The organism is Streptococcus macedonicus ACA-DC 198 (assembly GCA_000283635.1).
Taxonomy (GTDB): domain Bacteria; phylum Bacillota; class Bacilli; order Lactobacillales; family Streptococcaceae; genus Streptococcus; species Streptococcus macedonicus.
On the sequence record HE613569.1, the window covers coordinates 1,067,914 to 1,125,584 of the forward strand.

Consider the following 57,671-nt stretch of genomic DNA (forward strand, 5'->3'; position numbering starts at 1 on the left):
ATTCTTCTTTTAACGCTTCAAATTTGGCACGCATGGTTGGATTTTTTCGTGTTAATTTTTTAACGGAAACATCGTCTAATTTATTGTTAGCAAGGCGGAGCTGATTTTCACTAGTTGTCAAGAAACGCTTGACTTCTTCCATACGGCGGATTGATTTATCAATTTCATCAATGGCTTTTTTGAAGTTGTTACTTGCTGAAGTATAGTTCTTAGCAAAAGCGTTTTTGAAGGTTTCAAGGTCATCTTCAAAGTGTGTGATGTCAATATTTTGTTCACGTACCAAAGCTAACTCTTGCTTGTATTTGAGTGAGTTGAGCGCAGCATTTCGCAAAATACCAATCAACTGAATGAATAGTTGCGGACGGACAACGTACATTTTTTCATACTCATGACTAACGTCAACAATACCAGTATTGAAGTAATCATTGTCTGCTTCTAGCATGGTTACTAAAACGGCATACTCACAGTTTTTCTCGCGACGGTCTTTGTCTAATTCTTTATAGAAATCTCTATTTTTGTGCTTCGTTTTTGTTTCATCAGCTTCATTTTTCATCTCAAACATGATGGATAGTATTTCAATACCATTTTCGTCCGTTTCACGATAAATGAAATCCCCTTTTGAACCACGACTTGATACTTCATTGTCTTTAACGAAAGTGGCATTTGGAAAAGCGTAAGCGCGAACCTTGTTAAACTCCGTTTCAGCATAGACTTCTAAACTTTCTCCTATAGCTTTTGTAGATTGTTGCGCTTTGAAATTTTTGTAAAATTCCACCTGCTCGTTAGCCGCTTTTAGTTGCGCTTCATAGTCACTCTTGACAGAAGCTAAAGATAATTCTGCCTCTTTTTCTTGAAGAGCTAGTTTTGATTTGGCATCATCACGTTCTTTTTCAACAGCCGCAACGGCTTCAACTAGACTGTTTTTGTTTTCAAGCGATAAACGTTCCAATTGATTTTGAACCTCAACCAATTCCTTATCTTTCTTAGATAACGCTTGACTTAGTTCTAGTTCTTTTACGGAAGATAAATTTTCTAATTGTGCTTTAAGTTCTGTGATTTCTGTTTCTTTTTTACTAAGCGCTTGCTGATTTTCTAAGGTGAAAGATTGTTTTAACTGCTCGATTTGAGCAGTTAAATCTGACAATTCCTTATCTTTTTCGGTCAACGCTTGTGTCAATTCAAGGTCTTTTATGGAAGTTAAGTTTTCCAATTGTACTTTCAACTCAGCGATTTCTTGCTCTTTTTGACTTAAAAGGCGTTGGTTTTCTAAGGCTAGTGTCTGTTTTAGCTGTTCTAGCTGCGTGGTTAGCTCGCTGATTTCTTTATCTTTAGCGCTAGCTTGCGTTTGTAAATCATTTTTTGATTTTTCTTCTAGCAAAGCCTTTTCTTTTTCAAGACGGTCGTGGATTTCTTTGTCAAATTCATTGCTACGGACTTGTGCTAAAAGCTGACTATACTCTGTCTCATTGATTGTAAAAACAGTTCCGCAATGCGGGCATTTAATATTATTCATAAATTCCTCACTTGAATTTTCTAATATTACTATTATAGCAAAAAAGAAGCTCAATTAGCTTCTTTTACTTATACCTATATTAAAATAAGTTTTTTTTAACCTCGCTACGAATACGTTGCCATTCTTGTTTTGCTCTGGTTAGTTTACGTTTATAGTCTTTCAAACCTTGTTCGTATACTTGAATTAAATAAGCTTGGCGAATCGAAGGAATCTTTGGTATTTCAATACTAATGATTTTTTGAGTATTTAAATTCATCACATCCTTACCAGTATTTGTCTCATCTAGTAGTGCTTGTCCTAAATCAGATGCCAAAAACAGTCTGATATAACCGCCTGAAATATCGCTGGTAGGACGTAAAACAGTAATGTTAGCCGAAGCAATTACTGGTCCGTCTTGTTCAGCAAAAACAGCAATTTTTTTCACTGTACCTTTAGAAGCGATTAACACATCTCCTTCTTGTAACAGATAACGTGAGACACTTTTTTCATCACAATCAATTTTCTTTAAGTGTGCATAATCAATTCCCGTATCGTCCATGTCACTTAAATTAATCACAGAAATATTGCCACTATCTCCTAATTTGGAAACTGCCTTACCTTTAAAATATTCTGTAATCTCCTTTAAAGGAATCTTAGCAATCTTATTTGATTTGTAATTTTCAACAAGTTCGTTCATAGCTATCTCCTTTACATTTTAGTATTATAATACTAAAACTATTTTTTGACAAGTAAAATGGTCTAGGGATAGACCGTTTTTTTATTAGATAACAACAAGAAATTAAAGCTTGCAGAGGAATCTTTTTCTACAAAACCATTACTTCAAGTCTCTGTTAGTGACTTTATTTGCCACTATCTTATTCATCCGAAATATATTTTTCAAAATCTAGTTGATAATCACAAACAGTCGTGACTAATTCTTTATCGTGTGTGATAACAAGAACGATTTTTCCTGCTGCTTTTAACTCTTGCAAAAGTTTCCCAACAGCTAACATATGCTCGTAATCAAGACCGCTTGCTGGCTCATCAAAGATGAAAATTTTCTTATCCGATAGCAAAGCATTTCCAATAAGAACACGTTGTTACGTTGTTGTTCACCACCAGACAGCTGTGCAGGGAAATTATTCAGACGTTTTCCTAGCCCGACATCAATCAAGGTTTGCACAGCATCTCTAGCATCTGCAACGATTTCCGAAGCCAATTCAACATTTTCTTTGGCGGTTAAATTCGGAACTAAATTGTAAAATTGAAAAACAAAACCAACATCATTTCGACGATAGGTTGTCAACTCCTTTTGACTATAATTAGCAATATCAACACCATCAATAATCACTTGTCCCTCGTCGTTATTGTCCATGCCGCCCAAGATATTAAGGACAGTTGATTTTCCTGCACCAGACGACCCTAAAATAATAACCAATTCACCTTTTTCAATCGCAAAATTAATATCATTATTAGCAATAATCTCTGTATCACCAGTTTGATAACGTTTATAAGAATGCTTCATTTCAATGTAAGCCATACAATCACCCCCTTCAAAGTCTTATTTGAACAACATGTTGATTTAATTCGAGGTTTATTATATAATTTGCACGAAGAATAAACAAGGACAAAAATAGACATTCTGTTCATTTAAGAAATTAATAAAAGATTTTACTCATTATGAAAAAACGTCATACTGAAACTGAAAATTACCTCAAGCAAGCCCTTGCGAAATTGCTGTTGGAGAAGAATTTTGAAGAGGCCACAGTGTCTGATTTGACACGAACCGCGGGAATAAACCGCGGAACATTTTACCTGCACTATGTTGATAAATACGATATGGCAGACCAGTTCAAAAATGATACTCTGGATGATTTATTTCATATTTTAAGTGATGAAAGCATTTATACCGACACACGTGCAGTTCTTTTTAGAACATTAACCTATGTTAAAGAAAATTTTGAATTTATCTACGCCATTTCAAAATCAGCTTATGTTGATTTTCCAAAAACAATCAAGGACTTTGTCTATGAATTTCTTCTGACTGTTCCTGAATTCAAGGAGACAATCACTGCCTACTACGACATTCCCTACCAGTATGCCTTGGAAGTATATTTGTCAAGCATTGAAAGTATCATTTCGCTCTGGGTAGCCAATGGTGGCAAAGAAAGTACCGAAGAAATCACAGACACTATCCTAAAAGTCGCCGCACTAGAAAAAATGATTTGAAAACATGAAAACTCACTTAATTATAGCTCTATAATTTCTGTAGTGGGTAACTCCACTGTGGAATTATAGGGCTTTTTGAATATACACAAAAAGTCCCATATGACTTATAATGAAAAGCGACCAAACTCACATTAGAAAGCATCATATGGAACAACTCTATCATACTACACAATTGATTGGAATTAAAGACAAAAATATCACGTTGAACAAAGTTTTGAAACACAAGACACACATTGAGATGATAGCTACACTGGACTACGCTCCTGGAAACTGTAATCACTGTCAGGGAAAACAGATAAAATATGACTTCCAAAAGCCATCGAAAATACCATTTCTTGAGGTGGCTGGCTTCCCCAGTCTTATTAGGCTCAAGAAACGGCGTTTTCAATGCAAGAATTGTCGTAAGGTAACCGTCTCTGAAACCAGCTTGGTACAGAAAAACTGTCAAATCTCTGAACCTCTCAGACAGAAGGTCGCGCAAGCCTTGGTCAATCGTCAAGCCTTAACACACATTGCTCAGGATTTAGCGATTTCAACCTCTACCGTACACCGAAAACTCAGGGAATTCACTTTCAAAGAGGACTTCTCTCGTCTGCCTGAAATCCTCTCCATCGATGAGTTTTCGTATCAAAAAGGAAAGCTTGCCTTCATTGCACAGGATTTTGAGACCAAGAAAATCATCACCATCCTTGAGAATCGGACACAAACAACCATTCGCAATCATTTCTTCAGGTATTCTAAAGAGGCTAGGAACAGCGTGAAAGTCGTTACCGTTGATATGTCTGGCAGCTACATCCCGATGATTCCTAAGCTCTTTCCCAAAGCTAAGATTGTTATTGACCGTTTCCACATTGTTCAACACATGAGCCGTGCTCTTAATCACACACGTATTCAACTTATGAAACAGTTCGACAAGAAATCTTTAGAATATCGTGCCCTCAAATACTACTGGAAATCCGTGCTGAAAGACAGTCGTAAACTCTCTCTAAACAGCTTTCGTTCAAGGACTTTTGGAGAAACGCTCACACCAAAAGAATGTTTGACCGAGATATTCCACCTTGTCCCTGAGTTGAAAGGGTATTATGACCTCTACCAGCTCCTACTGTTCCACCTGCAAGAGAAAAACGCTGACTACTTCTTTGACTTGATTGAAGAAGCCTTACCACATCTCAATCAAACCTTTAAAACAGCTCTGAGAACTATCCTTCACCACAAGCAACACGTCATAAACGCTATTGAGCTTCCTTATTCTAACGCCAAACTGGAGGCAACCAACAAACTCATCAAAGACATCAAGCGTAATGCCTTTGGATTCAGGAACTTTGACAACTTTAAAAAACGTATCTTTATCGCTTTAAACATGCAAAAAGAGAAGACGCATTTCGTCTCCTCTCGTGCTTAGCTATAAGTCACCCACTACAGTTGACAATGAGTCTTAATTATTTAAGTGAGTTTTTGACATTTATAATGCTTTTACAGCTTCAATGGCGGCTTGATAGTTTGGTTCGGAATTGACGTTTTCAAGATATTCAGCGTAAACAAGCTTATTATTCTCATCTAAAACCAGTACAGCACGCGCTAACAGATGCCATTCTTGCATCAAAAGCCCATAGGTTTTTCCGAATGTATTGTCATAGTAGTCGGACATCATCACCGCGTGCTCCAAGCCTTCTACGCCACACCAACGTGCTTGCGCAAATGGCAAATCGACTGAAACAGTAATAACAACAGTATCTTCCATATCTGATAATTCTTTGTTAAATGTCCGAGTTTGTGTCGAACAGATTCCTGTATCAATTGACGGAATAACGCTGATAACTTTCTTCTTACCAGCAAAATCTGATAAGCTTTTTTGTGCCAAGTCAGTTGTTGTTAGGGTGAAATCTGGTGCTGTTTCCCCAATTTGCAATTGTTGCCCGACTAAGGTTACAGGCTTTCCAAGAAATGTTGTCATAAGTAAATCCTCCATTAGAAAAGGAGCAGTTTGCCATGGCTCAATAAATAGAAAATACTATCTTGCCAAAGGTCAACCCACAATTCATTGTTTTCCCTATTGTAACCAATTTTACTATTTTTAACGAACAATTTGTTTGGAAATTGTAAGACCTGTAATTCTCTCTAAACCTGCCGTTGAATTTAATCATCTTGGCGCATATCACATGGTTTCAAAACACAAGTTTAGTCAGTAACATTATTTTCAGTAACATTATTTTCAAAAACATAAGCAATTGCTCGGACTGGTGAACCCGTCGCTTCTTTCCAATTCGGATAAGCAATTGAAATGAGAGCACCCGTTGGTGGTAACTTATCCAAGTTAGCCAAGACCTCAACTTGATATATGCCTTGTTCTAACACATAATATTCTTGTTGGAGCTTTCCGCCGGCATTGGCAACAGCTTGACCGCTATCCGTGTCAAATGTTTCATGCCCAATTGCTTTTACATGACGTTCATGAATAAGAAATTCAAGCGCTTCTCTTGACCAGCCTGGTGTTTGCTGCACCCCATTCTCATCCAAGTTAGTTAAGGCCTCTTGAGATGGCCAACGTTTTGACCAATCACTACGAAAGGCAACAAAACTTTCAGGCTGAATTTTCCCATGATACTTTTCAAATGTTAAAATATCCTGCTTTGTCAATTCATAATTCGGATTAGCAGCGACAGCGTCTGATTTATCGATAACATAAAGCGGCAAAAGTAAATCTTCTAGCGGAATCTCATCTAACCACTTTCCCCCAGCGACAAAATGAATTGGAGCATCAATGTGCGTTCCGTACTGTCCAACGACGGAAAATTCCTGAACATGAAAGCCGTCCTTCAACGTAAAAACATCTTTTTTCTTAAGATTGGGTAACAATGGAAAATGTGGACTATTTTCATCAATCTGATGCGATAAATTAACTAATTTTGCTGATTTCACAGCTGACAGAACTTCATTAAAACTCACCATATACAATGCCTCCTTAGTGCTTAATAAAAATTGTTTATACAGTATATAACTTACTGCCCCTAAAAACAAGGGATTTAGGCATACTAATATTTTATAAACAGCTATAACTATCAATTATAGTTTTGAGATTAAGAGAAAACCAACCTGCGTTAAACAGGTTGGATACTTTTACCCATAGATAGAATGAATAGCTATTTTAGATTGTTTCCAATGCTAAACGTAAGTCTTCAATCAAATCGTCAGCATTTTCAAGTCCAACAGAAATACGGATCTGGTTACGTGTGACACCGCAAGCTAACAAATCTTCTTCAGACAATTGTTGGTGTGTTGTTGTCGCTGGGTGGACAACAAGAGATTTTGCATCTGCTACATTGGCTAAATCAGAGAAAATTTCCAAATGATCAATAACTTGGCGTGCTTCGTCTTGACCACCTTTTACGTGGAAAGTGAAAATCGAGCCTGCTCCTTTTGGCAGATATTTTTGTGCCAACGCATAATACGGACTTGATAGCAAACTTGGATAATTCACTTTTTCAACTTTTGGATGATTTTCTAGGAAATCAACAATTTTCTTCGTATTTTCAACATGGCGTTCGATGCGCAATGACAACGTTTCAAGTCCTTGTAAGAGCAAGAAAGCATTGAATGGAGATAGAGCTGCACCAGTATCACGCAAAATTTGCACACGTAATGCTGTAATGAAAGCTGCCGCACCGATGCCACGTGTGTAGCTGATATTGTGATAAGAAGGGTCCTCGTCTACAAATTGAGGGAATTTTCCTGAAGCTTCCCAGTCAAATTTACCAGAGTCAACAATAACACCAGCAATGGTTGTCCCATGTCCACCGATAAATTTAGTTGCCGAATGAACTGAAATATCTACCCCATGTGAAAAGACATTAATAAGATATGGAGTGCCAAAAGTATTATCCGCCACAAGAGGAATCTTATGTGCATGGGCAATATCTGCCACTTTTTCAATATCTGGAATATTAATCAAAGGATTACCAAGTGTTTCGATAAAGACCAATTTTGTATTGTCTTGAATAGCTGCTTCGACTTCTTCCAAATTATCAACATCAACAAACGTTGTTGTGATACCATAACGAGGCAATGTTTCTTTTAGAAGATTGAATGTTCCACCATAAAGCGTTGTTGCTGCAACGACATGGTCACCTGCATGTGCTAAACCAAGGACAGTATAAGTGATTGCTGCCATACCAGATGCAGTCGCAAGAGCGCCAACTCCATCTTCCAAAGCTGCAAGACGATCTTCAAAAACAGCCACAGTTGGATTCCCAATACGTGAATAAATATTCCCTGTTTTTTTCAAGCCAAATAAATATTCAGCTTCTTGAGCATCTTCAAAAACATAAGATGTTGTTTGATAAATCGGAACGGCACGTGATTTCGTTGTTGGGTCAACAGTTTGACCAGCGTGTAATTGTAACGTTTCAAAATTGTATTTTCGTGTCATAGGCAACTCCAATCTAAACTTTTTAAGATGTACATACATTTTACACTCTTTTATTAATCTTGACTAATATTTATTAAAAAAGACTAGCTATAGTTTTAAACTATGCCCCTCCTAGTCAAAGAAACTGCTAAGTCTTTGAGTGTCAATTTCTACTTATTTGGACTGTGCAATGGCAGATATAACCGCCACACCGTCTGCACCAGTTTGTTTTATGGCTGCCACATCTCCAAAAGTAATACCTCCTATCGCCACGATTGGGATTTCTTTATCATAATCTCTAACGTTATTTAAACCTTTTAAGCCAATCACCTCACCTGCACCATTTTTAGATGAGGTTGAAAAAATCGGTCCTACGCCAATATAATCAACTAATTCAACAGCCGATCGTTGGTATTCTATGATCAAGCCAACAGACAGGTCGATGATTTTATTTGGAAAAAGCTGGCGCGCTTTGGTAATCGGCAAATCATCTTGCCCTAAGTGAATGCCGTCCGCATCAAGTTCTAGTGCTAAATCCACATCATCATTGATAATCAAAGGTATCTGAATATATTCAATATTTTATTTCCTTAAAAGATAATCATATTATAATGTTTCAAAAGCAATTAAGGAGACAAAATCATGAGATTATTTTTAAAAATAAAATTTACCACCTTTTGACCGTTTCTCGTTTTCTAAATACTATCGGCTCCTCCTTGTACAATATTGTTTTTGTCATCTATGCTGCTACCGTTTTTCATTCGAAAATTATGATGAGTATTGCTAATGTGACAATGGTCGTTCCGACACTCTTTACCATTTGGATTGGAATAAAAGCTGACCAAAACCAAGCTAAAAAGAAATGGATTGTTATCACAGGTTTCGTTCAAGCAATTATTTTTACATTCTTAGCTTTCATAATCAATGAGCCTAGTTTGCTTGCTTTTTCTTTTATTTGTCTCTTTAACATTCTTAGTGATATGCTAAGTGACTTTTCAAATGGTCTGTGGATGCCCATTATTGAGAAATACGTTCGCCAAGAAGATTTAATTGAAGCCTATTCCTTTACACAATTCATCTCTTATATCTGTAGTTTTTTTAGACAAGCCTTGGGTATCTGGTTGTTAACGGTTTCTAAGCAGAACTTTTCACTTGTCACACTCATCAATGCGCTATCGTTTTTACTATCAGTACTAGTGGCATTACTCATCAAAGATAACGCCAATTATGATGTCTTGCCCAATGGAAAAAAACAGTTATTATAAGAGCAATTTTCAGCTTTATACCATAATGTGATGCTGATTTTCAATGAAGCTAGTATAGCAGATTTTAGTCGGCTGCTTCTGTCAATTCTTTGCTTAAATATGCTTGGTGGCTCACTTAATGCATTCATAATATTTGGCTACTGACTGCCAAAATTGGTCACCTTTCTTACAGCCAAGCGCTACTTCTTATTGAGTTTATCTTAGTTGTTGGTATTCTGATAGGAAGTTTAACGCCACACGATTACTTTTCTAAAAAATCAGTTAGGGAGTTGCTAAAAATTAATGCCGTTATTTTTTTCTCGTTGGTCTGTCTAACCTCATTCACCTACCGTTAATTTTCGGTGTGCTGATACTAGCATTCGCGAGTTATCTGGTGGGAAAAGTCAATCCTAAAATTAATTCTCTATTACTAAGCAAACTTCCTGCTAATACCTTAGCACAGACGAATAATTTCTTGTCTTTTTTATTCACCTCGTCACTTCCTGTCGGAACCGTTTTATTTAGCAGCTTATCTTTGTGGAATATCACATTCACTTGGCTTACCTTTCTTATTGTAGCAGTCATTATCTTTAGATTCTCAACACCAAGCAAAACAATTAATACTGATTAAAAATCTTGCTTAAAAGGAACCTGAGTTTTGTCTCAGATTCCTTTTGATTTATACTTGTTTATTTCTTCTCAATCGGTGCGACGCTGGCTAGTAGTTTTTTGAGACCAACTTCTGGAAAATTGATTTTAAGTTCTTGTGTTTTTCCGCTTCCTGTAACGGCTAGAACGGTACCGTCACCCCATTTTTTATGGTGAGCAATGTCACCAATTTGCCAATCGACCGCTTCTTTTGAAGCACTAGCTGATTGACCAACTGGAACAGCTTTGCCAGCTTTTGAAAATGGCTGCGCTCCACGGCTTGATGTTGGTTGAACTTTTGCTTTACGTGCTTGAAGAGCTTGCTGTAAGCTCATGCCTTGTCCGAAAGTCAATTGCTCATCACTACTATTGCTATATCGAACACCAAATGATGAATTAGCTGGACGCGCTAAACCTTGGTATTGCAATAATTCGTCATCAATTTCACGAATAAAACGTGACGGACGGTTATAGCCTGTCTTACCAAACAAAGTACGTGTGTTAGCATTGGTTACAAAAAGCAATTGTTCTGCACGTGTAATCCCAACGTAAGCCAAACGGCGTTCTTCTTCTAATTCATCTTGGTCCTCGGCGGCACGAGAAAGTGGAAAGACGCCTTCTTCCATACCAATCAAGAAAACAATTGGAAATTCCAATCCCTTGGCAGCGTGCAAAGTCATCAAGGTCACTTCTGCAGTTTCCGTATCACCATCATCAGTATCAGCAATCAAAGCCAAATCATTTAAGAAACGACTTAGTTTGTCAATACCAGATTCATCTTCTGGGGCATCTTCTTGATTATCATCAAAATTCTTAGTTACAGTCAAGAATTCTTCGATATTTTCAATACGCGCTTGGCTTTCAAGGGTATTTTGCACACGAAGGGCATCAAGGTAACCAGTTTTGTCAAGAACAGCTTCAACCAATTCTGTAACAGTCATCTGGTCTAAGTCATCACGAAGTTTCATGAGCAGATTCGCCAAATCCCAAACCGCTTGTGCTGCTTTTCCTTTTACGCCAGAAAGCATGATATTAGCAGACGCATCTAACAAACTCATGTTTTGCATATTGGCAAAATCACGAATTTTTTCAAGGGTACCAGGACCAACGCCACGTTTTGGTTCGTTGACGATACGTTCATAACTGATATTATCCGCAGTATTTGCAATCACATTGAGGTATGAAATCACATCACGAATTTCCTTACGGCTGTAAAATTTTGTTCCACCAACCATTGTATAAGGAATGTTTGATTTTAACAAAGCTTCTTCAATGGTACGTGATTGCGCATTGGTACGGTATAGAACTGCAAAATCTTTGAAGTTCTTGCCTTCTTCGCGGACAATATTGTCAATCGTAGAAGCGACAAAGACTGCTTCTTCACGTTCATCACGTGCACGGTAATAGACAATCTGCTCACCGTCAGTATTTTGCGTCCACAATTTTTTCGGACGACGATTGCGATTATTATTAATCACCGCGTTTGCTGCTTGCAAGATTTTCTTGGTTGAACGATAATTTTCTTCCAATAGAACAACTTTTGCTTCTGGATAATCCTTTTCAAAATCAAGGATATTTTGCATATCTGCACCACGCCAACCATAAATGGATTGGTCAGCATCACCAACAACACAGATATTCTTAAAATGAGACGCCAAAAGTTTCACCAATTGATATTGCGCATGGTTAGTATCTTGATACTCATCTACATGAATGTATTGGTAACGTTGTTGGTAATAAGCCAAAACATCAGGATTTTGGTCAAACAAACGAAGCGTTAACATGATAAGGTCATCAAAATCCATTGCTTCGCTGCGGCGCAATTCTTCTTGATAAGCCTTATAACATTTGGCAACAATTTGCATGTACATGTCACCTGCTTGATTTTCATAAGCTACCTCATCAAGCAAATCATTTTTGGCATTTGAAATTGTCCCAAGAATCGCACGTTCATTCCATTTCTTAGGGTCGAGATTCAGATTTTTTAAAATACGTTTCATGAGCGTGCGCTGCTCACCTGGGTCAACAATCGTAAAATTGCGATTATAGCCAATGTGGTCAGCATCACGACGCAAAATTCGCACACACATGCTATGGAAAGTTGCGATCAACGTATCAGCCGTCGCAGGATTTAACGCCATAGCACGTTCACGCATTTCACGCGCCGCTTTATTTGTAAAAGTAATCGCAAGGATATTCCAAGGATTTACAAATTTTTCATCAATTAAGTAAGCAATACGATGCGTTAAAACACGTGTCTTACCAGAACCAGCTCCCGCCATGATTAAAAGCGGACCTTCCGTTGTCTTAACAGCCTCTGCCTGCTTGTCATTCATACCATTTAATAAAGGATTCATCGTAAAATACCACGGATGTCACTATTTCGCTAAATAAATAAGCAAATTATCCGAGTTTTATTCCTCTCTAGATTAATTAGTCATATAAAGATAATGCTTATCTATTGTACCATTTTTTGGAAAATAGTGTTGGCTGCTTTCACTTTGTTTGGCAAATTTTTAGGAAATAAGCATGAATACTGTCATCGCTATCGACCTCTGGGTGAAAAGCAAGTCCCAATTGGTTTTAATAGCGAACCGCAACAATTTTTCCGTCTTTTTCAGCCAAAATGTCCACCCCTTTACTGACCTTGCTGATATAAGGCGCGTGAACGAGGGTTACTGGCAGTTGACCCAAGTCTAAAAAATCAAGCTCTATGTAGAAACTGCCTAATTGTCTGCCGTAAGCGTTCCGTCTAACTGTCACTGGCAATGTCGCAAGGTAATTTTCTTGTTGATTTTCAATTTTCTCTGCTAATAAAATCAAACCTGCGCAGGTTGCAAAAATTGGTAAACCTGCTGCTATTTTGTCTTGCAATGGTTTAAGCAACTTCAAATCACGCAATAATTTTCCCTGAACAGTTGACTCGCCACCAGGTAAAATAATGCCGTCTAAGGGAGCTTGTAAATCCTCTCTTTGTCTAATTTCAATCGCCTGCCCTCCCAAAGCACGCACCTTTTGATAATGCTCTTCAAAATCACCTTGCAAAGCTAATATACCAATTAAAACCATATATCTCTCCCTTAAATCCCACGTTCAGCCATAAGAAGTTTAATTTCATCTTCATTAATCCCAACCATGGCTTCGCCCAAATTTTCTGATAATTTAGCAAGCAATGCTTTATCTTGGTAATTTGTCACAGCTTGTACAATCGCACGCGCACGTTTTTCTGGGTCACCTGATTTGAAAATGCCAGAACCAACAAAGACACCTTCTGCTCCCAAATGCATCATTAGCGCTGCATCTGCTGGCGTCGCCACACCACCTGTGGCAAATAAAACAACTGGCAATTTTCCAGTTTCGTGCACTTCTTTGACTAATTCATATGGCACTTGAAGCTCTTTTGCGGCACAGTACAATTCGTCATCACGAAGTGATTGAAGGAGAGCAATTTCTTGATTCATTCGGCGCAAATGACGAACGGCTTGAATGACATCGCCTGTACCAGGTTCACCTTTTGAACGAATCATACTAGCGCCTTCAAAAATACGGCGTAAGGCTTCCCCAAGATTTTTAGCACCACAAACAAAAGGCACCTCTAAGCTTGTTTTATCAATATGATAACGGTCATCTGCTGGTGAAAGCACCTCACTTTCATCAATGTAATCAATCTCAATAGCTTCTAAAATCTGAGATTCCACAAAATGCCCAATGCGAACTTTTGCCATGACTGGAATAGAAACCGCTTCTTGAATTTCTTTAATCATTTTGGGGTCACTCATGCGAGAAACACCGCCTACGGCTCGAATATCAGCTGAAATTCTTTCAAGTGCCATAACGGCACAAGCACCAGCAGCTTCAGCGATTTTAGCTTGTTCTGGTGTTGTCACATCCATAATAACCCCCACTTTTAAGCGTTTAAGCCAATTGTTTGTTGAGTTGATAACGTTGATTTGTCATAAGAAATACCTCATTTACTTTTTAATTGATTTTCATTATAATAAAAACTGACATGGTATCAAGTGCCATTTTAAAACTTTTTTACAAGGTCATATTGGTGATTTATTCTTACTTACACTTTGGATAATCACGGAAAAATTCCGCTTTACGAACAACTTTACCGCGCTATTAAAATAGATATTACAAATGGTACATTGAAAGCAAATGATAAATTACCTTCTAAGCGTAGTTTGGCTAAACATCTGGGCATTTCCATTGTCACCGTTGAAACCAGCTACCAACAATTAAAAGCTGAAGGCTACATTTACAGTCAAACTAAAAAAGGCTTTTTCGTTGCCAATATTAAGCCATATCGTCCGCCAGTTAAAAAGACAGTAAGGTTAGTTTCAACTCCAACAAGCATGCCAGGTGAGACAAAACCGACCTTAAACCTTAGCAATAATCAGACGAATTCTGAAACATTTCCATTTGCCACTTGGTCAAAATTAGTCCGCCAAGTCCTCAATAATTGTCAAAATGAGCTGGTTACACCTTCTCCTAGTAAAGGTGTGCCACTTCTACGGCAAGCTATTGTCAACCATTTAAATGATTATCGGGGAATGGCTGTTGACCCAAAGCAAATCATTATTGGAGCTGGTACTGAATACCTCTACACGCTCTTGATTCAACTTCTGGGGCTGGATAAAACCGTTGCCCTAGAAGAACCAAGTTATCCGAAAATCACCGAAATCTACCGACAATTTAATATTAATCTTATCTATATTCCTATGGAAAATGACGGACTTGATACTGCTCAACTCAAAAAATCGACAGCTGATATTGTTCATTTGTCGCCCTCTCATCAATTTCCAACTGGTGCCATTCTTTCTATTAGTAAACGTTACGAATTGCTTAGTTGGGCAAGTCAAGGCGACCGCTATATTATTGAAGATGATTATGATAGTGAATTTCGTTTTCAAGGCTTGCCCATTCCGAGTCTTCAAGAAATTGATAGTTCAGGAAAAGTCATCTATATCAACACTTTCAGCAAAAGCCTTGCTTCCACACTACAAATAAGTTACTTGATACTTCCACCTCAATTATTAGATACATTTGAAGAAAAGCTAAGTTTTTACAACAATACCGTTTCTAATCTGGAACAATACACCTTGGCTTACTTTATTCAAGAGGGGTATTTTGAAAAGCATTTAAATCGTATGCGGCTCTTTTATCAGAAAAAACGTGATGAACTGATTCATCGTTTGATGACAAGTCCTCTAAACAAACGAATAAGCATTCATGAGCAAGAATCGGGTTTGCATTTCATCTTGCATATTCAAAGTGACCGATCTGAACAAACAATTTGCCAATTGGCTAAAAAACATGGGCTACAGATGACACCATTATCACGCTATTATCGTTGCCAAAACATCCATTCTGACAAGGATTTTATCATTAATTACGCCAATATCACCTCACCTGACATCGACAAGATTATTAATATTTTTTTGCAAATTATTCCTTAATTATTTCAAAAATAACATTTTTCCCAAACATTACAAAAGATACTATTGACAAAGTTCGGATTTTTCTTTAAGATAGTAAACGAATTAAATAGCAAACCGAATGATGTCATTCAGGAGAAGAAAGCTTGCCTTTCGCCGAAGGAGTTACGCTCTCAGGTGTCATAGACAGGACTGGGTGACGGACGGACTTCTGGAGAGACCTTGTTATCAAACAATTTGATAACAGCTAGAATTTCCACTAGAGTCAGTAATGTTTTTAAGGGCTTTGTATTACTTACTGATTGCTAATTGGGTTATCTAGATTAGGCGCCGAAGGGGCAAGGTTGACCTTTGTCAACTCAAACTCTCAGGCAAAAGGACAGAAGATAAGAATGGATTCACAAGCGAGCATTAGGCTTGCTAAGTCTTCTTATCACTTTTCAGGAGTTATCTTTTTAGATAGCTCTTTTTCTATTGGCATCTTTGGCGCTATATTTAAAATGGGGAGACTATTTTTTTATGTTAGACTTTTTTACTTTACTTGATAATATTGTCTGGGGAGCACCGCTTTTAATCTTGCTCGTTGGGACTGGTGTTTACTTAACTGTCCGCCTCGGCTTACTTCAAGTGATTAAATTACCTAAAGCTTTTAAATTAATCTTTGCTGATGATAAAGGGCAGGGAGATATTTCAAGTTTTGCTGCTTTGGCTACTGCACTTGCCGCTACCATCGGTACAGGGAATATCGTTGGGGTGGCAACAGCTATTAAAGCTGGTGGACCAGGTGCACTCTTTTGGATGTGGATGGCTGCTTTCTTTGGAATGGCGACAAAATATTCTGAAGGGGTTCTTGCCATTAAATACCGTACTAAAGATGATAATGGTGAAATTTCTGGTGGTCCAATGTATTACATCCTCAATGGTATGGGAAAACGTTGGAAACCTTTAGCTGTTTTCTTTGCAGTTGCTGGTGTTTTGGTTGCTTACTTTGGTATTGGGACATTCTCACAAGTAAACTCAATTACATCATCGCTTGAAAATTCCTTTGGCTTGGCGCCACAAATCATAAGTGTTGTCATTGCAGTTCTTGTTGCTATCATCATTTTTGGCGGTATTCAATCTATCTCAAAAGTAGCCGAAAAAGTCGTGCCTTTCATGGCTATCATTTATATCATTGCTACGCTTGCTGTTATTTTCTGCCATGCTAACCAAATCCTACCAGCATTTGGTGAAATTTTCTCTGGTGCCTTTACAGGTACAGCTGCTGTCGGTGGTTTTGCTGGGGCAGTTGTTAAAGACGCTATCCAAAAAGGGATTGCTCGTGGTGTTTTCTCTAATGAATCTGGACTTGGCTCTGCTCCAATCGCCGCTGCTGCCGCTAAAACAGAAGAACCTGTTGAACAAGGGCTTATTTCAATGACAGGAACGTTCATTGATACAATTATCATTTGTACTTTGACTGGGCTTTCTATCATTGTTACTGGAAAATGGACTGTTTCTGGTCTTGAAGGTGCTCCGTTAACACAGGCTGCATTTTCATCAATCTTTGGAACACCTGGCGCAATTGCTCTTACTTTCTGTCTTGTATTGTTTGCCTTTACCACAATTCTTGGTTGGTCTTATTATGGTGAACGTTGCTTTGAATTCCTTTTCGGAACAAAACACATCAAACTTTATCGTAGCATCTTTGTCATCATGGTAGCACTCGGTGGTTTCTTAAAATTAGAATTGATTTGGGTTATCGCTGATATTGTAAACGGACTTATGGCTTTACCAAACTTGATTGCTCTCTTGGCTCTCTCACCAGTCATTATCCATGAAACAAAACATTATTTTGCCAAAAAATAAAAAATTATCCTAGGCTACAACAAGCTTAGGATTTTTTAGGATTAGCTCATTATGATAAAATAAAAGTGGATAAAGAGGCGTACCATGGTAAGACATGAATCAGCAAAACTCAAACTTTAACAAGCCCTTATTTTATTACTGGATAATGAAACATTTGAACGTATCACTGTTAGCAAGATTTGCCAGCAAGCACCCGTGAATCGTTCCACTTTCTATAACTATTACAACACTCAGTACAAACTATTGGAAGATGCTTATGATTACTTGACTTCCCTTTTTGTTACTGAATTCGAAGAATATCAAGCTGATCTTAATATGACAGACGAGACGCGTTTTATAGACGACGCCTACCTAATTTCCTATTTAACATTTGTGAAGGATCATCAAGGTATTTATAAAATTTATCTCGAACACGAACAAGATTTCCATCATAAAGAACGCTTTGATCGGTTAGTGAGCCATGTTTTCACCCCCTTTTATTATGCGCATAGTGTTACAAATAAAGTCAAAATGACTTATATGGCTAACTTCTTTTTAGCAGGTATTACTCAAGTTATCCGAGGTTGGATTTCTAATGGTTGTTCTGATGATATTTCATTTATTTCAGAAATTATTCAAACCTGTATTCCAAATGAAGACAAATAAATTAGCTGAGCACCTTGCATCAGCTAATTTATTTTAATTATTCAAACCGACAACAACTGGAATAATGCCGATAAGTAGTACCAGACCAACTAGACTTAAAATGAATCCGATGACAAAATTTCCTGAGCTAATCAGGGCAAAACCATTACCGAAAACAAGCGCAGCAACAACGGAATAGACTAATTTTCCAACTAGTTTTGGATTGACGTTTAGAGCTCCTTTGCCAGGCTTGCCGTCTTTATCAATATAAGTCATGTAACGTGGCGCATTAGCACTACCGCCTGTTGTCACATCAGTCGCAACAAGTCCGCGACCATCTTCATTATAAGCTCCTTCGGCTTAGTTGACAGCAATCGCCCCGCCCCAAAGGAAATTTTTTAGAAATGCTTTTGTCATCTATCGTTTCCCTTCTTTCAATTAAGTACAATAGTATTATATTGTTATTTGAAAGCGCAATCTTGCATTATCATTTTATAAAATGATACTATCACACTAAACATGGCTGAATAGCGTCAGCAATCGCCCAATAACCTGATACTGTCAAATGAAGCCCATCAACTGTCCAGTCACGTTTGAGTTGCCCAGTTTCATCACAAAGTAAATAATGAACGTCAAACCAACATACCTTATCGCCAGCTAATCGACTAAGGTTATCATTTAGTAGTGAAATACTTTGATTATTTCGCAAGCTTGGTGTGCGTACAAATTCAGGCGATTCATTCATCGGAAAAACAGACAATAAGAAAATCTGTGTTTCTGGCAACTGTTGCTGAATCTTTGTAATAATGCTCTGAATGGTTTGGTAAACCTCTTCTGGTGTGCGTTTTTTCAAATCATTGACACCAATCAATAGAAAAACTTTGCTCGGTGCTAAATCTAGTATTTGACTACTAAGGTGCTCTAGAAACTGTAAACTATCAATACCATGAACACCACGGTTATACAGCGGCATAGTCGATGTCAGCAGTTCATGAATCGGAAAATATTCTGTGATGGAATCGCCTGCAAACACAATATTGGGATGTGAAACAGTTTTATTGAGCGAAGCGTATTTTTCCCACAATTGATGTTGTTGGTCAGCCAAAATATACTGACGATATTCTTGCACATCAGCCTTATGATAAAGTTCTTGAAAATCTGTCATTTTATTTCTCCTTAAAGTATTTTTTCAATCGTTGTCAGCACTGCATCTTCAGCATTTGATGCAATTTGGTAACTTGCAACATTTTTAATATTTTGTGTTGCATTTGCCATCGCAAAAGAATACTTAGCCAAGTTTAAGAGTTCCTTATCATTTCCACTATCACCAAAAGCAGCAACTTCTTCTGGTCTAATTTTGTATTTTGCCATCAGGACTTGTAACCCCCATGCTTTGTGAACACTACTTTGAATGATATCAACAGCTCCGTAACCACTTGACACAGCCCGCAAATCTCCATGGAACTCTTGATTAAACTGTTGTGTTACCTCATCGACATCATCTTAATCTACCATCATAGTAATTTTTACAATAGGATCTTTAGGACGTTTTGTAAGATCTTCTAAATAAACAAGATTAGAAAAAATTGTCGCAGTTCATCTTGTGAAACAGCGGCTGTGCCAAATTCAAGCGAAGTCCCTTGAAGTACATAAGAAGCCTCAACTCCCGGCAATATCACTCGATAAGATTTCAATTTATCAGCAAAAAAATACAACAACAGCATCAACAAGGTGGTTAGGCATTGTTTGTCGCGCCAATAGATTTCCTTTGTCAATAACAAGAGCTCCATTTTCAGCGACATAATCAATATTGTCAGAGACTTATGCAAAGATTTGTCTTAATCGTTCCATGCGATTACCACTTGCAACAACAAAAAGAATATTTCTTTCGGTTAATTGCCTTAAAAGGTCTTGGAATCTTCTTTTATCATAACTTCCTTGAGGATTCAAGAAAGTTCCATCCATATCACTTGCAATTAATTTTATCACAACTCAATACCTTTCAAAAAATGATTTGACAAGACTTGTAACACACCGTTTTCTTGATTTGACGGTGCTTGGTAGCTAGCAACAGCCTTGATTTCTTGCGGAGCATTTGACATTGCAAATGAGTATTTTGCTAGTGTTAGCATTTCAATATCATTGCCACCATCGCCAAATACCATGAGATTTTCTGGAGTATAGCCCCAATGATTAAGTAGAAAATCAAGCCCTGTTCCCTTGTGAACGTGTGAGGGAATCACGTCAATACAGCCAAAACCACTAGAAGTAGCCGTTAGCTGGTAATCAGCAAAAAGCGTGTTAATGTCATCACGAACTTTGAACGTCAAATCGTCAGGAACTAGCAAAGTTACTTTGAAAAAATGGTCATCTGGAATCGGGTGAAGATTGTCAACGTAAGTTAACACAGGCAAATAATAACTGAGCAAGTCTTTCACTTTCTTAGGTGTCGCTGCAGGAAGGTAAGATGAGTCTTTCCCCGCCAAATTAATCACCGTGTCGGGATAATACTTTTCAATATAATTCACCAAAGCTGAAATCGCTTCTTCAGTTTCAAAGGCTTCTTTCAAGGTTCTGCCATTTTCAATAATGTGACCGCCATTTTCAGCCACAAACGTCATTTGATGTTTATGTTCAGGAAATTGTTGAATAATTTGACGGTATTGATTACCGCTTGCCACGACAAATTTAATATCATCTGCCATAAATTTATCAAATAAACGGTTAAAAAGTACTTTATCATAGGTTTTGTCATCTGTTAAAAACGTTCCATCCATATCTGTTGCGATTACTTTTATTGTCATAAGCTTCTCCTTTTCCGCCATTATACGCTATTTTCTTAAAAATATCCTTGTCTATTATCAGAAAAACTAATACTATGATATGAAAAATCACCACAAGATTTTCAAAAATAAGAAATCTCATGGTGAGTGTGATATCATCAGTCTGTATCATTGTCAATGGTTTTAATCATCTTAGCTGGTACGCCTGCGACGACGCAATTATCAGGAATATCCTTGGTGACAACTGCACCTGCGGCAACCACGACATTGTTACCGATTGTCACCCCTGGAAGAATCGTGACATTGCCGCCAATCCAGACATCGTTTCCAATCGTCACTGGCTTCGCGATACCAATGTTATCACGTCTGCCTTGCGGTGTTAGCGGATGATTAACAGTCGTAATCATGGTATTTGGACCAATCATGACATGATGACCGATACGAACTTCGGCAACATCCAAAATAATCCCATTATAATTCATCAAGAATTGTTCACCGACATGGATATTTTTCCCATTATCACAATTAAAATTTGGAAAAACAGAGACATTCTCACCAGTTGTTCCAAAAAGGTCTTTAATCGCCGCAGTTCGTTCTTCTGTGTTTAAAATATTAATAGCATTTAAAGCTTGGCATTTCCTAAGTGCTTCTTTTTTAATGGCTTCAATAGCTGAATCCGTGAAACAAAATGGCAAGCCTGCTTGTAATTTTTCAAGTGAATAGCTTTGGCGAGATGATTCGCACGATACTCGAGTGGCTTCTCTCCCGTCATTTTTTTAAAAACTTTTGTGAAATAGCTCTGCGAGCTAAAAGAAAGTGTTTCTGAGATTTCTAGAAGTGAGTAGTCAGATTCTAGTAGCATATTTTTGGCAACGGCAATTTTCTGTGCTTGAATGTAAGACTTGGCAGACAAACTGATTCATGCGTTTCTTGAACAATTGTGAAATATAGTTACTTGAATAGCCTGTGTGTTTCGCTAAATCAGCTAGAGTAATCGTCTCATGCAAATGCAAGTCAATGTACTCAATACAACGCAAAATCGGAAGTGATTGTGCTTGGTCGAGCTTGCTTTGACTAACCAGTTTTGTGAAGCTGGTAAACATCTCAATCTGTAAGTCAAAAATATCTGGTACATTATCAAGTTTATCGACTTTTTGAATGTAGAGGTCACTTGTGTTGAAAGCCACTTCTTCATCTAACCCACCTTGAATCGCAAAGCGTGTGGCAAGTGTCACCGATGCGACAAAAAGATATTGATAATTTCTAACTGGATTTTCCGATAGATGCCCTGTCAAATCTGACCGAAACATCTGTTTGGTAGCCTTTATGGCATTTTCCAAATCACCATTTTTGAGATAGCTGTATTGTTGCAATTCTTCATCATAACGATGATGATGTTTCTGGCTCTCACGGTTTAAAAAAGCTTGGTAATCAATTTGTTTTCGAGTAACAGCATCAGACATTTTAGACCACCTCTCTTTCATCTAGTCTCTAAGAAAATTGTACTAAAAATAATGGTATTAAAATACTTGAGAAGTAGAATTTTTTCTATTTCTACTAAAATTTTACCAAAAAGCGTGGAAAACTACCAAAATAAATCGGCACAATTTTTATAATAAAGTCATCAAATTTACGGAGGAATTTATGATGACAAAAGCATGGTTTATCACTGGTACTTCAACTGGTTTCGGAAAAGAATTGGCACGTTTATTAGCTCAAAAAGATGATGTCAATCTTGTTGCTACCGCTCGTAAACCAGAACAACTAAGCTACCTTGATGAGTTTGACCACGATCAAATTTTGAAATTAAAACTTGACGTTACCAATCAAGAAGAGATTCAAAAAGCTATCAAAGCAACGCTTGATACATAATCGCTTCGCGGTCATCGCCTTCTTTATAAACAATCCCAGAATTCATAAACGGTACAAAATCTTCTTGGTAATTGGCTTAGTTATTAATCTCATTAAACGTCATCCAATATTTGACTTTGTCTTTGTAACGACGGAAACACGTTTCAGCAAAACGGACAAAGAAATCAATTACTTTACAATTGGTGAAGCCACCGTATTCTTTCACCAAATGGAAAGGCAATTCAAAATGTGACAAGGTCACAACTGGTTCATTGCCATATTTCAAACATTCATCAAACAAATCATCATAGAATTGCAAACCAGCTTCATTTGGCTCCAATTCATCACCATTTGGGAATATCCGTGTCCATGCAATCGACGTACAGAAGCATTTACAACCCATTTCAGCAAACAAGGCAATATCTTCCTTGTAACGATGATAAAAATCAATCGCTTCATGGTTTGGATAATATTTTCCTTCGATAACACCGTCAGTAATCTCACGTGCGACACCATGGCGCCCATCGGTCATCACATCAGCAACGCTTAAACCTTTGCCACCTTCTTGCCAACCACCTTCAAGTTGATGAGCAGCAACTGCGCTACCCCATAAAAAGTTTTCCGGTAATTTAGACATAACATAACCTCCTCGATTAATACAAGACTATTATAGCAAGCGGTTACAAAAATGAGAATAGAAAAATTTCCTAAGTTATTAGGAAATTGTTGACATCTTTATTTATGTTTGAACATCAAGACAAGCTCCCACACCAATAAAATAGCAGCAAGACCAAAAAGAAATTTGGAAATTTCTTGCATTGCGACATTAAAACTAAGCAGAGCTGCGGTTAACATAACTGACAGAAATAAAATGCTCACAACAAAGCGATTAACTATTTGACTGACGGTCTTAATACGATTTTTATAATCATAAATGTCATGATTGATTAAAATCCGACCATTGAGCATCTGTTCAAGTAACTGATTAAGCCGACGTGGAATATTTTTCCCATTTTTCAATTGATAAAAGAACTCAATCAGTAACGTTTCCTTGTTCAGGGCCTGTTTTAACATGTCAGGTCCCATATTTTCTAAGAAATAATTTTTAGCAAGCGTCATTAAGTCAACTTCTGGGGCTAATTCACGGAAAATTCCTTCAATTTGTAGCGCAGCTTTTTCCAAAATCGTAATCTGCGGCGAAGCCTTCAAGCCATTTTTGACGAAAACGTCTAGCAAATCTTCCAATAAATCTGTGATAGATAAGACACCCAAATCCAAACTAGAATATTTCGCCAGCATTCGTTCAACATCTTGGCTAAGCGCTATTTTATTTATTGAAGTATCAAAACTTGTGACAGACAAAATGCCTTGCATCATCCCTTCGACATCTTGTGCCGTAAAGCTGTAAAGAATATCATTTAACGCCACGCGCATGTCATTTTCCAGGTTTCCCATAATTCCAAAGTCAATAAAATAAATTTTTCCTTCAGAAATAAAGAGATTTCCTGGGTGTGGGTCACCATGAAAATAGCCGTCTTTAAAGACTTGTTTGATAAAACTTAGCATCAGCTTCTTACCAATGTCTTCCAAATCATAGCCAGCTTTAATCAATTCTTCATAATGATTGATAGGAATTCCTGAAATATACTCCTCAACAACCATACGTGGTGTGGTATATTCGTCAAAAACTTCAGGAATGGCAATGCATTTTATTGATTGATTTAACTCAGCAAAAGTAATCATCGCTTGCGCTTCATTACGAAAATCGATTTCTTTCGTCAAGCTATCCTTGAGCTGCTGCAAAACCTCTGATAAATTAACCATGGGCAACATTGCCTTGGGAATGCACCGCGACAAGCCAATCAACAATTCTAAATCTTCTTCGATAATTTCTGGCAAATGCGGTCGCTGAATCTTGACAACAACTTCTTTGCCATTAAGCAAAGTAGCTCGATGTGTCTGAGCAATCGAGCCACTTGCCAAAGCTTCTGACGAAATGCCCGCAAAAACTTCCGAAATGGGTAATGGTAACTCTGCCGCAATTGCCTCCATGACAACCTCTTGCGGTAATGGAAGAACATCACTTTGCAGCTTGCTTAATTCTCTAATATAAGCCTCAGGAAATAAATCACTTCTCGTTGAAAGAATTTGTCCGATTTTGACAAAACTAGGACCTAATTTCTCGAAAGCTAAACGTAATTTACGAGGTGTTAATTTGTCCTCGATAGGTTTTCCTTTTTCTTTTAGCGTTGTTAAACCGACCGAGCTAAAAACTCTAATGATTTCTCTTAAGCGCTTATGTGACATAAATCATCCTAATATTTATCATCAGATGCTGATTGTTTCAAGAGCGCATCCAATTTATCTTCAAGACGAGAAACATCTTCTTTAGTAGCATATTGAACAGTTTTCGTTTTAACATCCAATTGGTCAAGTAATTCTTTTGCTTCATCTTCGCCTTTTCGTTTTAATTCAGACTGCAATTCTTTGCCTTCTTCAACGGTCAAGCGACCTTTTTCAACCAATTCTTTGACAAAAGCGCCAGCTTTTTCCAAAGTCATTGAAGTCAAACCAATACCAGCTAACAAGACTTTTTTCAACTCATCCATGATAATTCCTCCTTGAACGATTTTTATAACAATTGTTTACCCTTTTATTCTACTACTTTTAAGTCAAAATAGCTAAAGAAACCAATCATTTCATGAAATTTTCTGACAATATCGGTAATATTTTTGACTCAAAAAAACAAAAACTTCGACTAAAACAAAGGAGTTTGCGTTGTCTTTGCGGAGTTTGTAAGGGTATAAGAGGTGTGTTTGCCAAACACTTAAATCACGCCAGCCCTGCTATCTGTTTTGAGAGGTCTTGGTCATGATTCACCTAAATTATAATGTTTTGTCTATCACAGTGCTAACATTATCCTTTCAGATTATGGTACTTTAACACGATATTAAAAAGAAAATTTTCGGAAAAAATTAAAATATCCATTTCAAATTTTTAGTCGATTTTGATATAATAATATTACATAATAATACTATACTATGATTGGATGATGGATATATGAAAAATAATACTAACCCATTGGAAATAAAAATAGATGAAACCAAACATCTCTTGCCTTATGATTATTACAGTACGGTTGTTGAACATGGGCGTCCTGACATCCTTTTCCATTGGCACCCAGAAATTGAAATCAATTATGTCTACGAAGGATCGGCTCGTTTCCACATTGATTATGATTATTTTAACAGTCAAGCAGGTGATATTATCCTCATTCGTCCAAATGGAATGCATTCGATTCACCCACTTGAAAATCAAAAACACGTCACTGATACTTTCCGATTCCACCTCGATATGATTGGACATTCTACCGTTGACCAAGTCAGTCTAAGGTATTTGCAACCGTTGCAAACCAGTCTCTACAAATTTGTCCCACGCATTCAACCAGGAATGAAAGGGTACGAGGATATCAAAGAATGTCTCTTTACCATTTTTGAGCTTTCTAAAAACGAGGGACGTCATTTTGAACTGCTACTCAAATCAAAATTAAATGAATTCTTTTATCTTCTCTTTTATTACCATTATGTATTACGTAAAAATACTGATGATGCTTACCGCAAAAACGAGCAAATTCGTGAATTGATTGATTACATTAACAATAATTATCAAAAAAATCTCTCGATTGATTTTCTTTCACAATTTATGGGTTACAGCAAAACGCACTTTATGGCAGTCTTTAAACAACACGCTGGCATATCTTGCACCGAATTTATCATTCAAGTTCGCTTGAACAAAGCTTGCGACTTATTAATCAACACGGCTGACCCAATTTTAGAAATTGCTACCACTGTTGGCTTTAACAACTTATCTAATTTCAATCGACAATTCAAACGTTACTACGAACTCACACCGAGCCAATACCGCAAACAATTCAAAAAAGCCCACTACATCGGACCTCACCCATCACGACATCTCAAAAATTAACAACAAAACACTAAGGATGACACTAAGCATGATTAGTGTTTTTAGTTGCAATGAATTGAAGTTTAAAGACTTCAGACTCAAAACTTTGACATGTCATTCCACAAGAAGTCACTTCCCAGTAAGCATCAAAAAATTTTTCCAGTCAAAAAAGAACGCCTGACTGAAGTGACCCCCAAATGTTAGACTAAATATTTAAGTTAAGGATTGAGTTCTGTATTGCACAGGACTTAGTCCTTTTAATGTAAGTTTGATTCGTTTAGTGTTGTAGTAGTTGATATATTCTGAAATAGCTGTTTTCAATGTTTCGAGAGAAGTAAATTCCTTCTCAAACCCATAAAACATTTCTGTCTTCAATGTTCCAAAGAAAGATTCCATCATGCCGTTGTCTAAGCTATTTCCTTTACGCGACATGGACGGTCTCATTCCATGCTCCTCAAGAAAATGATGGTAGTAAGTGTGTTGATATTGCCATCCTTGGTCACTATGTAAAATAGTGTCCTGATAAGTTTGTTCAGGAAAAGCCTCGGAAAGCATTGTTTTAAGTTGTTGTAAGTTTGGCGAGGTAGATAAATTGTATGCAATAATCTCACTGTTAAAGCCATCAAGAACTGGTGATAGATACAATTTTTGATCACTAGCAGGAATTGAAAACTCTGTTACATCGGTATAACACTTCTTAAGTGGTTGGGCAGCTTTAAATTGACGCTTAATGAGATTATCAGCTTTCTTGCCGACCTCACCTTTATAAGAGTTATAGCGACGTTTCGCACGGATTCTAGCTTTCAAACCAAGTTCTGTCATCAGACGTTGAACTTTCTTATGGTTAACTTTATAGCCTCGATTTTTAAGTTCGAGGTGAATTCTACGGTAACCATATCTCCCTTTGTTCTCAGAATAAATATTTTGAATAGCTTCTTTTAATTCTTTGTTTTTATCTACCTGGGTTAGACGTTTAACCTGATAATAGTAGGTTGATCGAGACAACTTCAAAATATTAAGTAGGATTCTTAAATCAAATACATTGATTAGTCCTTGAATGATTTCTGTTGCTCTTTGAGCCTTGCTTCGTCCCTCAATCGGAGTTCTCTCAACTTTTTTAGTACGGCATTCTCCGCTCTAAGGTACTCATTTTCATATTGAAGACGCTCTAATTCAGTCATTTCTTCAAGTTTTTTCTTTGGTTTGCGTCCCATTTTTACAGGTCTCCCTCTTGATTTCTCAAGAATAGTATACCCGTTTTTCTTGTATTGCGCTATCCAATTAGGAAGCATTCCCTTATTTGGTAATCCATAATCTAGAGAAACCTCTAGCTGAGACCTACCTTTCATCAGAACTTCTTTTATGATTTCTTGCTTTAGTTCAGGAGAATAATACCTATTTTTCCTTTTACAAACGCTTTCCAATCCGTGTATATCAATAAGACGGACCATGTATTGAAGGTTATACTTACTAATATTAAATGTTTGACTGATTTTAGACCATGTCCAACCAGATTGTCGTAAGCGATAGATTTCAATTTTATCTTCATAACTTAATTTCATAGAAAAACACCCCAAAAGTTAGATTTGTTGTCTAACTTTTGGGGTGCAGTTCAGACAGCGTTCCTTTTAACTTAATTATGCAAGTGTTGTCAAGAGATAATCTCCTGTGTTAACACGTGCTTCTTGTGTTGTCAAAACATCATCAAAATCAGCTGAATTTGTCACAATGATCGGAGAAATGACAGGTAAGTTTGCTTCACGAATGGTTGCCAAATCAAATTCTAACAATTTTTGTCCTACTTGGACTTTATCACCAACTTCAACATATGTTTTAAAACCTTTTCCTTCCAAAGATACAGTATCCATACCAACGTGAATCAAGAGTTCAGCGCCATTTTCAGTACGCATACCAATGGCATGACCAGTTGGGAAAACAAGTGTCACTTCACCATTTGCTGGTGCAAAAACAGTACCTTCTGCTGGGTTGATAGCAATACCTTTACCCATAGCTCCTGAAGCAAAAACTTCATCAGGAACATCTTCGAGTTTAACAATATCACCCATCATTGGGCTAGCAATAATTTCTTGTTTTAATTCTTTTAAATCATTAACAGGTTCTACTACTTTTTCTTCAGTTGTAGCAGAGGCATCTTTTGCACCACCGTAAAGGTAAGGGACCGGAGCAAACATTTGAACTGCAAATGAGAGGAGAACAGCAAGAGCAGATAGAGCAATCATTACCCACATACCAGACATATCACCATTTGCTGGATTTACGTATGAAGGATATTGGAAAACTCCCATTGCACCAACGCTATATCCATAAACATTAAAGAACATAGTTAGCGCACCAATAATACCAGATACTCCACATGAAATGTAAAATGGAATACGCATTGGGAGTGTAACCCCGTAAATAGCAGGTTCAGTTACACCAAAGAGTGCTGAAATAAATGCTGGAATAGCTAATTCACGAACTTTAGATTCTTTTGTACGAATCATAATGTTAAGCAATGCACCTGCTTGTGAGAAACAGATAGCGATTGAAGCAACAAGGATTACACCTGGAGGGTTTTGTTGTAATTCCAAAATTGCAAGTGGCACAAGTCCCCAATGAAGACCAAACATAACCAATACTTGCCACAAAGCACCAAGAATCAATCCATATAAAATTGGGCTGATATTGTAAATACCTGTGAAGATAACACCGATTAAATCAGAAGCCCAGTTCATTACTGGTCCAATCATTAAGAATACTAATGGAACAGTAATCAAAAGTACAAAGAATGGAACAACGAAAACTTTAACAACATCAGGAACGATTTTCTTAAAGAGATGTTCAATTTTAGAACCAACATAAACTGTCAAGATGATTGGCAATACTGTTGATAGATAACTAGAGGTAGGGAAAATAACTGGAAATCCCAAGAAATTAACATTACCATTAGCAAAACTTGAAGCAATGCCAGGATAAACCAAGGCAAATCCTAAAGCAAGCGCTGTGAATTGGTTCATTTTGAAACGCTTAGAAGCTGTGATTGCCAAAATCAAAGGCAAGAATTGGAAGAAACCATCACCAGCAGCATGTAGAATGATATAAAGACCACTTGTTTCAGAAACCCCACATGCTGCAAGAATAGCAACAACACCTTTCAACATACCTGCCGCAGAAAGAACACCAAGCATTGGTTGGAAAAGCCCAGATACAAGTGCAATAAAGCGGTCAAGAAGATTTCCTTTTGGTCCATCATCTTTGTTGACATCAATACCACCTTCACCTGGAATACCACTCACTTGAAGAACAGTATCATAAACATCAGGAACGTGATTTCCGATAACAACTTGATATTGTCCACCTGCCTTAACAACAGTTACGATACCATCACGTTGTTTAAGGTATTCGTCATCAGCTTTGCTTTCATCTTTCAATGTGAAACGTAAGCGTGTAACACAGTGAACCAACTTAACGACATTATCTTTATCACCAACGTGAGCGACAATGTCCTTTGCCAACTCTGTATAGTCTTTTTTAGCCATATCTGGTTCCTTTCTCTTTTCTGGTTTTAAACAACAGAAAAAACCTAAACAAATACCAAACAATTTCTTGCGCCCATGCGGTAACGCTAAAATTATCTTGTATTCATTTAGGTTTTGCCTGCTAACCAGTAACAATTCTTTTAACAATTCATAGTATAGCATGCGTTTTTATGTTCTACAAGCGCTTTTTTAAAAAATTTTTACAAAAAAATTTGGCTCTATAATTTCTGTAGTGGGTAAATCCCCCACAGAGATTATGGAGCTTTTTCAGTGTATCAAAAAAGCCCCATAAGACTTATAATGAAAAGCGACTAAACCATCATTAGGAACACCTTATGGAACAACTTAAGAATACCACAGAACTCATCGGATTAAAAGACAAAAATATTAAAATCAAGACGGTTTTTAAGGCTGATACCCACATCACGATTGAGGCTAGCCTAGACTATCAGCCTCCACTCTGCCCTCACTGCAAAAGTCAGATGAGCAAGTATGACTTTCAACGAGCCTCTACCATCCCAATCCTTGACGTCCAAGGCATACCAACGGTCCTCAAACTCAAGAAGCGACGCTTTCAATGTAAGGGCTGTCGTCGTGTGACGGTTTCTGAGACTAGCTTAGTCAAGAAACATTGCCAAATCTCAAAGCCTGTCCGCCAGAAAATCACACAATACCATACCAAAAAGTTAACTAATACTGCCATCGCTAAGAGACTCCACCTTTCAGTATCTCTTGTCCTGCATAACAAACATCTTTTCAACTAAAGCAGTATCGATTTCATCACCTGGCTTTTTTTGAAAACCAAGCCCTCTTCCCATGACAATGAATTCCTCTCCGTCATCCCCTTTAGCCAAAACAACATTGTTATTATAGACTTTATCAATTTTCATCTTCTACTACTCCTCAAAAGAATCCGGAAAGAAAAGGCAAAACTAGCGTACACAAAAAGCACTGCGTTTTAACACAATCTCTAAATGCATACTAGGTTTTGCCTGCTTAACCAGTAACAATCCTCTTACCTTCTCCCATTGTACCAAAACTTTTTGCAAAATGAAAGGGGATTCATAAATTCTTTCATCGTTCAAATTACATTAGCAATTCTCTGACTTTCCCTATTTCTGGCTCATTGACCACCAAAAAGATTGTAGCGCCTGCATTTAAGCGTGTATTACCTGATACCACTTCTGATTTTTTGGCATGAATTTGAGTCGTAATAAGAACATTTTTAGGAAGTGTCAAGTCTCTGACGTATTTTCCAGCAATTTTATCGGAAACCGTTAATTCAATCAACGTTGGTTCGATGACCTCTCTATCTTGTGGCACAGAAAGTGTAGCAAGTAAAGCTTCATAGATTGGCTCACCCTTTAACAAATCCATTGCGATATATGCAACCAAAGTTACCACGGCAATCGTCATCAATTGACGGAAATCACCAACCATTTCAGTTACTAAAAACATTGCTGTCAGTGGCGCTTTTGAAATCGCCCCAAAATAGCCCGCCATTCCTAAAACGACAAACAAGGACAAATAATGACTAGAATACAAACCGAATTGTTCAAAAAATAGCCCAAAACCAAAGCCCAAAAGTGCTCCCAAAGTCAAAATCGGAAGAAAAATTCCACCAGGAAGTCCACTTGAGTAACTCAATATACTCCACACAAAGCGGATGATAAAGTATAGGCAAACAATCATAAGAGTCAGGTGACTTGTCGATAACGAAGTAATCAAGCCATTTCCGCCACCTAGCAATTGCGGATAGAAATAGCCGATTGGCAAGATTAAAATAGCAGCAAAGATACCATAAAAATGACTTGGAATGTGACACAATTTTCCTAGAAAGTCGTAGATGATAGTTGCCTTCAAAGTCGTTTTTTCATAAACATATCCCATAACGCCTAAAAAAGCACCTAGCAATAGTAAAATCCAATAGTGCTTCAATGGCAATACCGCCAAATCTCCTGGCATATCAAGAACTGGCGTCAAACCAAAAATATTAAGCGAAATAAAATTAGCAACTAAACTGGCGACTAAAGCGGTAATCCAAACCAAACGTGAAAAATGATGATAGATTTCTTCGATAACAAAAAGCAAACCTGCAATCGGAGCATTAAAGGCTGCCGATAAGCCTGCTGCCGCACCACTCGCAATCAAAACACGTTGCTCCATGCGTTCTGCTTTTAAAGATTTGGCAACACCTTTTCCTGCCATGGCACCTAACTGAATACTTGGTCCTTCACGCCCAAGCATAAATCCCATTGAAATCGCTAAGACACCACCGACAAATTTCTTCCAGAGAACAGACCACCAATCTGGGTGAAGCAATCCTTTCAATTCCCCTTCGACATGAGGAATCCCAGAAGCTTTGATGTCAGAATCGGATTTAATCAAAAAGCCAATGGCAACAACAATGAACAAAGTCATTCCCAAAATGAGAATTAAAAAACTTGGCTGTTCGTGTGATAATTCATAATAATTGACAACTTTGGCAGAAATGAAACCAATCAAAAGGCGAAATAAGCTAACCACAATACCTGACACGCAGCCAACCACAATCCCCCGCCAAACAAAACTGAGAATAGAGGAAAGCGAAAATTCATATTCTCGATGATAACTATCCATATAAAACTCCTTAATTTCTCAAATGCAACAAACTTTTTACAACGTTTACGATTTTCCTGAAATATTAGTCACTATTATTTTATCAAAACTAAGATAACTTTTCTAGATGCAATCAAAAGAAGCTGAGCACTTCGTCTCAACTTCCTAAAATCATTATTTACGATACATTTTAAATTGTAGATAGAGGTCATTATAAATCCCTAACCATTTTTGTCCGAGATTATCATAAACTTCAAGGTTTTCAATGGTTTCTTCAGAAGGGTAAAAGGCTTGGTCATTTTTAACGTTATCTGGTAACAATTCTTTGGCAGCGTCATTTGGTGTCGAATAACCAATGTATTCCGCATTTTGCGCAGCATTTTCAGGTCTCAACATGAAATTGATAAAAGCGTAAGCTTCGTCGATATGTTTGGCTGTTTTTGGAATAACCAAATTATCAAACCAAAGATTTGACCCCTCACTAGGCACGACATAATGCAGGTGTTCGTTAGAATCAAGCATTTCACTAGCTTCACCAGAGAAAGTCACTCCAATAGCAGCATCACCATTAATCATGTATCCTTTCATTTCATCGCCGACAATAGCTTTGATATTTGGAGTTAAATCGTCTAATTTCTGAGAAGCAGCATTTAACTCTGACAATGACTTGGTATTAAGACTATATCCTAACGTTCCAAGCCCAATCCCCATAACTTCACGCGCTCCGTCAACAAGCATGATGTCGTTGGTGTATTCCGAATTCCAGAGGTCTGACCAATGCTCTGGCGCGTTTTCTACCATGGTGTCATTATACACAATGCCCAATGTTCCCCAGAAATATGGGATAGAATAATCGTTGTTTTCATCAAAGCTTAGCCCAAGAAATTCGTCACCGATATTTTCCAAGCCTGTAATTTTTGACTTATCTAACTTGATAAGAAGATTTTCTTTTCTCATCTTATCAATCATATAATCTGACGGCACAGCGACATCATAAGTCGTTCCACCTTGTTTTATCTTGGTGTACATCGATTCGTTGGAATCAAACGTTTCGTACTGAACTTCAATTCCTGTTTCATCCGTAAATTTTGTAATCAAATCAGGGTCAATATAATCTCCCCAATTGTAAATAACCAGTTTATCCGATTGACTTGTAGAACTTGTCGTCTTTTGCATGTAAACAGAAACGCCAAACAAAACAAGTGTGACCGCAATCACGCCCAATACAAAAGAATATAATCTACGCATCACGATCCCCCTTATCTTGCGAAATAAAGTAATAACCGATTACAAGCAAAATACTAAAAAGAAAGACAATCGTTGAAAGAGCGTTAATTTCTAGAGAAATACCACGGCGTGCTCGTGAATAGATTTCGACAGATAGGGTTGAAAAACCATTACCCGTTACAAAAAAGGTTACTGCAAAATCATCCAATGAATAGGTAAACGCCATGAAGAAACCTGAAATAATTCCTGGCGTCAAATATGGCAACATGACTTCTTTTAAAATTTGCCAAGGTGTTGCTCCTAAATCATAAGCAGCGTTAATCATGTCGTCATTCATTTCTTTCAAACGTGGCAAAACCATTAACACCACAATTGGAATAGAAAAAGCAATGTGACTAAGCAAAACTGTCATAAAACCAAGATTGAAATGAAATAGCTCTGCTAAACGGGTAAAGAGAATCAGGAAACTTGCCCCAATCATCACATCAGGTGCTACCATAAGAATATTATTCATTGAAAGAATGGTGTGCTGATGTTTTCGGCGTGCTTGGTAGATGAAAATCGCACCAAATGTCCCAATAGCTGTTGCTAAAATGGAACTCAAAAACGCCAAAAAGAAAGTTTGAATGAGAATCAGCATCAAACGACTATCCGCAAACACTTCCGAATAATGCTCTAAGGTAAAACCAGTAAAGCCATTCATATCTCCGCCTTGATTAAAAGAATAAAAAATCAGATAACCAATTGGAATATAAAGGATGATAAAGACCAGTGTCAAATAAAGATTGGCAATTTTTTTCATTTTCTTCTCTCCTTAGTCACCCACATCGTAGCCAACATTGCCATGATTAAAATCACACCAATGGTTGAACCCATACCCCAATTCTGTGTTGTCAAGAAGTGTTGCTCAATGGCTGTACCAAGAGTAATCACACGATTACCACCAATCAAGCGTGTCAGCATGAACAAGCTCAAACTTGGGATAAATACTGACTGAACACCACTTCTCACGCCGTTAAGCGATAAAGGAAAAACAACTTTGACAAAGGTTTGTAATTCATTTGCCCCCAAATCTCGACTAGCATTGATAAGATTGCTATCAATGTCATCAAGCGCATTGAAAATCGGCAAAATCATAAACGGAATTTCAATATATGAGGCAACAAAAATAAAAGAAAAATCTGTGAACAGAATTTGCTTAGGTCCAATACCAACAAAGCTCAAAAACGCATTGACACCACCTTGTTGCCCGAAAATTCCCATAAAAGCATAAGCTTTCAGCAAAAGGTTAATCCATGTCGGCAATACAACCAACATCAACAAGAGTTGCTTATGTTTCAAACGTGTCAAAAAATAAGCTGTTGGGTAAGAGATAAGCAAGGTCACCAATGTGATAATGGCAGCATATAAAATCGAATTGAAGCTCATACGAATGTACGTCCATGAACTAAAAAAGGTTTTATAATTATCAAGGGTAAAATGACCTCGAATGTCGAAAAAGGACTGCCAAAGAATCATAATCACAGGGGCAATGACAAAAAGAAGCAACCATAGCACATAAGGAATTGAGAAGAAACTAGAGTTTTTCTTCATTTCGTTCCTCCTCAATCGCATGAATCAAGCCATCTTCATGTTCTTCCATTTCGACATATTCTTCCAGACGGGCATCAAATTCTTCTTCTGTCTCGTTAAGGCGCATGATATGGATATCTTCAGGCGTAAAATCAAGCCCAATAATTTCGCCCTCAATCGCTTTACGAGTTGAATGAATCATCCATTCGTTTCCTAATTCGTCATGAGCGATAATCTCATAGTGAACACCACGGAAAAGCTGTGTATCAACTTTAACACGTAATTTTCCTTCTTCTGGCAAAGTGATTTGCAAATCTTCTGGGCGAATAACCACTTCAACAGCTTCATTTGGACGCATTCCACCATCAACGGCTTCAAAACGTTTGCCATTGAACTCAACCAAATAATCTTCAATCATTGTCCCTGGTAAAATATTTGATTCCCCAATGAAAGTCGCCACAAAGTGGTTAATTGGTTCATCGTAAATATCAACAGGTGTCCCAGATTGCACGATTTCACCGTCATTCATGACAAAAATCCAATCTGACATAGCCAAGGCTTCTTCTTGGTCATGAGTGACAAAAACAAAGGTAATTCCTAAACGTTGTTGCAGCTCGCGCAGCTCATATTGCATTTCTGTCCGTAACTTCAAATCTAAGGCTGATAAAGGTTCGTCAAGTAAAACGACACGCGGTTCATTTATAATCGCACGCGCAATCGCCACACGTTGGCGTTGACCACCAGACAATTTCTGAATCGGACGTTTTTCAAAACCAGCCAAACGCACTATTTTAAGAGCTTCTTCCACACGACGTTCGATTTCTTTTTTATCAACTTTTTTTAATTTAAGAGGAAAAGCGACATTTTCAAAAACATTCATATGTGGGAAAAGCGCGTAATTTTGAAAAATGGTATGGACATCACGTTTATTAATAGGAATATCATTGATACGTTGACCGTCGAGATAAACATCTCCTGTCGTCGCATCTAAAAGCCCAGCAATGATATTCAAAATCGTTGATTTTCCTGATCCTGAAGCACCAAGTAGTGTATAAAACTTTCCTTCTTCAAGTTCAAAATTAATGTCCTTTAAAACAACAGTACCGTTATCTTCAAATACTTTTGATACGTTTTTAAACGCAATAATTGGATTAGTCAATTCTCATAAAACCTCCTTGGAGCTTCTTTAACGTTTCTTTTCGCCGATAATTCGGACTTCACGCTCTAAACGAACGCCAGAATTTTGTTCAACTGTGTCAATGACATGAGCAATCAAGTCCTCATAGTCTTGTGCATTACCATCAGCCACATTTACCATAAAGCCAGCGTGTTTTTTACTAACTTCAACACCACCAATACGGTGACCTTTTAAATTTGCTTCGCTAATTAATTGTCCAGCAAAATGTCCAACGGGACGTTTAAAAACAGAACCACATGACGGGTATTCTAGAGGTTGTTTTAACTCACGTAAATGAGTTAAACGTGCCATTTCTTGTTCGATTAAAACGTAATCACCTGGTTTTAAGGCAAATTTTGCTGAAATGACCACATCACCACTATCTTGAACAGCTGAATGACGATAGCCAAACTTCATATCACGAGCTTCAATTGTCTTGATTTCACCTTCTTTAGTAATCACTTGCGCTGAGACCAAGATATGTGAAATTTCACCACCATAAGCGCCAGCATTCATAAACACAGCGCCACCAATGCTACCAGGGATACCACAAGCAAATTCAAAGCCTGTCAAGCTATGGAATTTAGCAATGCGCGTCGTTTCAATTAAATTAGCTCCTGCTTCTGCTTCAATCACATAACCATTGACCGTAACAGTGTTAAGTTTATCAAACATAATAACAAAGCCACGAATACCACCATCACGCACGATGATGTTACTAGCATTTCCTAGCACCATCCATGGAATATTATTTTTATTAGCAAATGTAACAATTCGTGCTAACTCGTAACGATTTCGCGGAAAAGCCAAATAATCCGCTGGACCACCGACTTTCGTATAGGTGTATTTTTTTAGCGGTTCGTCAACACGAATATCGATTCCTTTTAATTCTTCATTTAAAAATTCTAACATTTCTTCCAACTCTACAATTCTTTAATAAAATAGTGGGCGCATGTTGTTAAAATCACTTGAACTCACTACTAAAAAATCGGCATAAAGCCGACCTTAATTATATCAAAAAAATCAGCTTTTGACGATAGTTAAACCAGAAGTTTTCGGACCTCTTGGACATTTAAATGCGCCAGATAAGATGAAATTGATTGTCCATTAAGTTGAAGTTGCGGAGCGATTTCCTCTAACGGTACCAAAACAAAAGCCCGTTCTGTCATGTAAGGGTGCGGAACGCTCAAATTTTCAGTAGCAATCGTCTCATTACCATACAACAGAATGTCGATATCAATGGTACGAGGTCCCCAATGTTCATGCCTAACACGCTTCAGCTCTTTTTCGATGTTTTGACAAGCAAGTAATAATTCTTGCGGCGTCAAATCTGTCTCGAGCTCACAACAACTATTCAAAAAATCATCTTGGTCTGTCTTTCCCCATGCTGCTGTTTCATAAAATGAAGAGACCGACGTCACAGAAGTCTGTTCTAATTGTTCTAAGCGTTCAAGCGCAGCCAGTAAATAAGCTTTTTTATCGCCGATATTGCTTCCTAAGCTCAAATAAACCTTTGTCATGCGCGCTCCCGTTCTAACTCAATACCAACCGCATCATAATGCCCATTGATTGGCGGATTTTCTTTAAAAATCTTAATGTTAATGGCTTGAACTGGAGGAAATTGTTCAAAAATATCTTGACAAATTGCTCCTGCCAAACGTTCAATTAAAGCGTAGCGTTCTTCTTCAACTTGTCTTTTTATCGTTTCAAAAACCAGTCCATAATGAACAGTATCTTCTAGCACATCAGACTGTGATGCTTTTTGTAAATCAACAGACAAGGTGCAATCAACGACAAAAATCTGACCAAGCGTTTGTTCTTCAGCGAACGCTCCATGGTAGCCATAAAAACGGCAACCTTTTAAATGTATTTTATCCATATTAGTAATCAATCAGAAAAGAAGAAACCCTCCCCAGTGGCAAAGATAACTTCTCTCCTACCCCTTTCAACTCAGTTGACTAATCACTTTAACAATGTCACGATTAACGTCAACGTTATGTACACGAACAATTCGGCAACCTTTTAAGACAGCCCAAGCTGATAAAGCAGCTGTTCCCATATCACGGTCGGCAGCTAACGTTCCCCCACTAAGCAAATAATCAACCGTACGTTTACGTGAAATTCCAAAAAGAACTGGATAACCGAGCTTACAAACCGCATCTAATCCTTTTAGCAATTCGATATTTTGTGCCTCGTTTTTGGCAAAACCAAACCCTGGGTCAATCCAAATATTTTCAAGCGTAACGCCTGAGTCCAAAGCAGCTTGGGCACGTTCTGTTAAAAAATCACAAACTTCTTTAGTGATATTATCGTATTTTTCTTCCTCTTGATTATGCATCAAAATGATAGGAACATTTTTCTCAGCTGCCAGCGCCAGCATTTTTCCGTCATAAAGACCAGCCCAAACGTCATTTAAAATATCAGCACCTGCTTCCAAGGCAGCCCGTGCTGTTTCAGTTTTATATGTATCAATACTCACCAATACATTAAAACGTTCTTTAAGCGCTCTGATAACAGGAACAACACGATTAATTTCTTCTTCTGCTTCAACGAAAGTATTGCCTGGGCGAGTTGATTCACCACCGACATCAATAATCTTAGCTCCTGCTGCAATCATTTTTTCAGCCTGAGCAAGGGCATTTTCAATAGAAGTGTAAGAACCGCCGTCAGAAAAAGAATCTGGGGTCACATTAAGTATCCCCATGATACAAGCTGTTCCGTCAATCTCGTGTTTTCCAATTTTCATCATGTCTCCCCTTATATGCTAACGTGCCAGTAAGGTCTTATTTTCCTAAAATCAGTGATAAGATTTCATTTCGTTCTTCACGATTTTCTTTGAAAATACCTTTTGCAACAGTTGTTACGGTTTTACTACCAGGTTTCTTGATACCACGCATTGTCATACACATATGCTCTGCTTCAAGCATGACAAAAATGCCTTTAGGATGCAAAGCTTCTTCAAGTGCGGTAGCAACTTGGTCAGTCAAACGCTCTTGCAATTGCGGACGTTTACTAGCCACTTCAACGGCACGCGCTAACTTACTCAAACCAGTCACACGACCGTCACTTGGCAAATAAGCAACATGAGCTTTTCCATAAAAGGGAACCAAATGATGTTCACACATTGAATAAAATGGGATATCTTTAACTAAAACTACTTCATCATGATTTTCTGTAAAAACAGCTGTAAATTGATCTTTTGGGTCTTCATTTAAGCCTGAAAACATCTCTTGGTACATTTTAGCAACACGTTTTGGCGTATCCAATAACCCTTCACGCTTAGGATTTTCTCCCAAGGCTTCTAAAAGTTGGTAAACTGCTGTTTCAAGTTTTTCTTGATTTGCCATTATCTCTTCCAATCTTTTTTATTTTTCTATTATAGCTTAATTTTGCTGTCTTGACAAAAGCACAGGACGTACTTGTGATATGAAATAGAGCGACCCCGTGATAAGGTAAAAATCATCTTTACTGTCACTATCGATTTGCTTAACCCAGTCCTTCCAATCTGGAACTTTATGATATTGTTCTGGGTAACTTTCCAAAGCAAGCGAATTGTGATACTCAAACGTCGTTACATCAACATCCGTTAGTTGACTAAGCAATGCTAACATCGAGTCAATCGGTTTTGTATCAATAGCTGCAAATAAAATGTGCAAATTTTTGTCCTTGTACGCCTGCATGACATTAACGAGAGCTTTAATGCTTTCATTATTGTGTGCGCCGTCAATCATCACATTTGGAAACATAAGCTCTGTTCGCCCAACCCAATGTGTCTGTGCCAAGCCATATTTGATAATTTCTTTGGTGACTTTTGGATACGTTTTACTTAATAGCAACGCAGCCGTAATAGCAAGGCTAGCATTGCTAATCTGATGTTTACCTAGCATTGCTAAACGAATATCCTCGAGATTTTCTTGTCCTTGATAATCAAAGCCATTTTCAGTTTCATTAACCGAAAAATCCTTTTTAAATTCATACGTTTGGCTGCCACAAGCTTGCGCTTTTTTGAGGAAAACTTGACGAACATCATCACGTTCTGTGGCAAAAATGAATGGAACATGTTCTTTCAGAACACCTGCTTTTTGCTCAGCAATTTCTGCATAAGTCTGCCCTAAAACATTCTGGTGGTCTAAACCGATTGAAGGACAAATAACCGCTAAAGCTTTAAAAACATTTGTTGAATCATAAAGCCCACCCATACCTGCCTCGATAAAAGCAATGTCAACAGGGTGCATATGCCCAAAATATTCAAACATCAAGACCGTGATAACTTCAAATTCTGTCGCAGGTTCTAAAGTCGTTTCAAGCGGCAAACGTTCCACTACTGGGCGAACACGCTCAACCAAGTCAAGAAAATCAGTCTCTGAAATCATTTGACCGTTTAAACTAATACGTTCACGAAAATCAACAATGTAAGGAGAGGTAAATGTTCCAACCTCATAACCAGCTAGTGAAAAAATATGTTGTAGATAGCTAGTCACCGAACCCTTACCATTCGTTCCGACAACATGGACAGCTGATAGCTTTGTCTGAGGATTGCCAAGTTCTTCCAACATCCAAGCCATCCGTTCCAAACCAGGCTTAATTCCAAATTTTAACTTGCCATGAATCCAATCTAAAGCTTCTTGATAATTCATTAGTGAATTTCCCAATATGACCAAAAATACTCATAAAAAAGAAAAGTAAAACCGTCATTTCCAAACAAAATCTTTTCATAATGAATTTTTAGTCTATGTTTTATCCTTTCTGTCTTGACTTTACAATAACACTTCTATTATAGCACAAGAAATTGCTAAAAAGCTTGATAATCAGACTTTCTTCAAAGAAAGTTTCTGAATGTAGACAAACTTACTTTTAACTCAAAATAAGTTGTAAACAATTGTTGTCTCACTGTTCGATTTCAGGATTATTTGCGAACGAAGTAAGCACAAAAACGATACTTTGTGCCGCTTAAATAATCTGGGAGATTGTTTAAGGTTACAGATAAGAGAAACGAAGTTTCTCCTACATCTCGGGAGTTTTAAGAATTCCTTGGATTCCTTCAATAGTCCACTGGATTATTGAACCTGCCGTCGACTCAAACCATCTACTGGATGGTTTGAGGTCTGAGCCTAGAAATAAAAAAGCGAGAAACCTAAGGGAAGTATCAAAAAAGACTTTTTCTTCAGCCTGAGACTTTCTTCAAAGTAAGTTTTCTCTAAAAAAACAGAACCTAGCTTTAAACTAAATTCTGTTTTAGTTATTTGAAACTAATCTACGTTACCACCTTCGACAACCAAATCGTCAGGGTTAGTTGCATCTCCATAAACAGGTTCAAGCGTTTCTTCGTAATCTTTATGGAAGAAGTTTTCTTCGCCTAATGTCTTGATTTCGTTGTTAATCCAGTCAAGAAGTTCTGTATTTCCTTTTTGGACAGCTGGAGCAATCGTATCAGTATCTCCTAAACTTGTAATTCCAACTTCGTAACCTTTATTTTCCAATGCCCAAGCAAGAACCTCTGTATTATCAGTTGAAAGAGCATCACCACGACCATCAAGAAGTGCTTGGTAAGCTTCGCTATATTGGTCATATTTTAATAAATTAACTTTTGGATAATTCTTTTCAAAATAAGTTTCAGCAGTTGTTCCTTTACCGACAATCAATGTTTTTCCTTCCAAATCATCAACAGAAGAAATCAATTGACTGCTTGGTGAGACAACCCCAAGTGCAACTTTCATATATGGAAGCGCAAAATCAACTTGTTCAGCACGTTCATCGGTAACTGTAAAATTCGCTAAGATAATATCAACCTTAGCCGATGTCAGGTATTCTACACGACTAGCGGGGTCAACAGCGACATATTTCACATCCACGCCTAAATCCTTGGCTAAGCGGTCAGCAAAATAAACATCATATCCTTGATAGTCTCCCTTATCATCAACGTAGCCAAATGGCTTTTTATCAGAAAAGACACCAATCTTGATTGTTCCGCTCTCTTTGATTTCATCTAGAGTACGAGCTTTTGCTGTATTTCCTGATGACGAACTACTAGATGACGTTGAAGAAGAGGATTTTGATGTCGAACAACCGACTAGCAAAACCACAACTAACAAACTAACAATCGCTAAAAAACGTTTTACAATTTTCATATATAATTCCTTTTTATAATTAATCACTAAAACTTAACCAACCGTTGAAAAATCAAACACATTTAAAAAGTCACGTGCACGTTGTGTCTTAGGTTGAGTGAAAAACGCCTTGGCATCATTTTCTTCAACGATATGACCATTTTCCAGAAAAATGATACGGTCAGCAATGGCTTTGGCAAATTGCAACTCATGAGTCACAATGATCATGGTTCGACCTTCGTTTGCCAATTCACCAATCAACTCCAAAACTTCTCTAACCATTTCAGGGTCTAGCGAAGCTGTCACTTCGTCAAATAAAATGACCTTTGGATGCAAAAGCAAGCTCCTCACAATCGCCACACGTTGCTTTTGTCCACCTGATAATTCATGCGGAAAACTGTTTTCCCTACCAGCCAAACCAACACGTTCCAAAAGTTCTAAAGCTTCTGCTTCGACTTCCTTTCGCGGGTGTTTTTGTGCTCTGATTGGAGCCAGCAAGAGATTTTTCAAAACGGTCAAATGAGGAAAAAGGTCATAAGATTGAAAAACCATGCCAATTTTTTGGCGAATCAAAGGTAACTCTTTAGGGTTATTTAAAATTTCTTCCCCCTCAAGGCTCACAACACCCGATTGAATGGATTCCAAACCGTTAATGCAACGTAGCAAAGTTGATTTTCCACAGCCTGACGGACCTAGGATAACTAGCACCTCACCTTCGTCAACTGAAAACGACAAATCATCCAAAACATTGTGCTCACCATAGGATTTCTTTAAATCGCTAATTTCTAAAATCGGTTTCAACTGCTCTACTCCTTCCAAACTTTTTCTAAATACATTGACAATCGTGAAATTGGAAAACAAACCGCAAAATACATCAAGAATATCAGTCCGTATATCCAAATCGCTGCGCTTGGTACCGTGAGACGGTTAGCTTCGATAATTTGCTGTCCGACTTTCACCACTTCCACGACTCCAATCAAGACAATCAATGACGTTGTTTTTATCATCCGTGTCATCAAATTAACTGCTTGTGGCAATAATCTCCGTAAAATCTGCGGAATAATCACATAAATGAATAACTGCATTTTTGTTAGCCCTAAAGCTAACCCACTTTCGAATTGATGTTTGGGTAGCGAGGTTAGCGCTCCGCGAACAAGGTCACCCATCTCAGCAATTCCCCACATTGAAAAGACAATAAGCGCCGCAACTTCTCCCGATAAATTAAGATTAAATGTTCGTGCCAAACCAAAATAAACTAAAAACAATAGCACCAATTGTGGCATGATTCTGATAAATTCCAAATAAATCTGAGCCAAGACACGTACGATACGAAAATGTGAGGTCATTACAAAACCGAATAAAAAACCGAAAACAATCGAAATCACAATTGACAATAAAGAGATATTAAGCGTTACCAACACCCCTTGAAATAACCGCCATAAATTATTTCCCTGAAAGAGCACTTGTAGCCCCGAATCCTGCATGACGTAACCTCCTTTCAATCAATCTTGCTACCAATGAAATTGGCAAAAGAACGATCAAGTATGCTAAAATCAACATCAACAGCGCCTCATCAGTCTCGTAATACAAGCCAATCAAATCTTTTGCAACATACATCAAATCTGCTAAAGCAATAATTGAAAAAACTGACGTTTCTTTAATCAAAAAAATAACATTAGCAACAAGCGATGGCAAAGAAACAGCTAAAGCTTGTGGAAAAATGACATAAAAGAAATTTTGAACTGGCTTTAAGCCGATACTCAAACCAACTTCGTACTGCGTTTTCGAAATAGCTTCCAAACCTGACCGAAATGATTCTGCCATATAAGAACCACCAAGAAAAATCAAGCCGACAACCGCGCATATCTCTGATGATAAAACAATACCAATCTTTGGCAACCCAAAATAAAGAAAATAAAGCTGTATCAAAAGTGGCGTGTTACGTGATAGCTCAATGTAAACCTGACAAATTTGACTCAAAACAGGAATCTTATAATATTTAATCAAACTAATCAAAAGTCCTAAAACAAGAGCACCTAAAATCCCAAAGAATGCTAGACGAATCGTCAGCACCAACGCCTCTTGATACAAGGGAATATTCGCACGAATAAACTCCCAATTGAACATAATATCCCTCCAAACGTTATAAAGATATTATAAAAAATTATACCCCGCTCGTGTACTCTAAATTTTTTATAGATAGCCATAAATAATTTTTATAGCGAGATTAAAAATTAAGAAAGTATCAAAAAAGCTGAGACGTTTGTCCCAGCTCTCTTAAAAATAAAACTTATATGACACTAATCTCATAAAGACCACGAACGCTATTAAACACATAAATATGGTCAGCATTCTCCAAATCTGTCTTTGTTAAATAGCGTTCAGTTACTTCTCCTTGTTGAATTAAATACTTCCTATATATGCCATCTAATATCCCAACTTCAACTGGCGGAGGATAATAAGTCCCATCGATTTCTAAAATAATATTCCCTATTGAAGTTTCTTGCAGATAGTCATCACTAGAAATGAAAACTTGTTCCTTATCAGAATTAGGAATATGAGGGCGATAACTTGTTTTAAAATAGGTAAAGGGTGAATCACACGTTTCTTCTCTTTGAACCAATTTAGGCTGTAAAAAAGTTGAGGGTAAATCTTCCAACATCGACACTTCAAACGATAGTTGACCAAATTTATGAAGTGATACCCTTAGACGATAATCAGACAAATCTAGTGTCTTAAGCAATTCTGAAATTTTATCTAAAAATTCTGTTTCAGAAAAAGGTCATCCCAAAAATCGAGCCGAACTTTTTAAACGCTTTGTATGCTCTTTAAGGAAAATTATTTTTTTGTGTAATCTTAGCAGTTGTTAAAATATCGAATGTGGGCTGTGATTTATACAAAAAAGCACTCTTTTCACATGTTTCTCTGTACTCACTTTCCCATTCACTATCCCAAGTAATCCCCCCACCAACACCATAGATTGCTTGATCGTCTTTCGCCTGAATTGTTCTAATAGCAACGTTAAAAATTGCTCTGTCAGCGTGAGGCAAACATATTCCAATAGAACCACAATAAACACCTCGTGGAGAAGGTTCTAGCTGATTGATTATTGACATTGTCAAAATTTTAGGTGCTCCTGTTATGGAACCACACGGAAAAAGGGCGTTAAAAATATCAAATAGAGATAAATCTTTCTTCAAATGACTTTCAATCGTTGAAGTCATTTGCCAAACATTAGAATATTGTTCGATATCACAGAGTTTACTTACTGTTACACTTCCCAATTCTGAAATACGTCCCATATCGTTTCTTAGAAGATCGATAATCATCATATTTTCAGAGCGATTCTTACTATCATTAGCTAACCAATGTTTATTTCTAAAATCTTGCGCATCATTAATCCCACGAGCAACAGTACCTTTCATTGGACGTGTTGTCAATTTTGATCCATTTTTTTCAAAAAATAATTCTGGACTCATTGATAAGACGGCAAAATCATCATGTTCAATATAACAATTATATTTGGCATCTTGTTCAATCACTAGCCGATTGTAAAGCTCAAAAAGATTCGAATTAATTCTATTATGAAGTTGTACAGTATAATTAACTCGATAAGTATTTCCCTGACGAATTTGTTGTCTAATTTCTGAGATAGCTTTCTCATATTCATCTTTATCCGTCTTAGATTCCCAAACTTGTGGCATTGTGATATTCATCTCGTAATCAAGAGGAAAAGGTTCTTTTTTTACTTCACTATGAACCGCAAAGTAAACAAAGTATTCCCCAGATAACGGAAAAGTCTTTACAGAAAAATTGTTTTCAAATGCTTTTCCTGCTTCATAACTGACATAACCAACAACATAGTATCCATGAATTTGATAATAAACTACTTTCTTAAGAATAGCCTCTACATCATCAATCAACTTTGTTGCCAATATTTTTACTGGATTTTCAAAAATTAATCGGTGTCCCAATTCTTTGAAATCAACCACAGTCTTTTTATGCATCAAAACCCTTTTTTCTTCCGCAACAACATCAGCTGTCCTAAGATAAAAATAGCAATCGCTATCCAGATGAAAATAAAGCCACTAACTTCTCCATTGCCTACCTTTTCGTGAAAAACAAACACGGCTATTGCCAGTTGAATTGTGGGGTTGATGTACTGGATAAAACCAATGATATTCAACGGCGCACGTTTTACCGCTTCTGCAAACAGCAACAAAGGAATCGCCGTCACAATGCCAGATGCTAAAAGTAACACGTTTTCTAGCAAGCTATAATCTAATAAACTTTCTTTTGAAAAGAATAGCAAATAGATAAGCACAAAAGGGGCGACAACACTACTTTCTACCAACATGGCAACGTCACTGGATAACTTGACATTTTTCTTAACCAGTCCATACAAAGCAAAGGTAACTGCTAACAGTACCGAAACAAGAGGCACCTTCCCTGTATTAATTGCTAAAATTCCCACACCAATGCCTGCAATGATAATCGCAGCAGTCATCCATGGACTCAATCGTTCATGTAGGAAAACTAATGCTAATAACATTGACACAAGAGGCATAATATAATAGCCAAAACTAGCTTGTGTGGCCTGCTGGTGACTAACTGCAAAGATATAAGTTAACCAATTCAATGCAATCAAAAAACTTGCCAAAATAGCCATAGCAAGGTCTTGCTTATGACTGATAAGTTGGCGAATTTCACCACGGTATCGCTCCTTATTTTTGGATAAAACCATGTAAACCAACATTGTTAAAACAGTAAAAATAATGCGATAAGAAAAGGTGTTATATGAACTAACACCTGAAAGTAATTTCCAATAAAGAGATAAAAAGCCCCACAAAATATAGGTTATTAAGCCAAGCAAAATCCCCAAATTAGTCTTTTTCAACAAAAACTCCTTTAGTATCAACGTAAAGTGCGACAACTTCACCGTCCAAAGCGAGCGCTTCAAGGCGCTCAACAAGCTCTGCTTCTTTTGCTTTTGGAGCCAAGGTCATAATCGTTGGACCTGCACCAGATAGGTAAGTTGCATAGGCACCAACCTCGTGAGCTACTTCTTTAATCGGTACAAATTCTTTAACTAGTTTTTGACGGAAACGTTCATGGAAAAGGTCAGCTTCAATCGCTTTTCCAGCTTTTTCCAAATCACCTGTTAGAAGCGCAGCAATAGCTACATTGGCAATTGATGAGGCAGCAACAGCTTCCTTATAAGAAAACTCATTTGGCAACACATTGCGGCTATCGCTAGTCTTTAATTCATAATTAGGAATGAACGCCACAAAAGAGGCTTCAGGAAAGGCAGCAACGGCACTATTGACCTTTTCATCAACATAAGATGAAATAACAAGATTACCAAAAATAGCTGGCGCAACATTGTCTGGATGCCCTTCGATTTTTGTCGCAATCACCAATTTTTCATCAGCTGAAAGCTGTAAATGAGCCAACTGATTAGCTAACTCAATTCCAGCCACAATAACTGATGAAGATGACCCTAATCCGCGTGCCAGCGGGATATCTGAAACCATTTTAATACGATGTGGTTGTAGGTCAGCTTTCACTTGTAAAGCTGTCGTAATCAAAAGATTTGTTTCGTCACTAGGAACGTCACCCAAATCATGTAAAACCTCCCATTTTTCAGAAGGCTCTAAAATCTCAATCGTTAAGTACTTAGAAACCGCTACGCCGACCGAATCAAAGCCTGGTCCAACATTAGCAGAGGTTGCTGGTACTGTAATTCTCATATCATTATTATACTCAAAAGTAGTCTTGAGCTTTTCCTTTCACTTAATCAGTTATTATTATTTGCCTAATACTTTAAGTGTATTAACCACTTGGAAATCTTCTACTGCTTCCAATTTAGCTGTTACATCAGCCAACTGTGTTTTACTCATTGAGTGTGTAATGATAACCACACGCGCACGTGTACCATTGGATTTTTGTTGAAGCACTTGTTCAAATGAAATATCTTCAGAATTGAAAATTTCAGCTAAACGAAGCAATTGACCTTTTTTATCAGGGGTATTAATCGCAAAGTAATAGTGGTTCTTCACATCGGCGGGATTTGCCAATGTTGTTTCACGAACAAATTCGTTAAATGGTTTCCCAACATTACCGTCTTTAATACGACGACAGATACGGATAATATCAGCAGTTACAGACGTTGCTGTTGGTTTTTGACCAGCACCAGGTCCATAATACATTGATTCCCCGATACCGATTGACTCCACAAAGACAGCATTCATAACATCGTTGACACTAGCAAGCGGATGTGCTTTTGGCAAGAAAGTTGGTGAAACTTCTGCTGAGATACCTGATTCAACTTCACGCACATCTCCGACCAATTTGATGACATAGCCAAGTTCTTGAGCGACAGCAACATCATCTGGTGTGATTGTTGTGATTCCCTTATGTGCAACATCATCAAAATCAATCGTCATTCCAAAACCAAATTGGCTTAAAATAACAGCTTTATAGGCAGCATCGATACCTTCGACGTCATTTGTTGGGTCACTTTCAGCATAACCAAGCTCTTGAGCTGTTTTAAGCGCATCTTCGTAAGTCCAACCTTCATCAACCATTTTAGTCATCATAAAGTTAGATGTACCATTAAGGACACCCAAAATACGTGTAACTTTATCAGAAGTAAGTGAATTAGCAAGCGTACGAAGAATTGGAATACCACCAGCAACAGCTGCTTCATAATAGAAAGCAACGCCTTTATCTTTGGCAAGTTCAATTAATTCTTTACCATGAGTGGCAATCAAGTCTTTATTGGCAGAAACAACATTTTTTCCTGCTTCAAGTGCTTTTGTAATGAATGTACGAGCAGGCTCAATGCGTCCCATTAATTCAATAACAATGTCAATACTATCATCACTCAAAATATCATCAACATTTGTTACGAAATTATAATCATTTCCAGCAGCTAACAAACGATTTTTTTCATCATCATCTTTGACAAGAACCTTAGTGATTTCAATCGTGTCATGGGCTGCTTCAGTAATTTTTGATTGATTTTCTTTCAAAAGAAAAGGAACACCACTGGCAACAGTACCAAAACCGAGTAAAGCAATTTTTATTGACATCTTTTTCTCCTTAATAAGCAAATTTCGAAAAGCATAGCCAAATTTTCAGGCTACCCACTCTCAAATAAAAACATTTCCTACATTATACCATAAAATTATTCAGAATTTACAGAAAAATAACGTCCTTTGAAAATCTTTCCGCAATTTATAGTAAACAGTTCCCTTTGTCTTAAAAAAATAGTACAATAGGAGTAGACTTTTGTGAGGAGATCGTTAAATATTATGGAAAAACGTCGTCAACATCAAAAACATAGCAACAAGCCATTAGCTATTATAAATATTATTCTATTAATAGCGTGTATTGTCGCAAGTGTTTTTCTTTTTATAGCTTTAAAGGAGAACAACTCCATTTTTTCAACAACTAAAACCGAACAAGTGTCATCATCAAGTGCTAGCCATACAAATACTACCACGACTTCTTCTGCATCAACAGTGACAAGCGACAGCTCTTCTGCTAATACCAATGAAAACGAGGTTAACTGGGTTAAACAGGATTCAAATGTCTCTGTTCCCATTCTTATGTATCACGCCATCCACGTTATGGCTGCGGAAGAAGCTTCAAATGCTAACCTCATCGTCGATCCGACAACATTTGAAAGCCATATTCAACTTCTTTCTGAAGAAGGTTACTACTTTTTAACACCCGAAGAAACCTACAAAGTTTTAACTGAAAATGTGCTTCCAAACGGCAATAGTAAAATTGTTTGGTTAACGTTTGATGATAGTCTTTGGGATTTTTATGACAATGCTTACCCTATCTTGCAAAAATACGGTGCAAAAGCAACAAACAATGTCATTACAAGCACTGTTGGAAATAGCGGAAATTTATCACTCGATGAAATGTTAGAAATGAAAGCAAACGGTATGTCTTTCCAAAACCACACCGTGACACATCCTGATTTGTCAGCTAGTGATGACGCAACTCAGACTTTTGAAATGGAAGATTCTAAAAACTATCTCGATACCAATCTTAATCAAGATACTATCGCTATCGCCTATCCAGCTGGGCGTTATTCTGACACAACACTTCAAATTGCAGCAAACCTTAATTATAAACTCGGCCTAACGACCAACGAAGGTATTGCCAGTGCTAGCGACGGCTTATTATCATTAGATCGTGTCCGTATCTTGCCGACAACAACTGCTGATAGCCTTATCGCAAGTATTAGCTAACATATCATAAAAGCCCCCCTTTTAAAAAAGAGGGCTTTCTTGCTATAATCGCATTGTTATCAGCTTATTGCTATTTATTTTTCTTATGATTTCTAACGAAACTATGGATTAAGAAAGCTAAATTTCCTAAAAAAAGTGCCGACCATAAATACACAAATACCATATTTGAATGGGCAATATTGTAAATAATTGCCACAAAGAAAATAATCAAATAGATGACTGACATGTAATAAAAAGAATTATTTTGCATACGTCACAGCTCCTTCAACCTGTCATATCTTATCATAATTTTAGAAGGTTGTCTATTATTGGGCAGAGCTCTAAAAATTTTCGTATTGTATTATAGAAGAAACTTACCAAAACTAGATAAAACGAAGCTTAATTGGATCGAAATTTTATACTTATCTTATAACTAAGCAATCATAAATGCGGTTTCATTTTTTAAAAATATTTTTATGTGGGCCTTACTTTATCTATACTTTAGGTTAGAGTCGTATAATGGAGTTAATATATAGCTATAAACAAGGAGCTCCCAACTCTCGTTTTCTTTGTTTTCCTGTTAGGAAAGGGTCGCAGCATGATAGACGGAAAAACGAAACAAACTAAAGAAACCAAGGATAGGCTTTTTCAAGCTCTTATCTCCCTAATGGAAAATAAAAGCTACGAAGAAATCAAAATTAAGATGTTCTTGATTTGTCAGGTGTTTCAAGACGAACATTTTACCGACATTTTGCCAATAAAAATGAATTGCTAAATCACTATTTTAAACAAATTATCAATCGTTACCTTACTGAAAGAAAGTATTTTACTGAAACGGATAATTTTGAGGATATGTTGGCTGAATCAATGAACTTTTGGTATCAAGAACGTGAAACATTGCACATCTTGATAAAATACCAACACTACGATTTTTTCTTTCACCAATTCAACGAGCACGCCAAGGAAGTTTACATGAGTATCACACTTCCATGGTTCGCTTGCAGCGGGAAAACTGATACCCAAAATTATGCAATGAGCTTTATCGTTGGCGGTTACTACAACACCTTGCGCAATTGGCTCATGCAGGAAAATCCAGAAGAACCAAAGAAAATTGCTCACGATATCCAACGAATGATTATCAAACTGACCGATCTCTTTGATTTAGACGAAACAAATAACATTGATAACCTTTAACAAATAAAATCAACTCTGTATTCCATGCAAAATCAAGGTTGGCATAGAATATAGAGTCTGTTTTTCTGTTCTAAAATCATTAACTATCCGCGTTGTCGTCATATATCTGTTCTATATCTTTTAGCAGTTCTTTATAGTTATCTAATAATTCTGTTTTCTCATCCGAGTTAGTCAAATACTCATCCGCCAAAGTATAATAAAGATAACCATATTTTTCTGCTACATCACCTGTATCAACTTTTTAGATACTGTCAATAATTTTGTGTAAACACTCTAGTAGAGTTACGGAGTGTTAATCAAATAAGTTTTCAAGTGTGTCAGAACATTGGCCAAACCCTTTATGGATGCGTTGACTTTGCTTAAAATTATAATCTTAAAACAGAGTAACTAAATAACGTTCCAGAGCCTCCTTGTTAGGAAAAAGAACCTTCTTTTTCGTTTGACGTTTGATTTCTTTATTGAGAGACTCAATGAGGTTTGTCGAATAAATGCTATGCCAAATCTGGTAGGGAAACTGATAAAAAGTTAAAAGATTATCCGCATTCTCCAGACTCTCCATTATTTTCTTATACTTTGGTTTCCATTCAGCGATAAAGTCCTCCAAAGCTTGTACTGCCATTTCTAAATTTTCAGCACGATAAATCATTTTAAATTGCTCCAGAATAACTGCCCGATCAGATTGCTTCACTTTACTAGTCAAATTTCGACTAATATGAATTAAGCAACGTTGTTGTTTAGCTAATGGGTAAGCCTGACTGATCATCTGCTCAAGTCCTTTGAAGCCTGTCTAACAGGGTGGATCAAGAAGCATTGTTTTCATTTGGGGCGATTTCATATCCAAGAACAGCCTTCTGTCTTTCTGGTATAATGCCAAGTGCGATATGAATACATTCTTTACTAACGGTTCCACGTCTTAATGGAAGAGAAGATAGGTTTCATCAAGGAATAAAACAGAGTCGTTAGCTTCTAAGCTTCTCTCATGAAAAGCAGAGATATTCTCCTGAGTTGCTTTTGAGATATTCGAAATTGTGGCAGGACTATAGTGATGACCATACATTCGCTCGATAATATCACTAATTTCTCGAGTCCTTACACCGATTTGATAGAGTTTGAAAACCATCTTTTCTAAGTGGTCATCTTGACGTCCATAAGCAGGGATTAAAGCTGGACTAAAGTTCTCATTACAATCTTTTGGAATGATCAACTGAACAGTCCCATATTTGGTTTCAAATTTTCGTGAATACGTTCCATTACGACTATTCCAAGAATTATAGCCTACTTTATCGTAAAGTTCATACCCTAAAAAGGCTGATAACTCTGTCTGAAGCAGATCATTTATAGCTGTTTCAAGAGAAGTACGGAAAGATTCATCAATATCTTGTTTTTGGGCTAGGAAGTTAAGCAAGTCTGTGGTAAACTGAGTCATAGGAATAAATCTCTTTCTAGTAATGTTTCGCAACTCTACTATAACGGATTTATTCCTTTTTGTGTTTACACTACCTATTTGTTTTTATTTTACTATAAAAGATTAATTTATGAGTGATTTTTCGGAATTTTTAATGTTATAACGTTGAAAATGACACAAACGACAATCTACCCTATCAATGTCCAGATAATCTGTGTTGCTCGGCTATTTCCATAAGCTAAAATAGCATTAACTGGCAAGGCTATCGGTATCCAAAAATAATTTACAAAGACACCATTTGAAGCAAAAAGGGTGAAGCTATCACTACAAAAATATTAGATACATTGTGTTTCATACTTGACTGTAAAGTCGAAGAGGTTATAGAATACCGAAACGAATAACCGCCCCTTTTCTTAAGATACAAGAAACCCGCTAATTCTAAGACCAGCGGGTTTATCAGTTTTATTAGGCTACTTGAGTAGTTACCCTATTATTTAAGAGTAACAATAACACACGTTACTCTGTTGGCGGTATAATTGGCTTTTTAGCCGTTACTCAGAGTTTGGCAGGAATTTTGGCATAAAATGGAATCCAGTCCTGCACTAATTACATTTTGGGTGATTTCTTCTGATACTGTTTTATCTAATGCATTAAACCAGTGACTATATGTATTTAAGGTTGTAGACTTATCAGCATGTCCCATTCGTCTTGCCACATATAAAATATCTTTCCGCAAAACATTTATGAGATAGGAAGCATGACTGTGCCGCAATCCTTTTCCTGTTATCACTGGTACTCCAACTTCTTTAGCTTTTCTCTTAATGATTCGACAGATCGTTGATTTACAAAACGGTTCACCAAATCGTGAAATAATGAAATCTGTATCTTGATTGGCAACTTGATTTTTTCGCCAATTTTCCAATACTGATATTGTCACATCATCCAGTTCAATGAGGCGTTCTCCAGCAGGTGTTTTGGTTTGGTCTTTACGATACCAATTTCCATTTTCATCCTTCTCTAAGGTTGTATGAACTTTCAAGAATTTATGTTCAAAATCGACATCTTCCCACCATAACGATAAACCTTCACTTACACGAACACCTGTCATATAATATAACCAAATAGTTGTGAATCTTTGTAAATCTTCGTAATCTTGTAAATCAAATGATTTAATAAAGTTCTGAAACTCAATATAAGTCCAAAATGGAGTATCAGGGTGCTTGCCTCTAGGGTTATCTAACGCCTTGCATGGCATAGATGAAATATATCCTAATCTCTCAGCATATCCCATACAAGCCTTAAATCGTGACCATAAATTCTTTGCATAATTTTCAGAATAATGCTCAATGATGTGCAATCTAAAAGATTCACAATCTCTAGCTGTTATGCCTTTTAAAGGTTTAGAGCCAAAATACTGAATAAATAACTTATGATGTGGCAAAGCAGTTTTATAAGTTACAGCTTGTACCTTTTGCTTATAAGCTCTTAGATAAATGGTATTCATATAACTTTCAAATGTTATATTATAATTTTCAATACTAAGGTTATTAATAAACTCATACCTAATTCGAACCAGTTCATCATACGCTTCTTTCATTGTAGTAAATGGCTTACCATACTGATTCTTTCTAGCTTTCTTTTGAACTCGTTTACCTGTTACTGGATCAACACCAAGATCAGCCTGATAAAATATCTTGCCATTCTTATCACAATAAACACCTTTATACTTTTTTTGATTTTTTGTAGCCATCTTTAATTCTCACTTTCTAAATTGTCTTCAGAGAGTGAAATTCCGATTAACTCTTCTACTATATCTTTAGGAGCAATACCAAGTCTTCTATTGTCAAAGGGCGATTTACTTAATTGTACCGCATTATGGTCAACTTTGCGAGCTTCTTCAAACTTTTTTACTGCTATTCTTTTTGCTTCTCTAATGATGTTTCTTGCCGTATGTTCAGGAAAACCAATATTCATCAAGTTTTTATATGTTACTGTTTTCATACCTCCACTCCTGTCAAAAAAATTATTTCCTCAGTAGGTATGATTGGTTAAATCACTCATGGGCGTCTCACCCGCTGTCCTTTTACGATGGCAGCCTGAACGTTCAGAAGTATCATTGTCCTTATTTGTGGTCATGGCAGATAGAGAACCACTCTATTTTATAGCCGACAATTATCGCTCCTATCACGGCGTATCTCACTAAATTGCTCGACAAATAAGAAAGTCCCACCTCGGTTTATTCAATTGTCAATGAACAAATCAAGGAGAGACTATTTAATATTATTTTTGATTCGGTGAGGGAAATCAGTTTGTCCCAATAAATAATCAGTACTAACGCCATAGAAATTTGAAAGACTAATTAGAACTTCCGCTGATAACTTTCGCTCACCTCTTTCCAATTTTGCATATGCAGAATTAGTAAGAGACAGAAGTTTCGCAATATCAGATTGCGTTAAATCTCTATCTTCCCTCAGATTCCTTATCCGCTGGTACATCTAGCTTTCTCCTAAGAAAAGTATATGTCACTTTCAGAAAAAAGCTGGGAAATTATCATAATATGACAGTAATTATTGTTTAGTTAAAACCAACAATTATTTTTGTAAATATTTCAATACTATTTTGAATATATTCTAGATTGACTACTACCTCAAACCACCTGACATTAGATTATACAAATTTTATATTGGATTTTTGTAAATTTCTAAAGTCCCTATTTCTAGATTCCGTTCAGCTAACTTTAATTTACAAAATAGTAATATCAAATGATTTAATACTAGTTTGACCTGGTTCTACAAATGTAACCCCCTGCTTCTCTTCCAATATATCTGATTCCTCTAATGATGTTGATAATCCACTCCATGGCTCTAAGGCTATAAATGGACTTTGATTAGTGGTGGACCAAATAATTAAATGTGGAAAATCTTTAAAATCCACCTTAATTCCCTTATTACTTTTTTTAGACTTCAAACTGACACTACGTGACTTTAGTTGATCTAGGGTAATAGCATCGTGTGAAAACAAAGAATAATCCAAATCTAATTTATTTTGATTTTCAAGAAAAGGGGTTCTATCTTGTAAATCAAGTAATCCAGTATTTGGAAAACTCTTTGGAATGCTACATGTTTCATATTCAGAAAATTCTAAATAATAATCTTCGTATTTCTCGTTATCTTCTAAAGGGCAATTAAATCCTGGGTGACCTCCAATAAAGTAAGGAATTGAACGTTCAATTTCACTGCTTATCACCTGATATTCCGTTGTTATCGTTGAACCATGTAATTTATATATAATATTCAACACAAAATGATAAGGATATTCTTTAAGTGTTTTTTCATTAGCCTTAAAACTAAAGGACACTGTGCTGTCATCTATCTTACAATAATCAAAATTTTCCTTTCTAACTAATCCATGTCGTGGAATAATTCCAGTAAAATGAGGTTTTTCTGCTGGTCCATATATTGCCCAATCATTCCTCAAACTTCCACAAATCGGAAATAAAACTGGCGCTTGTCCACTCCAATATTCTGGATTACCTTGCCAAAGGTATTCAACTCCATCTTTATCTTTAATAGAAGATAAAGCACCACCAAACTCCGAAAACTGTACCGTTAACTGTTCATTTTTTAATTCAATAACCATATTTTTCACTCCGTTAAACAAAACAAGAGCGTCAGTATTAAACCCACGCTCTTATCTTGCGTTAGAAATTTTTAAGAAGAATACTATCTATTCAATAACCTGAGTTTCTGCTACTTGTTTATACCAGTAGGCTGATTTTTTCGGATAACGTTCCTGTGTTTCAAAATCTACATAGAAGAGACCATATCGTTTTTCGTAACCATTTGACCACGAGAAGACATCCATCAAGGACCAAATAAAGTATCCTTTAACATTTGCCCCATCCGCAATGGCATCTGAAATGACTTCTAAGTGTTTCTTCACGTAGTCAATGCGTGCATCGTCATACACCGTGTTATCGACAAATTCATCTTTATATCCCAAACCATTTTCAGTGATGTAGATCTTCTTGTAGTTTGGATAATCTTTCTTGACACGCATGATTTGATCATACAAACCT

The 57,671-nt window shown here is 37.1% G+C and carries 49 protein-coding genes, 13 pseudogenes and 1 riboswitch (2 of these 63 only partly in view); of the genes and pseudogenes, 12 read left to right on the forward strand and 50 right to left on the reverse strand.

The features are described from left to right. From SMA_RS05415 to SMA_RS05425, 4 genes and pseudogenes are all read right to left on the reverse strand, one after another. Positions 1-1,513: the 5' portion of a DUF2130 domain-containing protein gene (locus SMA_RS05415; protein ID WP_014294609.1), read on the reverse strand. The gene continues 2 nt to the left of window position 1, outside the view; the window shows 1,513 of its 1,515 coding nt (coding positions 1-1,513); it begins with the start codon at positions 1,511-1,513; the stop codon is cut by the window's left edge — 1 of its three bases falls inside, at position 1. A gap of 79 nt (positions 1,514-1,592) precedes the next feature. After that, positions 1,593-2,189, reverse strand: coding sequence for a restriction endonuclease subunit S domain-containing protein (locus SMA_RS05420; RefSeq protein ID WP_014294610.1), 597 nt, complete (start codon positions 2,187-2,189; stop codon positions 1,593-1,595). A gap of 178 nt (positions 2,190-2,367) precedes the next feature. After that, positions 2,368-2,505, reverse strand: coding sequence for a hypothetical protein (locus SMA_RS12385; protein WP_372353450.1), 138 nt, complete (start codon positions 2,503-2,505; stop codon positions 2,368-2,370). Between the two features lie 2 nt (positions 2,506-2,507). Next, positions 2,508-3,032: pseudogene (locus SMA_RS05425) on the reverse strand (ABC transporter ATP-binding protein); the annotation flags it as partial. A gap of 140 nt (positions 3,033-3,172) precedes the next feature. Here SMA_RS05425 and SMA_RS05430 point away from each other — a divergent pair. Further along, complete coding sequence (locus tag SMA_RS05430) at positions 3,173-3,721, forward strand: TetR/AcrR family transcriptional regulator (RefSeq protein ID WP_014294612.1); 549 nt, start codon at positions 3,173-3,175, stop codon at positions 3,719-3,721. Between the two features lie 145 nt (positions 3,722-3,866). After that, positions 3,867-5,123: an ISL3 family transposase gene (locus SMA_RS05435; RefSeq protein WP_014293928.1), complete on the forward strand. Its 1,257-nt coding sequence runs from the start codon at positions 3,867-3,869 to the stop codon at positions 5,121-5,123. A gap of 60 nt (positions 5,124-5,183) precedes the next feature. On the opposite strand, the gene tpx is transcribed toward SMA_RS05435, so the two are convergent. The 4 genes and pseudogenes from tpx to thiE all read right to left on the reverse strand — a co-directional run. After that, positions 5,184-5,675 carry a thiol peroxidase gene (gene tpx / locus SMA_RS05440; RefSeq protein ID WP_014294613.1) on the reverse strand — a complete coding sequence of 164 codons (492 nt, stop codon included), beginning with the start codon at positions 5,673-5,675 and terminating at the stop codon, positions 5,184-5,186. Positions 5,676-5,899: 224 nt separating this feature from the next. After that, positions 5,900-6,670, reverse strand: a complete 771-nt coding sequence (locus tag SMA_RS05445) for a cyclase family protein (protein ID WP_014294614.1) — start codon at positions 6,668-6,670, stop codon at positions 5,900-5,902. A 196-nt stretch (positions 6,671-6,866) separates the two neighbouring features. Then, positions 6,867-8,147, reverse strand: coding sequence for an O-acetylhomoserine aminocarboxypropyltransferase/cysteine synthase family protein (locus tag SMA_RS05450; protein ID WP_014294615.1), 1,281 nt, complete (start codon positions 8,145-8,147; stop codon positions 6,867-6,869). Between the two features lie 153 nt (positions 8,148-8,300). After that, a pseudogene (thiE, locus tag SMA_RS05455) lies at positions 8,301-8,693 on the reverse strand (thiamine phosphate synthase); the annotation flags it as partial. 44 nt (positions 8,694-8,737) lie between these two features. Here thiE and SMA_RS05460 point away from each other — a divergent pair. Next, positions 8,738-10,001: pseudogene (locus SMA_RS05460) on the forward strand (MFS transporter). A 58-nt stretch (positions 10,002-10,059) separates the two neighbouring features. Here SMA_RS05460 and pcrA read toward each other — a convergent pair. The 3 genes and pseudogenes from pcrA to pdxS form a co-directional block, all read right to left on the reverse strand. After that, positions 10,060-12,375, reverse strand: a complete 2,316-nt coding sequence (gene pcrA / locus SMA_RS05465) for a DNA helicase PcrA (RefSeq protein WP_014294618.1) — start codon at positions 12,373-12,375, stop codon at positions 10,060-10,062. Between the two features lie 139 nt (positions 12,376-12,514). Further along, positions 12,515-13,087: pseudogene (pdxT, locus tag SMA_RS05470) on the reverse strand (pyridoxal 5'-phosphate synthase glutaminase subunit PdxT). Positions 13,088-13,098: 11 nt separating this feature from the next. After that, positions 13,099-13,975 (reverse strand): annotated as a pseudogene (gene pdxS / locus SMA_RS05475) (pyridoxal 5'-phosphate synthase lyase subunit PdxS). A 104-nt stretch (positions 13,976-14,079) separates the two neighbouring features. Here pdxS and pdxR point away from each other — a divergent pair. The 3 genes from pdxR to SMA_RS05490 all read left to right on the forward strand — a co-directional run bounded on the left by pdxR (position 14,080) and on the right by SMA_RS05490 (position 17,952). Continuing rightward, positions 14,080-15,480: a MocR-like pyridoxine biosynthesis transcription factor PdxR gene (pdxR, locus tag SMA_RS05480; protein ID WP_044563045.1), complete on the forward strand. Its 1,401-nt coding sequence runs from the start codon at positions 14,080-14,082 to the stop codon at positions 15,478-15,480. Positions 15,481-15,660: 180 nt separating this feature from the next. Next, a riboswitch (glycine riboswitch) is annotated at positions 15,661-15,852 on the forward strand. A 126-nt stretch (positions 15,853-15,978) separates the two neighbouring features. After that, on the forward strand, positions 15,979-17,307 hold the full coding sequence (locus SMA_RS05485) for an alanine/glycine:cation symporter family protein (protein ID WP_014294622.1): 1,329 nt from the start codon (positions 15,979-15,981) through the stop codon (positions 17,305-17,307). 243 nt (positions 17,308-17,550) lie between these two features. Beyond that, positions 17,551-17,952 (forward strand): TetR-like C-terminal domain-containing protein, encoded by a 402-nt coding sequence (locus SMA_RS05490; protein WP_318248483.1) that lies wholly within the window; start codon positions 17,551-17,553, stop codon positions 17,950-17,952. Positions 17,953-18,164: 212 nt separating this feature from the next. Here SMA_RS05490 and SMA_RS11675 read toward each other — a convergent pair. From SMA_RS11675 to SMA_RS05520, 8 genes and pseudogenes are all read right to left on the reverse strand, one after another. Next, positions 18,165-18,348 (reverse strand): annotated as a pseudogene (locus tag SMA_RS11675) (family 1 glycosylhydrolase); the annotation flags it as partial. Positions 18,349-18,439: 91 nt separating this feature from the next. Then, positions 18,440-19,096, reverse strand: a complete 657-nt coding sequence (locus SMA_RS05500; protein ID WP_014294624.1) for a GDSL-type esterase/lipase family protein — start codon at positions 19,094-19,096, stop codon at positions 18,440-18,442. 11 nt (positions 19,097-19,107) lie between these two features. Beyond that, a pseudogene (locus tag SMA_RS12055) lies at positions 19,108-19,419 on the reverse strand (HAD hydrolase family protein); the annotation flags it as partial. A gap of 333 nt (positions 19,420-19,752) precedes the next feature. Next, positions 19,753-19,920 carry an HAD hydrolase family protein gene (locus SMA_RS12060; RefSeq protein ID WP_223246288.1) on the reverse strand — a complete coding sequence of 56 codons (168 nt, stop codon included), beginning with the start codon at positions 19,918-19,920 and terminating at the stop codon, positions 19,753-19,755. Next, entirely contained in the window at positions 19,917-20,735 is an 819-nt protein-coding gene (locus tag SMA_RS05510) for a Cof-type HAD-IIB family hydrolase (RefSeq protein WP_014294625.1), read from the reverse strand. The genes SMA_RS12060 and SMA_RS05510 overlap by 4 nt, the downstream gene beginning before the upstream one ends. Positions 20,736-20,872: 137 nt before the next feature. Beyond that, positions 20,873-21,409: a sugar O-acetyltransferase gene (locus SMA_RS05515; RefSeq protein ID WP_014294626.1), complete on the reverse strand. Its 537-nt coding sequence runs from the start codon at positions 21,407-21,409 to the stop codon at positions 20,873-20,875. After that, on the reverse strand, positions 21,337-21,576 hold the full coding sequence (locus SMA_RS12065) for a helix-turn-helix domain-containing protein (protein ID WP_230937600.1): 240 nt from the start codon (positions 21,574-21,576) through the stop codon (positions 21,337-21,339). The genes SMA_RS05515 and SMA_RS12065 overlap by 73 nt, the downstream gene beginning before the upstream one ends. Next, positions 21,560-22,177, reverse strand: a complete 618-nt coding sequence (locus SMA_RS05520) for an AraC family transcriptional regulator (protein WP_223246290.1) — start codon at positions 22,175-22,177, stop codon at positions 21,560-21,562. The genes SMA_RS12065 and SMA_RS05520 overlap by 17 nt, the downstream gene beginning before the upstream one ends. A 181-nt stretch (positions 22,178-22,358) precedes the next feature. On the opposite strand from SMA_RS05520, the pseudogene SMA_RS05525 reads away from it, so the two are divergent. Next, positions 22,359-22,583, forward strand: a pseudogene (locus SMA_RS05525) (SDR family NAD(P)-dependent oxidoreductase); the annotation flags it as partial. Here SMA_RS05525 and SMA_RS05530 read toward each other — a convergent pair. The 3 genes and pseudogenes from SMA_RS05530 to SMA_RS05540 form a co-directional block, all read right to left on the reverse strand. Further along, a pseudogene (locus SMA_RS05530) lies at positions 22,573-23,202 on the reverse strand (glycoside hydrolase family 1 protein); the annotation flags it as partial. The pseudogenes SMA_RS05525 and SMA_RS05530 sit on opposite strands and share 11 nt — an antisense overlap. Before the next feature lie 98 nt (positions 23,203-23,300). Next, positions 23,301-24,872, reverse strand: a complete 1,572-nt coding sequence (locus SMA_RS05535; protein ID WP_014294628.1) for an ABC1 kinase family protein — start codon at positions 24,870-24,872, stop codon at positions 23,301-23,303. Between the two features lie 8 nt (positions 24,873-24,880). Further along, on the reverse strand, positions 24,881-25,174 hold the full coding sequence (locus SMA_RS05540) for a phasin family protein (protein ID WP_014294629.1): 294 nt from the start codon (positions 25,172-25,174) through the stop codon (positions 24,881-24,883). Positions 25,175-25,625: 451 nt separating this feature from the next. Between SMA_RS05540 and SMA_RS05545 the strand changes: the two genes are divergently transcribed. Further along, entirely contained in the window at positions 25,626-26,549 is a 924-nt protein-coding gene (locus tag SMA_RS05545; RefSeq protein WP_014294630.1) for a helix-turn-helix transcriptional regulator, read from the forward strand. A 192-nt stretch (positions 26,550-26,741) separates the two neighbouring features. Here SMA_RS05545 and SMA_RS10985 read toward each other — a convergent pair. Together SMA_RS10985 and SMA_RS05560 are read right to left on the reverse strand one after the other, a co-directional pair. Beyond that, positions 26,742-28,090 (reverse strand): IS3 family transposase gene (locus SMA_RS10985; protein WP_115266054.1). Its coding sequence is split into 2 segments (ribosomal slippage): positions 26,742-27,649 and positions 27,649-28,090, totalling 1,350 coding nucleotides; the frame shifts between segments, so codons are not numbered across the junction. A 75-nt stretch (positions 28,091-28,165) separates the two neighbouring features. Next, positions 28,166-30,067, reverse strand: a complete 1,902-nt coding sequence (locus SMA_RS05560; protein WP_014294631.1) for a beta-glucoside-specific PTS transporter subunit IIABC — start codon at positions 30,065-30,067, stop codon at positions 28,166-28,168. Between the two features lie 335 nt (positions 30,068-30,402). Between SMA_RS05560 and SMA_RS10990 the strand changes: the two are divergent. Then, positions 30,403-30,804, forward strand: a pseudogene (locus tag SMA_RS10990) (transposase family protein); the annotation flags it as partial. Here the strand turns inward: SMA_RS10990 and SMA_RS10995 are convergent. The 20 genes and pseudogenes from SMA_RS10995 to SMA_RS05655 form a co-directional block, all read right to left on the reverse strand. Further along, positions 30,802-30,957 (reverse strand): annotated as a pseudogene (locus SMA_RS10995) (CAT RNA binding domain-containing protein); the annotation flags it as partial. The pseudogenes SMA_RS10990 and SMA_RS10995 overlap by 3 nt on opposite strands. 196 nt (positions 30,958-31,153) lie before the next feature. Further along, positions 31,154-32,686 carry a chloride channel protein gene (locus SMA_RS05565; protein WP_014294634.1) on the reverse strand — a complete coding sequence of 511 codons (1,533 nt, stop codon included), beginning with the start codon at positions 32,684-32,686 and terminating at the stop codon, positions 31,154-31,156. A 153-nt stretch (positions 32,687-32,839) separates the two neighbouring features. Next, positions 32,840-33,913: an ABC transporter substrate-binding protein gene (locus SMA_RS05570; protein ID WP_014294635.1), complete on the reverse strand. Its 1,074-nt coding sequence runs from the start codon at positions 33,911-33,913 to the stop codon at positions 32,840-32,842. Next, entirely contained in the window at positions 33,906-34,694 is a 789-nt protein-coding gene (locus tag SMA_RS05575; RefSeq protein ID WP_014294636.1) for an ABC transporter permease, read from the reverse strand. Before SMA_RS05575 ends, SMA_RS05570 begins: the two co-directional genes overlap by 8 nt. Beyond that, positions 34,691-35,485 (reverse strand): ABC transporter permease, encoded by a 795-nt coding sequence (locus SMA_RS05580; protein WP_014294637.1) that lies wholly within the window; start codon positions 35,483-35,485, stop codon positions 34,691-34,693. The genes SMA_RS05575 and SMA_RS05580 overlap by 4 nt, the downstream gene beginning before the upstream one ends. After that, positions 35,469-36,623 carry an ABC transporter ATP-binding protein gene (locus tag SMA_RS05585; protein WP_014294638.1) on the reverse strand — a complete coding sequence of 385 codons (1,155 nt, stop codon included), beginning with the start codon at positions 36,621-36,623 and terminating at the stop codon, positions 35,469-35,471. Before SMA_RS05585 ends, SMA_RS05580 begins: the two co-directional genes overlap by 17 nt. 27 nt (positions 36,624-36,650) lie before the next feature. Beyond that, the gene (murB, locus tag SMA_RS05590) at positions 36,651-37,553 is read right to left on the reverse strand and encodes a UDP-N-acetylmuramate dehydrogenase (protein WP_039670864.1); all 903 of its coding nucleotides are present in this window, start codon (positions 37,551-37,553) and stop codon (positions 36,651-36,653) included. A gap of 128 nt (positions 37,554-37,681) precedes the next feature. Continuing rightward, entirely contained in the window at positions 37,682-38,161 is a 480-nt protein-coding gene (gene folK, locus SMA_RS05595) for a 2-amino-4-hydroxy-6-hydroxymethyldihydropteridine diphosphokinase (protein ID WP_014294640.1), read from the reverse strand. Next, the gene (gene folB / locus SMA_RS05600; protein WP_014294641.1) at positions 38,158-38,520 is read right to left on the reverse strand and encodes a dihydroneopterin aldolase; all 363 of its coding nucleotides are present in this window, start codon (positions 38,518-38,520) and stop codon (positions 38,158-38,160) included. Before folB ends, folK begins: the two co-directional genes overlap by 4 nt. A 66-nt stretch (positions 38,521-38,586) precedes the next feature. Then, positions 38,587-39,387 (reverse strand): dihydropteroate synthase, encoded by an 801-nt coding sequence (gene folP, locus SMA_RS05605; protein WP_014294642.1) that lies wholly within the window; start codon positions 39,385-39,387, stop codon positions 38,587-38,589. A 37-nt stretch (positions 39,388-39,424) separates the two neighbouring features. Further along, entirely contained in the window at positions 39,425-39,988 is a 564-nt protein-coding gene (gene folE / locus SMA_RS05610; RefSeq protein ID WP_014294643.1) for a GTP cyclohydrolase I FolE, read from the reverse strand. Positions 39,989-40,024: 36 nt separating this feature from the next. After that, positions 40,025-41,278, reverse strand: a complete 1,254-nt coding sequence (locus SMA_RS05615; RefSeq protein WP_014294644.1) for a bifunctional folylpolyglutamate synthase/dihydrofolate synthase — start codon at positions 41,276-41,278, stop codon at positions 40,025-40,027. A 612-nt stretch (positions 41,279-41,890) separates the two neighbouring features. Next, positions 41,891-42,769: a cysteine ABC transporter substrate-binding protein gene (locus SMA_RS05620; RefSeq protein WP_014294645.1), complete on the reverse strand. Its 879-nt coding sequence runs from the start codon at positions 42,767-42,769 to the stop codon at positions 41,891-41,893. A 33-nt stretch (positions 42,770-42,802) separates the two neighbouring features. Next, positions 42,803-43,549, reverse strand: coding sequence for an amino acid ABC transporter ATP-binding protein (locus SMA_RS05625; RefSeq protein ID WP_014294646.1), 747 nt, complete (start codon positions 43,547-43,549; stop codon positions 42,803-42,805). A 5-nt stretch (positions 43,550-43,554) separates the two neighbouring features. Further along, positions 43,555-44,232, reverse strand: coding sequence for an amino acid ABC transporter permease (locus SMA_RS05630; protein ID WP_014294647.1), 678 nt, complete (start codon positions 44,230-44,232; stop codon positions 43,555-43,557). Beyond that, positions 44,192-44,875 carry an amino acid ABC transporter permease gene (locus SMA_RS05635; RefSeq protein WP_014294648.1) on the reverse strand — a complete coding sequence of 228 codons (684 nt, stop codon included), beginning with the start codon at positions 44,873-44,875 and terminating at the stop codon, positions 44,192-44,194. Before SMA_RS05635 ends, SMA_RS05630 begins: the two co-directional genes overlap by 41 nt. A 163-nt stretch (positions 44,876-45,038) precedes the next feature. After that, positions 45,039-46,755: pseudogene (gene pabB, locus SMA_RS05640) on the reverse strand (aminodeoxychorismate synthase component I). After that, entirely contained in the window at positions 46,755-47,645 is an 891-nt protein-coding gene (gene rarD, locus SMA_RS05645) for an EamA family transporter RarD (RefSeq protein ID WP_014294651.1), read from the reverse strand. Before rarD ends, pabB begins: the two are co-directional and overlap by 1 nt. Further along, positions 47,632-48,498, reverse strand: coding sequence for a homoserine kinase (thrB, locus tag SMA_RS05650; RefSeq protein WP_014294652.1), 867 nt, complete (start codon positions 48,496-48,498; stop codon positions 47,632-47,634). The genes rarD and thrB overlap by 14 nt, the downstream gene beginning before the upstream one ends. A gap of 57 nt (positions 48,499-48,555) precedes the next feature. Further along, positions 48,556-49,842 carry a homoserine dehydrogenase gene (locus tag SMA_RS05655; RefSeq protein ID WP_014294653.1) on the reverse strand — a complete coding sequence of 429 codons (1,287 nt, stop codon included), beginning with the start codon at positions 49,840-49,842 and terminating at the stop codon, positions 48,556-48,558. A 222-nt stretch (positions 49,843-50,064) separates the two neighbouring features. Between SMA_RS05655 and SMA_RS05660 the strand changes: the two genes are divergently transcribed. Both SMA_RS05660 and SMA_RS05670 read left to right on the forward strand, forming a co-directional pair. Then, positions 50,065-51,015, forward strand: coding sequence for a polysaccharide deacetylase family protein (locus SMA_RS05660; RefSeq protein WP_014294654.1), 951 nt, complete (start codon positions 50,065-50,067; stop codon positions 51,013-51,015). A 693-nt stretch (positions 51,016-51,708) separates the two neighbouring features. Further along, the gene (locus tag SMA_RS05670) at positions 51,709-52,188 is read left to right on the forward strand and encodes a TetR/AcrR family transcriptional regulator (RefSeq protein WP_318248484.1); all 480 of its coding nucleotides are present in this window, start codon (positions 51,709-51,711) and stop codon (positions 52,186-52,188) included. A gap of 292 nt (positions 52,189-52,480) precedes the next feature. Here the strand turns inward: SMA_RS05670 and SMA_RS05675 are convergent. Then, positions 52,481-53,614: pseudogene (locus SMA_RS05675) on the reverse strand (IS256 family transposase). 323 nt (positions 53,615-53,937) lie between these two features. On the opposite strand from SMA_RS05675, the gene SMA_RS12070 reads away from it, so the two are divergent. Beyond that, positions 53,938-53,994, forward strand: coding sequence for a hypothetical protein (locus SMA_RS12070; protein ID WP_229025114.1), 57 nt, complete (start codon positions 53,938-53,940; stop codon positions 53,992-53,994). A 143-nt stretch (positions 53,995-54,137) separates the two neighbouring features. Here SMA_RS12070 and SMA_RS05680 read toward each other — a convergent pair whose 3' ends face one another. From SMA_RS05680 to lacG, 5 genes are all read right to left on the reverse strand, one after another. Further along, positions 54,138-55,343, reverse strand: coding sequence for a tyrosine-type recombinase/integrase (locus tag SMA_RS05680; RefSeq protein ID WP_014294658.1), 1,206 nt, complete (start codon positions 55,341-55,343; stop codon positions 54,138-54,140). 2 nt (positions 55,344-55,345) lie between these two features. Beyond that, complete coding sequence (locus SMA_RS05685) at positions 55,346-55,594, reverse strand: DUF3173 family protein (RefSeq protein WP_000860228.1); 249 nt, start codon at positions 55,592-55,594, stop codon at positions 55,346-55,348. Between the two features lie 269 nt (positions 55,595-55,863). Then, positions 55,864-56,088 (reverse strand): helix-turn-helix domain-containing protein, encoded by a 225-nt coding sequence (locus SMA_RS05690; RefSeq protein ID WP_014294659.1) that lies wholly within the window; start codon positions 56,086-56,088, stop codon positions 55,864-55,866. Positions 56,089-56,335: 247 nt separating this feature from the next. After that, a complete protein-coding gene (locus SMA_RS05695) occupies positions 56,336-57,232 on the reverse strand; it encodes an aldose 1-epimerase family protein (protein ID WP_014294660.1) in 897 nt (298 codons plus the stop codon). An 87-nt stretch (positions 57,233-57,319) separates the two neighbouring features. After that, positions 57,320-57,671: the end of a 6-phospho-beta-galactosidase gene (lacG, locus tag SMA_RS05700; RefSeq protein ID WP_014294661.1), read on the reverse strand. Its footprint extends 1,055 nt past the window's final position; only the last 352 of its 1,407 coding nucleotides appear in the window; its start codon lies beyond the right edge, outside the window; it ends in the stop codon at positions 57,320-57,322.

Bases quoted from the DNA above. Each gene is read 5' to 3' on its own strand.
- SMA_RS05420 (WP_014294610.1), bottom strand. From the start codon at position 2,189: ATGAACGAACTTGTTGAAAATTACAAATCAAATAAGATTGCTAAGATT.
- SMA_RS12385 (WP_372353450.1), bottom strand. From the start codon at position 2,505: ATGTTAGCTGTTGGGAAACTTTTGCAAGAGTTAAAAGCAGCAGGAAAA.
- SMA_RS05430 (WP_014294612.1), top strand. From the start codon at position 3,173: ATGAAAAAACGTCATACTGAAACTGAAAATTACCTCAAGCAAGCCCTT.
- SMA_RS05435 (WP_014293928.1), top strand. From the start codon at position 3,867: ATGGAACAACTCTATCATACTACACAATTGATTGGAATTAAAGACAAA.
- tpx (WP_014294613.1), bottom strand. From the start codon at position 5,675: ATGACAACATTTCTTGGAAAGCCTGTAACCTTAGTCGGGCAACAATTG.
- SMA_RS05445 (WP_014294614.1), bottom strand. From the start codon at position 6,670: ATGGTGAGTTTTAATGAAGTTCTGTCAGCTGTGAAATCAGCAAAATTA.
- SMA_RS05450 (WP_014294615.1), bottom strand. From the start codon at position 8,147: ATGACACGAAAATACAATTTTGAAACGTTACAATTACACGCTGGTCAA.
- pcrA (WP_014294618.1), bottom strand. From the start codon at position 12,375: ATGAATCCTTTATTAAATGGTATGAATGACAAGCAGGCAGAGGCTGTT.
- SMA_RS05485 (WP_014294622.1), top strand. From the start codon at position 15,979: ATGTTAGACTTTTTTACTTTACTTGATAATATTGTCTGGGGAGCACCG.
- SMA_RS05500 (WP_014294624.1), bottom strand. From the start codon at position 19,096: ATGACAGATTTTCAAGAACTTTATCATAAGGCTGATGTGCAAGAATAT.
- SMA_RS05510 (WP_014294625.1), bottom strand. From the start codon at position 20,735: ATGACAATAAAAGTAATCGCAACAGATATGGATGGAACGTTTTTAACA.
- SMA_RS12065 (WP_230937600.1), bottom strand. From the start codon at position 21,576: ATGCTACTAGAATCTGACTACTCACTTCTAGAAATCTCAGAAACACTT.
- SMA_RS05520 (WP_223246290.1), bottom strand. From the start codon at position 22,177: ATGTCTGATGCTGTTACTCGAAAACAAATTGATTACCAAGCTTTTTTA.
- SMA_RS05535 (WP_014294628.1), bottom strand. From the start codon at position 24,872: ATGTCACATAAGCGCTTAAGAGAAATCATTAGAGTTTTTAGCTCGGTC.
- SMA_RS05540 (WP_014294629.1), bottom strand. From the start codon at position 25,174: ATGGATGAGTTGAAAAAAGTCTTGTTAGCTGGTATTGGTTTGACTTCA.
- SMA_RS05545 (WP_014294630.1), top strand. From the start codon at position 25,626: ATGAAAAATAATACTAACCCATTGGAAATAAAAATAGATGAAACCAAA.
- SMA_RS05560 (WP_014294631.1), bottom strand. From the start codon at position 30,067: ATGGCTAAAAAAGACTATACAGAGTTGGCAAAGGACATTGTCGCTCAC.
- SMA_RS05565 (WP_014294634.1), bottom strand. From the start codon at position 32,686: ATGGATAGTTATCATCGAGAATATGAATTTTCGCTTTCCTCTATTCTC.
- SMA_RS05570 (WP_014294635.1), bottom strand. From the start codon at position 33,913: ATGCGTAGATTATATTCTTTTGTATTGGGCGTGATTGCGGTCACACTT.
- SMA_RS05575 (WP_014294636.1), bottom strand. From the start codon at position 34,694: ATGAAAAAAATTGCCAATCTTTATTTGACACTGGTCTTTATCATCCTT.
- SMA_RS05580 (WP_014294637.1), bottom strand. From the start codon at position 35,485: ATGAAGAAAAACTCTAGTTTCTTCTCAATTCCTTATGTGCTATGGTTG.
- murB (WP_039670864.1), bottom strand. From the start codon at position 37,553: ATGTTAGAATTTTTAAATGAAGAATTAAAAGGAATCGATATTCGTGTT.
- folK (WP_014294640.1), bottom strand. From the start codon at position 38,161: ATGACAAAGGTTTATTTGAGCTTAGGAAGCAATATCGGCGATAAAAAA.
- folB (WP_014294641.1), bottom strand. From the start codon at position 38,520: ATGGATAAAATACATTTAAAAGGTTGCCGTTTTTATGGCTACCATGGA.
- folP (WP_014294642.1), bottom strand. From the start codon at position 39,387: ATGAAAATTGGAAAACACGAGATTGACGGAACAGCTTGTATCATGGGG.
- folE (WP_014294643.1), bottom strand. From the start codon at position 39,988: ATGGCAAATCAAGAAAAACTTGAAACAGCAGTTTACCAACTTTTAGAA.
- SMA_RS05615 (WP_014294644.1), bottom strand. From the start codon at position 41,278: ATGAATTATCAAGAAGCTTTAGATTGGATTCATGGCAAGTTAAAATTT.
- SMA_RS05620 (WP_014294645.1), bottom strand. From the start codon at position 42,769: ATGAAAATTGTAAAACGTTTTTTAGCGATTGTTAGTTTGTTAGTTGTG.
- SMA_RS05630 (WP_014294647.1), bottom strand. From the start codon at position 44,232: ATGCAGGATTCGGGGCTACAAGTGCTCTTTCAGGGAAATAATTTATGG.
- SMA_RS05635 (WP_014294648.1), bottom strand. From the start codon at position 44,875: ATGTTCAATTGGGAGTTTATTCGTGCGAATATTCCCTTGTATCAAGAG.
- thrB (WP_014294652.1), bottom strand. From the start codon at position 48,498: ATGAGAATTACAGTACCAGCAACCTCTGCTAATGTTGGACCAGGCTTT.
- SMA_RS05655 (WP_014294653.1), bottom strand. From the start codon at position 49,842: ATGTCAATAAAAATTGCTTTACTCGGTTTTGGTACTGTTGCCAGTGGT.
- SMA_RS05660 (WP_014294654.1), top strand. From the start codon at position 50,065: ATGGAAAAACGTCGTCAACATCAAAAACATAGCAACAAGCCATTAGCT.
- SMA_RS05680 (WP_014294658.1), bottom strand. From the start codon at position 55,343: ATGGCTACAAAAAATCAAAAAAAGTATAAAGGTGTTTATTGTGATAAG.
- SMA_RS05685 (WP_000860228.1), bottom strand. From the start codon at position 55,594: ATGAAAACAGTAACATATAAAAACTTGATGAATATTGGTTTTCCTGAA.
- SMA_RS05690 (WP_014294659.1), bottom strand. From the start codon at position 56,088: ATGTACCAGCGGATAAGGAATCTGAGGGAAGATAGAGATTTAACGCAA.
- SMA_RS05695 (WP_014294660.1), bottom strand. From the start codon at position 57,232: ATGGTTATTGAATTAAAAAATGAACAGTTAACGGTACAGTTTTCGGAG.